Origin of the sequence: Shewanella litoralis (assembly GCF_009828585.1) — a bacterium.
Lineage (GTDB): Bacteria > Pseudomonadota > Gammaproteobacteria > Enterobacterales > Shewanellaceae > Shewanella > Shewanella litoralis.
The window spans coordinates 1-51,281 of sequence record NZ_WSRZ01000001.1; the positions used below are offsets into that span (position 1 = coordinate 1).

47 protein-coding genes and 1 pseudogene are annotated in these 51,281 nt (G+C 43.8%); 32 read left to right on the forward strand and 16 right to left on the reverse strand.

Going from position 1 to position 51,281, the window contains the following annotated elements:
- Positions 1–124: 124 nt before the first annotated feature.
- A pseudogene (locus GQA99_RS00005) lies at positions 125–388 on the reverse strand (transposase); the annotation flags it as partial.
- A gap of 164 nt (positions 389–552) precedes the next feature.
- Positions 553–801: a YgjV family protein gene (locus GQA99_RS00010; protein ID WP_160051775.1), complete on the reverse strand. Its 249-nt coding sequence runs from the start codon at positions 799–801 to the stop codon at positions 553–555.
- A 383-nt stretch (positions 802–1,184) separates the two neighbouring features.
- Between GQA99_RS00010 and rraA the strand changes: the two genes are divergently transcribed.
- From rraA to GQA99_RS00075, 13 genes are all read left to right on the forward strand, one after another.
- Positions 1,185–1,670: a ribonuclease E activity regulator RraA gene (gene rraA / locus GQA99_RS00015; protein WP_160051777.1), complete on the forward strand. Its 486-nt coding sequence runs from the start codon at positions 1,185–1,187 to the stop codon at positions 1,668–1,670.
- 122 nt (positions 1,671–1,792) lie between these two features.
- Positions 1,793–2,821 (forward strand): formimidoylglutamase, encoded by a 1,029-nt coding sequence (locus GQA99_RS00020; protein ID WP_160051779.1) that lies wholly within the window; start codon positions 1,793–1,795, stop codon positions 2,819–2,821.
- A 269-nt stretch (positions 2,822–3,090) separates the two neighbouring features.
- Positions 3,091–3,846, forward strand: coding sequence for a bifunctional demethylmenaquinone methyltransferase/2-methoxy-6-polyprenyl-1,4-benzoquinol methylase UbiE (ubiE, locus tag GQA99_RS00025; protein ID WP_160051781.1), 756 nt, complete (start codon positions 3,091–3,093; stop codon positions 3,844–3,846).
- Positions 3,846–4,466: a ubiquinone biosynthesis accessory factor UbiJ gene (locus GQA99_RS00030; protein WP_160051783.1), complete on the forward strand. Its 621-nt coding sequence runs from the start codon at positions 3,846–3,848 to the stop codon at positions 4,464–4,466. Before ubiE ends, GQA99_RS00030 begins: the two co-directional genes overlap by 1 nt.
- Positions 4,463–6,112, forward strand: a complete 1,650-nt coding sequence (ubiB, locus tag GQA99_RS00035) for a ubiquinone biosynthesis regulatory protein kinase UbiB (RefSeq protein ID WP_160051785.1) — start codon at positions 4,463–4,465, stop codon at positions 6,110–6,112. Before GQA99_RS00030 ends, ubiB begins: the two co-directional genes overlap by 4 nt.
- 110 nt (positions 6,113–6,222) lie before the next feature.
- Complete coding sequence (gene tatA, locus GQA99_RS00040) at positions 6,223–6,468, forward strand: Sec-independent protein translocase subunit TatA (RefSeq protein WP_160051787.1); 246 nt, start codon at positions 6,223–6,225, stop codon at positions 6,466–6,468.
- Positions 6,469–6,474: 6 nt separating this feature from the next.
- Entirely contained in the window at positions 6,475–6,888 is a 414-nt protein-coding gene (gene tatB / locus GQA99_RS00045; RefSeq protein WP_160051789.1) for a Sec-independent protein translocase protein TatB, read from the forward strand.
- Positions 6,889–6,891: 3 nt separating this feature from the next.
- Positions 6,892–7,644, forward strand: coding sequence for a twin-arginine translocase subunit TatC (gene tatC / locus GQA99_RS00050; protein WP_160051791.1), 753 nt, complete (start codon positions 6,892–6,894; stop codon positions 7,642–7,644).
- A gap of 56 nt (positions 7,645–7,700) precedes the next feature.
- Positions 7,701–8,255 carry a hypothetical protein gene (locus GQA99_RS00055; protein ID WP_160051793.1) on the forward strand — a complete coding sequence of 185 codons (555 nt, stop codon included), beginning with the start codon at positions 7,701–7,703 and terminating at the stop codon, positions 8,253–8,255.
- An 18-nt stretch (positions 8,256–8,273) separates the two neighbouring features.
- Complete coding sequence (locus GQA99_RS00060; protein WP_160051795.1) at positions 8,274–9,089, forward strand: TatD family hydrolase; 816 nt, start codon at positions 8,274–8,276, stop codon at positions 9,087–9,089.
- Positions 9,089–11,014, forward strand: coding sequence for a sensor domain-containing diguanylate cyclase (locus GQA99_RS00065; protein ID WP_160051797.1), 1,926 nt, complete (start codon positions 9,089–9,091; stop codon positions 11,012–11,014). The genes GQA99_RS00060 and GQA99_RS00065 overlap by 1 nt, the downstream gene beginning before the upstream one ends.
- Before the next feature lie 14 nt (positions 11,015–11,028).
- Positions 11,029–12,039 carry a porphobilinogen synthase gene (gene hemB, locus GQA99_RS00070; protein WP_160051799.1) on the forward strand — a complete coding sequence of 337 codons (1,011 nt, stop codon included), beginning with the start codon at positions 11,029–11,031 and terminating at the stop codon, positions 12,037–12,039.
- 180 nt (positions 12,040–12,219) lie between these two features.
- Entirely contained in the window at positions 12,220–12,771 is a 552-nt protein-coding gene (locus tag GQA99_RS00075) for a thioredoxin family protein (protein ID WP_160051801.1), read from the forward strand.
- 79 nt (positions 12,772–12,850) lie between these two features.
- Here GQA99_RS00075 and GQA99_RS00080 read toward each other — a convergent pair whose 3' ends face one another.
- The gene (locus GQA99_RS00080) at positions 12,851–13,798 is read right to left on the reverse strand and encodes a Ppx/GppA phosphatase family protein (RefSeq protein ID WP_160051803.1); all 948 of its coding nucleotides are present in this window, start codon (positions 13,796–13,798) and stop codon (positions 12,851–12,853) included.
- Positions 13,799–15,106: an ATP-dependent RNA helicase RhlB gene (gene rhlB / locus GQA99_RS00085; RefSeq protein WP_160051805.1), complete on the reverse strand. Its 1,308-nt coding sequence runs from the start codon at positions 15,104–15,106 to the stop codon at positions 13,799–13,801.
- 153 nt (positions 15,107–15,259) lie between these two features.
- On the opposite strand from rhlB, the gene trxA reads away from it, so the two are divergent.
- Together trxA and rho are read left to right on the forward strand one after the other, a co-directional pair.
- Positions 15,260–15,586 carry a thioredoxin TrxA gene (gene trxA / locus GQA99_RS00090; protein WP_160051807.1) on the forward strand — a complete coding sequence of 109 codons (327 nt, stop codon included), beginning with the start codon at positions 15,260–15,262 and terminating at the stop codon, positions 15,584–15,586.
- A gap of 224 nt (positions 15,587–15,810) precedes the next feature.
- On the forward strand, positions 15,811–17,073 hold the full coding sequence (gene rho, locus GQA99_RS00095) for a transcription termination factor Rho (protein WP_160051809.1): 1,263 nt from the start codon (positions 15,811–15,813) through the stop codon (positions 17,071–17,073).
- A gap of 149 nt (positions 17,074–17,222) precedes the next feature.
- Here rho and GQA99_RS00100 read toward each other — a convergent pair whose 3' ends face one another.
- The 4 genes from GQA99_RS00100 to GQA99_RS00115 all read right to left on the reverse strand — a co-directional run bounded on the left by GQA99_RS00100 (position 17,223) and on the right by GQA99_RS00115 (position 21,588).
- Complete coding sequence (locus tag GQA99_RS00100; RefSeq protein ID WP_160051811.1) at positions 17,223–17,924, reverse strand: hypothetical protein; 702 nt, start codon at positions 17,922–17,924, stop codon at positions 17,223–17,225.
- Positions 17,925–18,103: 179 nt separating this feature from the next.
- A complete protein-coding gene (locus GQA99_RS00105) occupies positions 18,104–18,841 on the reverse strand; it encodes a fumarate reductase iron-sulfur subunit (protein WP_160051813.1) in 738 nt (245 codons plus the stop codon).
- Positions 18,838–20,832, reverse strand: coding sequence for a fumarate reductase flavoprotein subunit (locus tag GQA99_RS00110; RefSeq protein WP_160051815.1), 1,995 nt, complete (start codon positions 20,830–20,832; stop codon positions 18,838–18,840). Before GQA99_RS00110 ends, GQA99_RS00105 begins: the two co-directional genes overlap by 4 nt.
- 12 nt (positions 20,833–20,844) lie before the next feature.
- Entirely contained in the window at positions 20,845–21,588 is a 744-nt protein-coding gene (locus tag GQA99_RS00115) for a fumarate reductase cytochrome b subunit (RefSeq protein ID WP_160051817.1), read from the reverse strand.
- Positions 21,589–21,860: 272 nt separating this feature from the next.
- Between GQA99_RS00115 and prmA the strand changes: the two genes are divergently transcribed.
- The 5 genes from prmA to GQA99_RS00140 all read left to right on the forward strand — a co-directional run bounded on the left by prmA (position 21,861) and on the right by GQA99_RS00140 (position 26,550).
- Complete coding sequence (gene prmA, locus GQA99_RS00120) at positions 21,861–22,742, forward strand: 50S ribosomal protein L11 methyltransferase (RefSeq protein WP_160051819.1); 882 nt, start codon at positions 21,861–21,863, stop codon at positions 22,740–22,742.
- A gap of 298 nt (positions 22,743–23,040) precedes the next feature.
- Positions 23,041–24,003: a tRNA dihydrouridine synthase DusB gene (dusB, locus tag GQA99_RS00125; RefSeq protein WP_160052179.1), complete on the forward strand. Its 963-nt coding sequence runs from the start codon at positions 23,041–23,043 to the stop codon at positions 24,001–24,003.
- 23 nt (positions 24,004–24,026) lie between these two features.
- A complete protein-coding gene (gene fis, locus GQA99_RS00130) occupies positions 24,027–24,332 on the forward strand; it encodes a DNA-binding transcriptional regulator Fis (protein WP_011635942.1) in 306 nt (101 codons plus the stop codon).
- Between the two features lie 233 nt (positions 24,333–24,565).
- Positions 24,566–25,543: a serine-rich family protein gene (locus tag GQA99_RS00135; protein ID WP_160051821.1), complete on the forward strand. Its 978-nt coding sequence runs from the start codon at positions 24,566–24,568 to the stop codon at positions 25,541–25,543.
- A 74-nt stretch (positions 25,544–25,617) separates the two neighbouring features.
- Positions 25,618–26,550, forward strand: a complete 933-nt coding sequence (locus GQA99_RS00140; protein WP_229785952.1) for a surface lipoprotein assembly modifier — start codon at positions 25,618–25,620, stop codon at positions 26,548–26,550.
- Here GQA99_RS00140 and GQA99_RS00145 read toward each other — a convergent pair.
- Positions 26,533–27,930, reverse strand: a complete 1,398-nt coding sequence (locus tag GQA99_RS00145; RefSeq protein WP_160051823.1) for a S8 family serine peptidase — start codon at positions 27,928–27,930, stop codon at positions 26,533–26,535. The two genes, GQA99_RS00140 and GQA99_RS00145, sit on opposite strands and share 18 nt — an antisense overlap.
- 142 nt (positions 27,931–28,072) lie before the next feature.
- Here GQA99_RS00145 and GQA99_RS00150 point away from each other — a divergent pair, with 142 nt between their 5' ends.
- The 6 genes from GQA99_RS00150 (at position 28,073) to GQA99_RS00175 (ending at position 32,312) form a co-directional block, all read left to right on the forward strand.
- The gene (locus GQA99_RS00150; protein ID WP_160051825.1) at positions 28,073–28,561 is read left to right on the forward strand and encodes an RNA polymerase sigma factor; all 489 of its coding nucleotides are present in this window, start codon (positions 28,073–28,075) and stop codon (positions 28,559–28,561) included.
- Complete coding sequence (locus GQA99_RS00155; protein WP_160051827.1) at positions 28,558–29,328, forward strand: anti-sigma factor family protein; 771 nt, start codon at positions 28,558–28,560, stop codon at positions 29,326–29,328. Before GQA99_RS00150 ends, GQA99_RS00155 begins: the two co-directional genes overlap by 4 nt.
- A gap of 2 nt (positions 29,329–29,330) precedes the next feature.
- The gene (locus tag GQA99_RS00160) at positions 29,331–29,669 is read left to right on the forward strand and encodes a hypothetical protein (protein WP_160051829.1); all 339 of its coding nucleotides are present in this window, start codon (positions 29,331–29,333) and stop codon (positions 29,667–29,669) included.
- 54 nt (positions 29,670–29,723) lie between these two features.
- A complete protein-coding gene (locus GQA99_RS00165) occupies positions 29,724–30,896 on the forward strand; it encodes a Kelch repeat-containing protein (protein WP_160051831.1) in 1,173 nt (390 codons plus the stop codon).
- Positions 30,897–31,057: 161 nt separating this feature from the next.
- Complete coding sequence (locus GQA99_RS00170; RefSeq protein WP_373291449.1) at positions 31,058–31,570, forward strand: hemerythrin domain-containing protein; 513 nt, start codon at positions 31,058–31,060, stop codon at positions 31,568–31,570.
- A gap of 208 nt (positions 31,571–31,778) precedes the next feature.
- The gene (locus GQA99_RS00175) at positions 31,779–32,312 is read left to right on the forward strand and encodes an AlbA family DNA-binding domain-containing protein (protein WP_160051835.1); all 534 of its coding nucleotides are present in this window, start codon (positions 31,779–31,781) and stop codon (positions 32,310–32,312) included.
- An 84-nt stretch (positions 32,313–32,396) separates the two neighbouring features.
- Here the strand turns inward: GQA99_RS00175 and GQA99_RS00180 are convergent, their stop codons facing one another.
- The 6 genes from GQA99_RS00180 to lptM form a co-directional block, all read right to left on the reverse strand.
- Positions 32,397–33,110 (reverse strand): HAD-IA family hydrolase, encoded by a 714-nt coding sequence (locus tag GQA99_RS00180; RefSeq protein ID WP_373291450.1) that lies wholly within the window; start codon positions 33,108–33,110, stop codon positions 32,397–32,399.
- A 26-nt stretch (positions 33,111–33,136) separates the two neighbouring features.
- Entirely contained in the window at positions 33,137–34,036 is a 900-nt protein-coding gene (xerC, locus tag GQA99_RS00185; protein WP_160051839.1) for a tyrosine recombinase XerC, read from the reverse strand.
- Between the two features lie 15 nt (positions 34,037–34,051).
- The gene (locus tag GQA99_RS00190) at positions 34,052–34,681 is read right to left on the reverse strand and encodes a DUF484 family protein (protein WP_160052181.1); all 630 of its coding nucleotides are present in this window, start codon (positions 34,679–34,681) and stop codon (positions 34,052–34,054) included.
- Between the two features lie 107 nt (positions 34,682–34,788).
- Positions 34,789–35,616, reverse strand: a complete 828-nt coding sequence (gene dapF, locus GQA99_RS00195) for a diaminopimelate epimerase (protein WP_160051841.1) — start codon at positions 35,614–35,616, stop codon at positions 34,789–34,791.
- 41 nt (positions 35,617–35,657) lie between these two features.
- Complete coding sequence (gene lysA / locus GQA99_RS00200; protein ID WP_160051842.1) at positions 35,658–36,902, reverse strand: diaminopimelate decarboxylase; 1,245 nt, start codon at positions 36,900–36,902, stop codon at positions 35,658–35,660.
- 20 nt (positions 36,903–36,922) lie between these two features.
- Positions 36,923–37,105, reverse strand: a complete 183-nt coding sequence (gene lptM / locus GQA99_RS00205; protein ID WP_170293487.1) for an LPS translocon maturation chaperone LptM — start codon at positions 37,103–37,105, stop codon at positions 36,923–36,925.
- 79 nt (positions 37,106–37,184) lie between these two features.
- Here lptM and cyaY point away from each other — a divergent pair, with 79 nt between their 5' ends.
- Positions 37,185–37,520 (forward strand): iron donor protein CyaY, encoded by a 336-nt coding sequence (cyaY, locus tag GQA99_RS00210; protein ID WP_160051844.1) that lies wholly within the window; start codon positions 37,185–37,187, stop codon positions 37,518–37,520.
- A gap of 81 nt (positions 37,521–37,601) precedes the next feature.
- Here cyaY and GQA99_RS00215 read toward each other — a convergent pair whose 3' ends face one another.
- A complete protein-coding gene (locus GQA99_RS00215) occupies positions 37,602–40,064 on the reverse strand; it encodes a class I adenylate cyclase (protein ID WP_229785953.1) in 2,463 nt (820 codons plus the stop codon).
- A 454-nt stretch (positions 40,065–40,518) separates the two neighbouring features.
- Between GQA99_RS00215 and hemC the strand changes: the two genes are divergently transcribed.
- From hemC to GQA99_RS00240, 5 genes are all read left to right on the forward strand, one after another.
- Entirely contained in the window at positions 40,519–41,448 is a 930-nt protein-coding gene (gene hemC / locus GQA99_RS00220) for a hydroxymethylbilane synthase (protein WP_160051845.1), read from the forward strand.
- 25 nt (positions 41,449–41,473) lie between these two features.
- Positions 41,474–42,202 (forward strand): uroporphyrinogen-III synthase, encoded by a 729-nt coding sequence (locus GQA99_RS00225; RefSeq protein WP_160051846.1) that lies wholly within the window; start codon positions 41,474–41,476, stop codon positions 42,200–42,202.
- Positions 42,203–42,276: 74 nt separating this feature from the next.
- Positions 42,277–43,518 carry a uroporphyrinogen-III C-methyltransferase gene (locus tag GQA99_RS00230; protein WP_160051847.1) on the forward strand — a complete coding sequence of 414 codons (1,242 nt, stop codon included), beginning with the start codon at positions 42,277–42,279 and terminating at the stop codon, positions 43,516–43,518.
- Entirely contained in the window at positions 43,515–44,684 is a 1,170-nt protein-coding gene (locus GQA99_RS00235) for a heme biosynthesis HemY N-terminal domain-containing protein (protein ID WP_160051848.1), read from the forward strand. The genes GQA99_RS00230 and GQA99_RS00235 overlap by 4 nt, the downstream gene beginning before the upstream one ends.
- 346 nt (positions 44,685–45,030) lie before the next feature.
- Positions 45,031–51,281 (forward strand): retention module-containing protein (locus GQA99_RS00240; RefSeq protein ID WP_160051849.1); only part of this gene is annotated, 6,251 nt, incomplete at its 3' end.

Here is a 51,281-nt window from a genome sequence, read left to right on the forward strand (position 1 = left end):
AGATAGACTGGGCGGTCTGCTATATAACAATAAACGCAAAAAAGTCACAACAAAGAAAATCTAGAAAAGACATAACGTTAGATGGAATTTTTGCAGGCCTTAATGCTTAAGGTCCAGTGCATGAAGCTACGTTAACTTCGATTTCTTTGATGAGTTTACGCTCACTTGGAATACCGAAAAGGTAACCCAATAACATGATTTTAAACAGTCTGACGGGGTCGACCGGTGGGCGGCCATTATTAGGGCAATAGAGGTGGGCAACTTCGTCACGAATAAACTCAAAATCAACGGACTTATCGATGAGACGAACGAGGTGATTTTGGGGAACAAGCTCCTCAAGGGTCACCATCTCTAATTCATATTGCTGTGGACTAGGCTCTCGAAGCATGATGATAAACTTGGTTATTATCTGTACTTCTATTAGATCAAAGCCCTAGACGAATGTCTAGAGCTTTGTCAGCAGTCTGAAAAACCTCTCAAACATAAGCTTGAGAGGTTTTTGTTATCGACTTAGCTCGCACGTTTTACCGTGCTATACGCGCTAAATACGACTTAGGCTGTTTGTGCTTGTAATGATCTGTTGCGATAAATTTTCACTAGGTGATAAATATTGATACAAGCAACAAAGGCATTCATGCCTGCTACAGGCCAAGCTTCGATTGAATATCCATAAGCAACAAAGAAAGCACAACCTAGAAAATTTAACCATCTTAATAAAATGATGTCTTTCATCATCAAAGAGATAGCAACCATAACCGATGCTGCATAACCTAAGACTTCAATCAAATCGATATTTTCCATAAGAACCTCAATTTCAGGCTCTCTGCCTTCCGTAAGCGTAACGGGGGATCCATGCCCCTAAAGCTAGCAAAAAATTTAAACTAACATTAATAATCTACGTAATATGCTAACAAACTGCTGCACAAAATTGTAATTAAAAAACGTATTAGGATGACTTAAATCAACATATATCGGCTAATCAGTTCAAATTGAAAGAAAATTACTTCCAAAATTGATCCTTGTTCTGTATTTAGGCTAATCCGCTTATTTTATGGGTTTACACAATATGTTGATTTACAACAATCACGTGATTGATAAGGCTTTTAATTTCGCAAAAAGCTCATATAATTCATTTATCTTTGCTTTACCCAGCAATTATCTTTGCTGCCTAACAGGAGTTAAATATGGAATACAACACCTCAGAACTCTGCGACATGTATATTGATGTAGTTGATGTCGTAGAACCAATGTTCAGTAACTACGGTGGTTGCAGCTCTTTCGGTGGCTCAATCAGTACCATTAAGTGTTTTGAAGATAACGGCCTGATTGCTGACGCTTTAGAAGAAGATGGTGAAGGCAAAGTGCTATTAGTTGATGGCGGCGGGTCGTTAAGACGTGCATTGCTTGATGCCAGAATTGCTGAGCTGGCTGTCGCAAACAACTGGGAAGGCATTATTATTTATGGTTCAGTGCGCGATGTTGACGCACTAGAAGAATTAGATATTGGTATTCAAGCCATTGCCTCTATTCCTGTTGGTGCTGAAGGTAATGGTGTCGGCGAAGTTGAAATTCCGGTTAACTTTGGCGGCGTAACCTTCCTACCTGGTGACCATATCTATGCAGATAATACTGGGGTAATTTTATCTCCAGAACCATTGGATATTGAATAATACCCACCAGATATCGCGTCATTGCTAAGCACTTTGTTGCAGCTGGCCGACAACCGACTTAAAAGCCAGCTATGCTGGTTTTTTTATGCCGATTTCAGGACTATTTAACAGTGAGGCACATTATGTTTACTGCGTTTACTGAGCAACATTGTCAAAAGCTGCTCCATATCAGAGCTAATGAAACTAAATTAGGTCAGCAAGTTTTACTGGCTAACGCTGAACTATCGCTTGAGCAAAATGCACAACATGCGGCATCACAGGGCGCGCGATTTGCCATTATTGCCATAACAGAAGATGTCGGCCCACGAGCAAATTTAGGCCGAGGTGGCGCAAACGATGCCTTTAATGCGAGTGTCAGCCAATTTATTAATCTGCAATCTAATCGGTTTTTAGACGGAAATGAGTGCGTCATCCTCGGGCAAATTAGCCTCGCATCTTCACCAGAAGCAACCGCCGATATTGATGAGCTTCGCCAGGCCACTGCTGAGCTAGATAACTTAGTTATCGAAGCTGCAACCCATATATTGCAGGCCGGATTAGAACCAATCGTGATTGGTGGCGGTCACAACAATGCATATGGGTTACTCATGGCGACCAAAGCCTATAACGGCTTACCTGTGGCGGCGGTCAATCTAGACCCTCACAGTGATTTCAGGCCCCGAGAAGGACGTCATAGCGGTAACGGCTTTAGTTATGCCGCCGCAAGTGGCGCGCTAGACCACTATCATATTTTAGGGTTACATGAGCTCAAAAATAGCGAAGCAACCCTTGAACAATTAAGTCTTTTTGGTGCCACATGGCATAGTTTTCAACAAATTTGGGTGCGCCGTGAACTGCCACTTGAAACTGCGTTAAAACACATTGCCAAAGGGTTAAATCAAACCCAATTACCGGTAGCATTAGAACTCGATGTAGACGCGATTGCCAATATGCCCAGCAGTGCAGCTACATTTGCCGGTATTCCGCTACTTGATGCCTGCCACTATGTGCACTATATCGCTAAGCACTGCCCATGCAATTATGTGCACTTTGCCGAAGCGGCGCCAGCATGCCATCACGCGGGGCAAAATGCGGGTTATCGAGATGTGGGCCAGGGACTGAGCGAGTTAATCTATGCTTATATTCAAGGGCGATTAGCAAGGCTGAATTAGAATCCCCTGAAGCTATTCATTAAAGGCTAATTTTATGCTCTAATGCAGGGCAATTTTTTAGCCTTTGATAGTGACGTTAATCAGGGTTAATCGACGCGAGAGCATTGCTGCGTGTTAAGATGATGTGAGCCACTGAGCGTGTATGCACAACAACTAATTGATTGTTGTCACACTCTAGCACCACAGTGTTTCAGCAATCATTGGCAATGACTTACACTCGCTATTACTTACACTCGCAATGAATAATCGCACATTATAGGAATATACCGATGTCTGAGGGCGAACCAAAGAACACTCATTTTGGATATAAAACCGTCGAAGCGGATAAAAAGGCTGATTTAGTGGCAGATGTGTTTCACTCTGTCGCCGCAAAATACGACATTATGAATGACGTGATGTCTTTTGGTATTCACCGCTTTTGGAAGCGCCACACTATCGAAACAGCGGCAGCACGCCCGGGAATGAAAGTACTAGATCTCGCTGGCGGTACCGGTGATTTAACCGCTAAGTTTTCACATTTAGTTGGCGATCGCGGTCAGGTGGTACTGGCAGATATTAACGATTCAATGCTCAAAGTGGGCCGCACTAAACTGCGCGATAAAGGCATAGTCAATAACGTGAGTTATGTGCAAGCCAATGCTGAAGCATTACCGTTTCCAGACAACCACTTCGACATTATTACCATTGCCTTTGGTTTGCGTAATGTCACCGATAAAGATGCTGCGCTTCGTTCAATGCTGCGTGTATTAAAGCCAGGTGGCAAACTATTGGTTCTTGAGTTTTCAACGCCTAAGCATGAATTAATGCGTAAAGTGTACGACATGTACAGCTTTAAAGTGTTGCCAAAAATGGGCGAGCTGATCACCAAAGATGCCGACAGCTATGAATACCTTGCTGAGTCAATTCGCATGCATCCTGATCAAGAAACCCTTAAACAGATGATGGTTGACGCCGGCTTTGAACAAGTTGACTACACCAACATGACCGATGGTGTTGTGGCATTGCACAAAGGTTATAAGTTCTAATGGTACCCAATCAGTTTGCTTTGTTAGTTTGTGCGGCTATCGAAACAGGTTTTAATCGATTACCGCCACAAGCTAAAGATGATTATGCCCGGCAGAAATCATTGCATGGCAAGGTGATTTGTATTCAGCTGAGCCAGTTAAGCTGGCCAATCTACCTCGTGTTTGCCAAGCAAATCCAGGTCTTGAGCTATTACGAAGGTGATGTCGCGGTGACCGTTAATGCCGATGCATCAACCCTTTATCAATTAACCGAAGGGGTCAATTTAACTGAATTAATTAAACAAGATAAACTCAGCCTCGACGGTGATATCCAACTGTTGCAAACACTTAGCCACTATCTACACAATATTCATTTCGATTTTGCAGAGCCTTTGTCACGCTATATTGGCGATGCTCCAACTCATAAGTTAGTCACTGGCATAAAGCATTTCGGACAAGAAATGAAGCAAGTCATGCAAAAAACTCGCTCGCATATTAGCCAATTGACAACCGAAGAGTATCGCCTTGCTCCGCACAAAATTGAGATGCTCCATTTTAGTGATAATATCGAAGAGTTGGTGAGCCAAACTGAGCGTATCGAAGCTAAAATAGCTAAACTAAGAGAGCAAATAATTCAATGACATTTGCAAGTATCAAGCGTGGTTACCATGTCATTAAAACCATTCTGCATTATGGCTTAGATGACCTCATACCTCGACATAAAAAGCCGTGGTATTTTGTCATTTTACGTAATAGCTTATTTTGGCTGCGTAACAAACACAAAGCCAAGTCCGCCGCCGAACGCTTAAAATTAGCCATGCAAGAGTTAGGTCCTGTTTACATCAAGCTGGGGCAAATGCTATCGACTCGTCGTGATTTGCTCGACGATGAATGGGCTTATCAACTCGCCATGTTACAAGACAGAGTGCCACCATTTGATTCGACTTTAGCCCGCGAAGCCATTGAGGCAGAGCTTGGTGCACCTATCTATACCTACTTTGATGACTTTGATGATACACCATTAGCATCTGCCTCTATCTCGCAAGTGCACACCGCTATTTTAAAATCTAACGGTAAAGACGTGGTACTTAAGGTGCTGCGCCCGAATGTGGAGCAACAAATCTTAGCGGATCTACAGTTGATGACTCAAACCGCTAATTTACTAGAGGCGATACTCGGTGAAGGTAACCGTTTACGCCCAGCGGAAGTCATTGAAGATTACCAAACCACCATTTTAGGCGAGCTTAATTTAAAACTTGAAGCACTGAACGCCATTAAATTACGCAATAACTTTATCGACTCAAATGCGCTTTATGTGCCTTTTGTTTACGAAGAACACAGCTACGAGCGCTTAATGGTCATGGAACGAATTTACGGTATTCCGGTATCCGACACCGAAGCGCTGCGCGCTCAAGGCACTAACTTTAAACTGCTTGCAGAACGTGGTGTAGAACTGTTTTTTACCCAGGTGTTTCGTGACAACTTTTTCCATGCAGACATGCACCCTGGTAATATTTTTATTAGCCGTGAACACCCTGATGACCCGTTCTATATCGGTCTAGACTGCGGTATTATGGGTACCTTAACCGAGGTCGATAAGCGCTACCTGGCAGAAAACTTTTTAGCCTTTTTTAATCGTGACTATCACCGCATCGCACAACTGTATATTGAGTCAGGCTGGGTGTCGGAACACACCGACATTATCGCCTTTGAACAGGCCGTAAAAGTGGTATGCGAACCCATGTTTAACAAGCCATTAGATGAAATCTCATTTGGTCACGTACTACTCGAGTTATTTCGCACCGCACGCCATTTTGACATTGTAGTGCAACCGCAATTGGTACTGCTTGAAAAAACCCTACTGTATATCGAGGGATTAGGCCGTCAGTTATATCCGCAACTCGACTTATGGCAAACAGCCAAACCGTTTCTTGAAAATTGGATGTCAGAACAAGTTGGCCCTAAAGCCATGTTCAACAAAGTGAAGTCTAACGCGCCATTTTGGGCTGACAAATTACCTGAGTTTCCAGAGCTGATTTACGACAACTTAAAGCTGGGGCGAAAACTACTCGGCACCCAGCAACAAATGTTAGATAAGTATTTGCGTTACCAACAAAAATCGCACAAGAGTAATTACCTGCTGATCACATCTGCAATATTGTTGATCTGTGGCACAATTTTAATCTCTCAAATCGCTACACTATGGCCAGCATATGCCTGTATTGGTGCAGGTGTGGTAATTTGGGCGATAGGATGGCGATCTAGGCCAAAGAATCGTAAATTTTAGCTAGCACTAATTTATTAGAGGTTCATAATACTTAAAGAATTGGATGGTATTGTGAGTGTCTTACATAACGTTGTACAAAAACCATTTTTTATTTAAAGAGGATAATCTTCATGGGCGGCATCAGTATTTGGCAGCTTCTAATCGTTGCATTAATTGTTATTTTATTATTTGGAACTAAAAAATTACGCTCTTTAGGCGGTGATTTAGGTGGAGCAGTCAAGGGCTTTAAAAATGCCATGTCTCCAGAAGAAGAAAACAAATCAATAGAAGACAAAGACAAAGCAACAGACCAAACTGCAGCGACTTCGCAACAGGCAGCTGAAAAGCAACCTGAATCTAAAGATAAACAGGCGTAATTTATTATGTTTGACGGTATCGGCTTTATGGAGCTGCTGCTAATTGGTGTTTTGGGGCTTGTAGTACTCGGCCCCGAAAGACTACCGGTTGCGGTACGTTCGGTAACAGGTTGGATCCGCGCACTCAAGCGCATGGCTAACTCTGTCAAAGATGAACTTGAACAAGAATTGAAAATTGAGCAATTACACTCTGATTTAAAAAAAGCAGAGAGTAAAGGCTTAGCCAATTTATCACCTGAACTGAAAGAGTCAATTGAACAGCTAAAACAAGCGGCTGAATCAGTTAACAGACCTTATAAGGTCGAAGATGTCTCTCCAGTTGCTTCGACACCAGAGACTGCATCGGCAGCGAGCACAACTGACGCTCAACCCGCCGACAAAACGCCTGAAAACAGTTCACTTCCTAAATCTAACGGATAATTCATGTCGCAACAGCAACCGCTAATCAGCCATTTGCTTGAATTACGTAACAAATTGCTTAAAGCGATTGGCAGTGTGTTACTTGTATTCATTGCTATTGTGTATTGGGCAAATGATATCTACCACTACATCGCGTTACCGCTAATGCGCTCATTGCCAGAAACGGGCAGTATGATTGCAACAGACGTAGCAGCGCCATTTTTTGCCCCTTTTAAATTGACTTTAGTACTCGCATTTTTTATTGCTATCCCCTATGTACTCTATCAAATATGGTCTTTTGTCGCACCAGGCTTATATAAACACGAAAAACGCCTTGTTGTGCCACTACTGACCAGTAGCACCTTGTTATTTTATTTGGGTATCGCATTTGCTTATTACATTGTGTTCCCTGTTGTATTTGGTTTCTTTACCAGTGTGGCTCCTGAAGGTGTGCAAGTCGCCACGGATATCAGCAGTTACTTAAGCTTTATCCTGAAGTTATTTTTTGCTTTTGGATTAGCCTTTGAGATCCCAGTTGCCGTAGTTCTATTATGTTGGGCAGGTGTCACAACGCCCGATGAACTGCGTCAAAAACGCCCTTATATTGTGGTTGGCGCGTTTGTGATTGGTATGTTGTTGACTCCACCCGATATTATTTCTCAGACTATGCTAGCGATACCAATGCTGTTATTGTTTGAAGGTGGCTTGATTGCTGCACGTTTTTACAGTAAAAAAGAAGAAGATGACGTGCCAGAGAACGAGCACGCTGATAGCTAAATAAAAATGGCCTTAATTGGCCATTTTTTTGCTAGACAAATAATAAGGAAGAAACAATGCGTTTATGTTTAATTGCCACTGGTATCTTATTGATGTCAGTTAATGCACAAGCCAATACTCAACTCGTCGATCAATTATCTGTTTGTGCAACCAAATCCAATAATGCTGAACGCCTAAGTTGTTATGACCAGCTCGCAGCCAATGTAGAATCCGTTGCCATGCCTCAGGCAGCACCAACCCAGGTTGAAGTAACAGAAATAGCTCAAGCACCTGTGGTGACACTACCTGTAGTGACTAAGACCACTCCAGCGTCACCTATTACAACAACCAAAGTAACACCAGAACTAAAAGTAGAAGATTTTGGTTTGCAGAAAAAAGTCGTTGAGGATGAAGTTAGCAAACTTTACTTTACCGTCGCTAAAGTGTCTAAAACAGCCAGTGGCGCAATTGTTATTACGTTAGACAATGGCCAGGTTTGGCAACAAACTAACGCCGAACGCTATAAAGTTAAAAAAGGGCAAGTGGTTTATATTGAAACAGGTGCGTTAAACTCATTTTTAATGGGCAGTGATGAGCGAAATGCTACCACTCGAGTTAAACGACTAAAATAGCACGCGCTATTGACCTCTATGACTCAATATATCGACATCGCGGTTAACCTGCTCAGCGAAAGGTTAAAACACGACATTGACTCGATCATTAATGATGCGGCGAAACACCATGTTTCGCCGTTAATTGTTATTGGTAGCGATTTAGATGAAAGCGCTGAAGCCAGCGTGGTTAGTCAACAGTATCCACTGCAACTGTTTAGCACTGCGGGGGTCCACCCTCATCAAGCATCGAGCTGGGACGCACAAAGCAGCGATAAACTAAAACAATTGGCCTTACAGCCGAGTGTTGTTGCCATAGGTGAATGCGGCCTTGACTATAATCGTGACTTTTCACCGAGGCCTGCCCAACGTCAGGCATTTGCCGCGCAGTTAGCATTGGCGTGTGATCTTAATATGCCAGTATTGATGCACTGCCGAGATGCTCATCAAGATTTTATTGCCATTGTAAATGAGTATAGAAGCGACTTACCTAAAGGCTTACTCCATTGCTTTACCGGGACTAAAGATGAGTTAGCGGCTTGTTTAGCGGCCGATTTATACATTGGTATTACTGGCTGGATTTGCGATGAGCGTCGCGGACAAGAACTTGCACAGCTAGTGCCATTAATCCCTAACAACCGCATAATGGCAGAAACTGACAGTCCCTATTTACTACCGCGCAGCATGCGGCCTAAGCCTAAATCGAGCAAAAATTTACCCCAGTATTTACCCTATATCGTTCAAGTGATGGCACAACTGCGCCAGCAACCTGAAGCTGAACTGGCGCAGTATTGCTTTCAAAACAGCTGTGACTTTTTTGGATTACCGATTACATTGCTGGAGGTTGTTAATTGATGAGCATCCTTAGCTTTGCTGGTTTACCATCAAGATTGACATACTATTCCAGTCTGTTGTTAGGATTATGTTTACTCCTTGCAAGCCAACTGAGTTGGGCTAACACCATCCAAACCGTTCCACTCAGACTCACCTCAGATTCAATTACTAAAATTGACTTACAAGATTGGATTTACGTCCATAAAAGCCAAAACATAAGCCAACTGACCAAGCTTTTGGAGCAACCAGATAGCACATGGAAAAAGTTTGAAGATAATCAACCACAACGTATTGGGGTTCAAAACTATTGGGTTACTTTCAGCATATACAACCCAGACGATTACCTTTCACGCATTATTGCGTTAGACAACCCGCTCCTGGACAGCGTAGTCATATACCACTTTATTAATGGTGAACTGGTTAATGCACAACAGATGGGTGACTCATTACCGTTTAAACAGCGACCCCTTTTGAGTAATATTTTTTTATACCCTGTTGAACTACAACCCGGTGATACTCACAAATTTTATATCAAAGTTGACAGTCTTGGCAGCATTAGCTTACCGCTTGTTTTATGGTCTTCAAACGACTTAACCCAATTAACAGAAACCAAAAATCTCTATATTGGCATGCAAATAGGCCTACTTATCGCCATTAGCTTGTTCAGTTTCTTTATCGCATTAGCCTCAACCTCATACAGTTATAGCTATTACAGTGGTTATGTTCTCGGGCTCACCATACTCACAGCCAGCATATACGGCGTGGCATTTCGCTATTTATGGCCGCAATGGCCCATTATGCAGCAGTACATATTTACCATTATCATCCCGCTAACACTGGGATTTTCATTAATGTTTACTGAAAAAGCATTGCAGCTTAAATATCACAATCTAAAAATGTTGCGTATTTGCCGAGTCATGGCAGCTATCTCATTTTCTTTAGCGGTAATAACGCCCTTTATTAACTATAGTTCGGCGATTTATATTTTAGTGTTTGTTGTACTTACTATGAGCACCATTCTCGTTACCTTCTCGCTTATCCAGGCTTTTGTTGGCCAACGCAATGCAACTTTATACGCCCTAGGCCGTCTGGCTTTATTAATTGGCTGCATTCTGACGGGGCTGTTATATGTAGGTATAATTAAACTGGATATAGCGCCGCAAATACCCACCATGATAGGGCTAACATTTGAGGTATTCACTATGGCGGCGGTACTCGCTTTACGATACAGCGATGAACGCAAAGCCAAATTTAATATTCAGCAGCAAGCACTCGAGCAAGCGCAGCGGATCCGTGAAGTACGTGAAGAAGCATTACATGCTGAAGCAGAAAACAGTGAAAAACTGGAACAAATGGTGCAAGAGCGCACGCTAGAATTAGAAATAACCCTGCGTGAACTCCATGAAGTGAATCAAAAACTCACCGAGCAAAACACCATCGACAGTCTCACTGGCGTTAAAAACCGTAGCGCATTTGATCGCCGCTTGATCGCAGAAGGCCGTATTAGCCGCAGACAACAAACCCCGATGGCGTTATTGATGATTGATATTGATAAATTTAAAAATATTAACGATCAATACGGTCACCTTGCTGGGGACTATTCCATCAAAATGATAGCCCATACATTATCTGAATTTTTAAAACGCCCAACCGATCTCGTATCACGTTTTGGTGGTGAAGAGTTTGCTATCATTCTCCCCAGCACCGATGACGAAGGCGCCCTATTAGTTGCTGAACAAATTCGTCAGGCGATCAGTGAACAAGACATAACACATAACGGTCAACATATCCCATTAACCGTCAGTATTGGCGTGAGTGCCGATATCATCGACAGTGATGAGCATCCAATGTTATTACTTGAACAAGCAGACAAAGCACTGTATCAAGCTAAACGCAGTGGCAGAAATAAAGTGTGCTATTACGCACTCAAAGCAGACCAGATCTAACCCAGGAGTCGAAATTGAATATTATTACTAGTGCCTTCCCTCAGCGCAGAATGCGCCGCATGCGTAAACATGACTTTAGTCGTCGTTTGATGTCTGAAAACACCTTGACGGTCAATGATCTGATTTACCCGATGTTTGTATTAGAAGGGTTTCAACGTTCAGAAAAAGTCGCCTCTATGCCAGGTGTTGAGCGATATTCCATTGATTTATTATTAAAAGAAGCCACTGAATTAGTTGAGTTAGGGATTCCACTCATTGCTTTATTCCCTGTAACGCCAGTCGACAAAAAAAGTTTATTAGCTGAAGAGTCATACAACCCTGATGGTCTGGTTCAACGCGCCGTTCGCGAACTAAAACAAGCCTTCCCGCAGCTAGGCATTATGACTGACGTCGCGTTAGATCCGTTCACCACACATGGCCAAGATGGCATTATTGATGACACAGGCTACATACTTAACGACATCACCACTGAAATATTAGTTAAGCAAGCCTTATCGCATGCAGAAGCCGGCGCTGACATTGTTGCGCCATCAGATATGATGGACGGCCGTATTGGTGCGATTAGACAAGCATTAGAAGAAAAGGGCTTTGTGAACACCCAAATCATGGCGTACTCAGCTAAATACTCTTCAAGCTATTATGGACCTTTCCGTGATGCTGTCGGTTCTGCAGGTAACTTAAAAGGTGGCAATAAACATAGCTACCAAATGGATCCTGCCAACAGCGATGAAGCATTACACGAAGTCGCACTGGATATACAAGAAGGGGCAGACATGGTGATGGTGAAGCCAGGTATGCCTTATTTAGACATTGTACGTCGTGTCAAAACAGAACTTGCTGTGCCAACATTTGCTTACCAGGTCAGTGGAGAATATGCCATGCACATGGCAGCGATTCAAAATGGTTGGTTAGCCGAAAAAGCCATTGTGATGGAATCGTTGCTTTGCTTTAAACGCGCTGGAGCAGACGGTATTTTAACTTACTTTGCCAAACGTGCCGCTCAATGGTTAAAAGAACACAATTAGTATCAACTGCTCAATTTAGCATCACTGATTAACGGTAAAGCCAATCATCTTAATGACTGGCTTTATTTTTTAGTGATCTACTTAGCATCAATACTCCCCCAGTCTTAACAGATCCTTATTAGCATGATTGAATACACCCAAGCATTTCCCGAAGAACTTCTTCTTAAGTGAGGCATTATCATGCACAATAACGTTAAGACATTATTGGCCACAACCGCACTGTTTTTCAGTACTCAAATGTTACCTATGAGCGTTAGCGCAAACCCTGGCTGTGCATTTGAAGAAGAAAACCAAGGCTTTATTGCGACATGCAGCGAGGAGAAACAAGAAGTGATTTTAACCGGCATCATTGAACCACAAACCCTAACCACTACATTACCAGGCTACGCTGATGGTTTTGCAAGCTATCAAGTTGATGCGCAAGCAATAGCAGTACTAAAAGCCATTGAGGTACCCACTCAAATAGTGGTGATTATTGGTACCTGGTGCCCAGATTGTCACCGTGAAACGCCGCATTTTATGCGGGTCATCGAAGCGGCAGCAAATCCCAATATTCAGGTTGAATACATCGGCGTAGACCGAAGCAAACAAGACCCTGAAGGTTTGGCAGCCAAGTATGCATTTAGCCGTATTCCAACCTTTATTGTTAAGCAGCAAGGTAATGAGTTAGGTCGTATCGTTGAACGCCCAAAAGTGACCTTAGAAGCTGATCTAGTTGAAATTTTAAAATAAATATCTTTAGCATACGCGTTTAATAAACCAAAAAAATAGGTCGCCATGGCGACCTATTTTTATGTTCAAAATGCCCAAGTCATTGATTATCAAGTTGCTTTGCTGCAATACGATCGGCCAATAGTTGCAATACGCCTTCGCGCAATGCCCCTCCCGCAAGATGCAAACTGCTGATAGACAAGCTTTCAAACAATGCTGTCAGTATCGCAACACCAGCTGCAAATGTCGGTGCTTGCTCAGCATCAAGGCCATTAATGCCAGCTAAACTCGCATCACTTTGGGCTAAAATCTCTGCCCTAAAAGCCAATAAAGTCTTTGGGGTGATAATCGCTGAACGTTGTCTGTGTTGTAACACTGACACCACCGATTGCACGGCACCAGAAGCGCCAAGCACAGCCTGCCACCCCAACGACAGCAATTGCTCGCGATGTTCACTTAGCATGACATTGACGTACTTAATGGCTTGCTCAAAATCAATATTTTGTAAGGGATACTGATTAAAAAAGCGTTGATTAAATAACACGCAGCCCATTGGTACGCTGGTTTTAAACAACACGTTGTTGCCATCACCAATAATAAACTCGGTACTCGCGCCACCAATATCAATCACTAAACGACGACCGTCACCTTGTGTTGTTGCCACCATACCTTGATAAATCAGCTCTGCTTCACGCAAACCTGAAATCACTTCGATGGGGTGTTGTAAAATGGGCAACGCGCGGCGATGAAACTCATCAGCATTATTGATAACGCGTAATGTCGCCGTAGCAAATACGGCAACATTATCACTCGCAATATGATGTTGCTTAAGCATAGACGCAAACATGGCCAAACAATCTAAGCCACGCATAATCACATCTTCAGACAACATGCCATCGTCACCGATGCCTTCTGCAAGACGCACTTTACGCTTGTATTTAGCGATAACAGTAGGTTTATTGCCTACCGTATTAGCCACTAACATATTAAAACTGTTAGACCCTAACGTAATCGCTGCATAGGGTTTAGAAACATTCGACTCTGGCATTTACGTTGGTCTGCGAGTCCTGTGACGCGGTGGACGGCTATTACCGCCACTACGGTGCGCACCTTTGCTTGCTCCGCCATCACGAGTACGTGATGTTGGGTGCTTACGATGAATACGCACTGGTGGTGGAATATCATCTAACAAAGCGGCTTGATCGTAATCAGATACCGGAATTGAATGAGTGATATAGGTTTCAATCGCAGGTAAGTTAAGTGCATATTCTTCACATGCAAAACTGATTGACACACCGGTTTTACCCGCACGGCCTGTACGGCCAATACGATGCACATAATCTTCACAGTCATCAGGCAAATCATAGTTATAAACATGTGATACATCAGAGATATGCAACCCACGCGCAGCCACATCTGTTGCCACTAAAATATCTAAATCACCTGTTGTAAACTGCTCAAGAATACGGATGCGTTTCTTTTGCGGTACATCGCCCGTTAACAACCCAACACGATGTCCATCACCTTCTAAGTATGACCATAACTTTTCACAGCTATGTTTGGTGTTAGAAAATACAATCGCTTTATCTGGCCAATCTTCTTCGATTAACGTAAGCAATAAACGCATCTTGTCTTCCATCGACGGGTAGAAAATCTCCTCTTTAATATTTTTAGAGGTTTTTTCTAACGGCGCGATTTCGACCTTTTCAGGGTCATTCATGTGATCATAAGCTAATTCCTGCACTTTCATTGAAAGGGTGGCAGAAAATAACATGTTTAATCGTGACTGGGCATCAGGCATCCTGCGAAATAAAAAGCGAATGTCTTTAATGAACCCTAAGTCGAACATACGGTCTGCTTCATCAAGCACAACCGCTTGAATGTGATTTAAACTAATCACACCCTGGCGAACGTAATCAATAATACGTCCCGTAGTGCCGATTAAAATATCAACACCTTTGTCGAGCACTTCTCGCTGTGTTTCGTAGCTTTCGCCACCGTAAACAATACCGACTTTAAGGCCAGTATGTTTAGCCAGTAAGTTAGCGTCTTTAGCAATTTGTATTGCCAGTTCGCGGGTTGGCGCCATGATAATAGCGCGTGGTTCGGTTGCTTTGCGGCCCTCTGGCGCAGCAACGGTAAGCAAATGGTTAAACGTGGCAACTAAAAACGCCATGGTTTTACCGGTACCGGTTTGGGCTTGTCCGGCGATGTCTTTTGCTTTCAGTAAAATCGGTAAAGATAACGCCTGAATGGGCGTGCAAAACTCAAACCCGTTTTCATTTAATGCCGCAAGTACTTCAGGCTTTAAAGGGAAGTCGGCGAATTTTTGGGTCGATAAATGTGTTTGGCTCATAGCACAAGCATACCTGTAGGGGTTGCAAAAAAAGATTCGATCGTTTGAAATAGCTACATTATTAAAACGGTCTCTTGAAAAGCTATTTAACTGACCCAATATACATGGTAAGCCATTAATAAACTAGCAATGGAACCAAATCTGGAGAACAACATGAGCGATAAAATTGTATACCTTAGCGATGACGGCTTTGAAAACGACGTATTAAAGTCTGAATTACCGATTTTAGTAGACTTCTGGGCTGAGTGGTGTGGTCCTTGTAAAATGATTGCCCCAATCTTAAACGACGTTGCTGAAGAGTATGCTGGCAAGTTGGTTGTGGCAAAATTAAACGTTGACCAAAACAACGTTTCACCAGCTAAATATGGCGTACGCGGTATTCCTACATTGCTTATGTTTAAAGGCGGTGAATTAGTGGCAACTAAGGTGGGCGCACTGTCTAAGACACAATTAAAAGAGTTTATTGACGCTCAGATCTAAGCATCAAACAGACTAAAAGTGTTAAACGGCACAAGTTTTATACAATTTGTGCCGTTTTTAGATCAATTTAAGCCTAAATTTCTGGACGGCTAACACATAAAGTGCTAATTTATTCATCAGATTTTTTCAAATTAACCTCTTCTCGTTTATCAATCACATAATTTCTTTTCAACCTTACTGATTGATTGCGGTAAGCTTCGTCGCGTAACACAAGACTCCCATACATGAATTTAACAGAATTAAAAGACACGCCCATTTCGGATCTAGTTTCTCTTGCTGAAAGCATGAAATTAGAAAACATGGCTCGTACTCGTAAGCAAGATATTATCTTCTCAATTTTAAAAGCTCACGCTAAAAGCGGAGAAGACATCTTCGGTGGCGGTGTATTAGAAATCCTCCAAGATGGATTCGGATTTTTAAGAAGTTCAGATGGCTCATACCTTGCGGGTCCAGACGACATCTACGTATCACCAAGCCAAATCCGCCGTTTTAACATGCGTACCGGTGATACCATTTTTGGTAAAATCCGCCCGCCTAAAGAAGGCGAAAGATATTTTGCACTGTTAAAAGTCAACGAAGTTAACTTTGATAAGCCAGAAAGCTCTCGTAATAAAATCCTGTTTGAAAACTTAACGCCATTGCATGCCGAAGAACGTCTTCGCATGGAACGCGGTAACGGTTCAACAGAAGATATCACCTCTCGTATACTTGATCTGTGTTCGCCTATCGGTAAAGGTCAACGTGGTTTGATTGTTGCTCCGCCTAAAGCGGGTAAAACATTATTACTGCAAAACATTGCCCAAAGTATTACTTACAACAACCCAGATGTAGTGTTGATGGTATTGCTTATCGATGAGCGTCCTGAAGAAGTAACCGAAATGCAGCGCATGGTTAAAGGTGAAGTGATTGCTTCAACCTTTGATGAACCAGCAAGCCGTCACGTTCAAGTTGCTGAGATGGTTATCGAAAAAGCTAAACGCTTAGTTGAGCACAAAAAGGACGTGGTGATTTTGTTAGACTCTATCACTCGTTTAGCACGTGCTTACAACACTGTTATCCCATCATCGGGTAAAGTATTAACCGGTGGTGTTGATGCTAACGCCCTGCACCGCCCGAAGCGTTTCTTTGGTGCTGCACGTAACATTGAACACGGTGGCAGCTTAACCATTATCGCTACCGCGTTAGTTGATACTGGCTCGAAAATGGACGAAGTGATTTACGAAGAATTTAAAGGTACCGGTAACCAAGAGTTACACCTTTCTCGTAAAGCTGCTGAAAAACGTGTATTCCCAGCGATTGACTTTAACCGCTCTGGTACACGCCGTGAAGAAAAACTAACAACGCCAGATGAACTTCAAAAGATGTGGATTTTACGTAAAATTCTCCATCCAATGGACGAAGTTTCTGCAATGGAATTCTTAATCGATAAATTGGCGATGACCAAAACCAATGAAGAATTCTTTACTGCGATGAAACGCGCCAAGTAGTTATTAACTTGTACGCAAAAAAATCGTAAAAATGCCGCTAATATTAGCGGCATTTTTTTGTGCTTTTTATGGAGAACGCCATTAGCTAAAAGTGATAGTGTAATAGCTAAAAGCAATAATCTACCATTCACAGACCGCTAATATTGAACCTATTCATCTTCATCAACAGTGTCGGCATGGCTATTAGCATCAAACTGTTCGACATTGGCAAATTGCTCAAACCAAAATGCCGAGCTGACCATTTTATATTGGCGCGATAAGCCTTCACTTGCTACCAGCTCAAGCTTCCATAAAATCCCTTCTGATTCAGGAAAATGCGTGCCTTTAATCTGGTCTTCGTACAAACGGTGCATTAAGGCATCAGGACTTAAGCCTGCAGATAATAGTCGCACCATTGCAGCATGCAACGATTCATCGAACAGGGTTAAATCATCGGCATCTTTAGCGGTAATGTTAACGCTAAACTCAACCCCTGTAGGCTGGGCAAACACACCATTAAAGGCTTCACGCAGTAAAGCGTAAGCACTGAAAAAGCGTTCATGGAACAGGCAATCAGAATACTCTTCCCACATTCTGTCGCCAACCATGTCATTGGCTAGTTGATCGATTTTGCCTTCGGTCACTTCGTCAATAAACAAATGACTCAATACAATCTTCGCGGCTTCGACGTCGCCCAAGTCATTTAGCGACATCATGCACATTTCTCGCAACTCAGTAGAATCCATGCCTTCTAAGCCATCATCAAGGCCCATTAATGCCATAAGATGTAAATAATCTTCATTTGACCAGGCGTTAGGAATTTTGCTGATTTTATGAAATGAATCGATTTGAACAGTAAACTGAGCTTGCATTGTTAAACTCCTTTTTTATCGCTATATGTCGCGAATCATCGCAGATTAGAATCTACAAGCTAACAATACTGTATAACGCCCTAAAATGAAAATAGCCGCTTACTGAGTTTAAAAGTTCAGTAAGCGGCTGTTTTATAGATTTTAAAGCACATTAGCTAGCGCTAATTTCATTAAGCCTATTATAAATTAGTCACACTTAGAGTCATTTTTCGGCGAAGGTAAGCAATTTGTTGCATATGAGGTAAATTTTTAGGGCAAGCATCTTGGCAGCCCAGTAACGTCATACAACCAAATACACCATCTTGATTACCAATAACATGATAAAAATCATCACTGGTGCGGCTATCACGGCTGTCTAACTCAAAACGAGCTATTTTCATTAATCCTACTGCCCCCACAAACGTGTCACGCATTTGCTTAGTAGCACACGCCGACACACACACACCACATTCTACGCAGCGCTCAAGCTCATAAAGTTTGGCTGCTTCTTCTGGCGCCATCGGCGCTTCAATACGATGAATGTCCATGTCTGTATCGTTGGGGTGTAACCATAACTGCAATCGCTCTGCTAATTCACGCATAAACTTACCGGTATTAACCGATAAGTCGCCAATTAGCTCAAACCCTGGCAATGGCATTAACTTAATCTCAGCGCTAGGGAAATTAGCGGTCAGCGTACGACAAGCCAATGTTGGCTTACCATTGATGACCATGGCGCAACTGCCACATATGCCTGCTCGGCAGACGAAATCAAATTGCAGCGATGGGTCTTGCGTCTCACGTATTTTATTTAATGCAATAAAGACTGTCATGCCAGGGGTTTCGGTAATGACATAACGAACCATTTGCGGTTTATCATTGGGATCTTGCGGATCATATCGAAATATTGAAAACGTCAATTGACGGGCTTGGCTCATTTGGCGGTATCTCCTTTAACATCGACGTTATCAAACAATCTTTGATTTGCAGGCTTAAATTGATCGGGTAGCTCATATGGCATCAACGCCGCTTGTTTTGCATGGCGATCGCTTGGATTATTTAATTCTGTCAATATTTGTTCAATTTGTTGCTGGCGTTTTTGGGTATCAGGATGAGCAATGGCGTTATTGATGCCGTAACCTCGATAGCCCGGTGGTAACTCCATGCCCATGACATCGATTGCTTCATAAGTCAGTGTAGGCAGTAATGCATTTTCATCAGGCCATGAACTCAGTGTTCGATTAAGCCAATCGCGGTCGTTTCGCTCAGGATAATCTTCGCGAGAATGTGCACCACGACTTTCTGTACGGGCATTAGCACCACAAGCAACCGTCAACGCCACCTTTAACATGCGTTTCACTCGTAATGCGTCCACCAGCTCCGGGTTTGCATGACGCTTTTTACAGGTTAAGCCAATATTATGTGAGCGCATCAACAATTCGCTAAGTGCTTTTACCGCTTGATCCAATTGAGCTCCATTGCGGAAAATGCCCACGTAATCCATCATTATTTTTTGCATTTCTTGCTTTAAGGTGATGGCTTTTTCAGTGCCATTGCCGTCGATTAATTGGTTTATTTCTGCATCAATTTGTTGGCCAAAACTTTCAATTAACTGGGTATCAATGTTCAAGGAGGTGTGCTCACAAAAATCAGCCACGTATTGACCAATAATCATCCCGCCCACTACGGCTTCAGCTAACGAGTTACCGCCTAAACGATTAAAACCATGCATATCCCAACACGCCGCTTCACCAACACTAAAGAGCCCAGATAACTGCGGGCTTTCACCATTTGGCTTAGTACGAATGCCGCCCATAGAGTAATGCTGGGTGGGCCTCACAGGGATCCACTCTGTTACCGGGTCAATACCTAAAAAGTGCTGGCAAATCTCTTTGACTTCGCGCAGGTTAGTATCGATATGCTTCTGGCCTAATAGCGTAATATCTAGCCATAAATGCGGGCCGTAAGGGCTATTCACGCCTTTACCTTTGCGCATATGTTCAGTCATCCGCCGTGAAACTACGTCGCGTGATGCCAACTCTTTTTTATCGGGCTCGTAGTCAGGCATAAAGCGATAGCCATCTTTGTCTCGCAATACGCCGCCATCTCCTCGACACCCTTCTGTGGTTAAAATCCCTACTGGGACAATAGCTGTAGGGTGAAACTGTACCGCTTCCATATTTCCAAGTGTGGCCACACCTGTTTCTAGCGCTAATGCCTGACCAATACCTTCGCAAATAATCGCATTGGTAGACACTTCATAAATGCGACCATAACCACCGGTTGCAATGGTGGTCGATTTAGCCACATATGCACGTATTTCACCGGTAATTAAACAGCGCGCAATCACCCCATGGCAACGTTTGCCATCGTGGATAATCTTCAGCGCTTCCATGCGCTCATGGACCGGAATACCCATAGAAATAGCGCGATTATCGACAGCGTATAATAATGAATGCCCTGTGCCATCGGCAGTGTAGCAAGTACGCCATTTTTGCGTGCCGCCAAAATCACGGGCATTAATTAACCCGTGAGCCTCTTTTGCCTCGGTTAAGGTGACTTTTTGTGCATTAACAATGACCTCACGATCACCTTGACTCACTCGACTCCATGGCACGCCCCAATGGGCTAATTCGCGTACGGCTTTAGGCGCACAATGGGTAAACATTCGGGCAACGTTCTGATCGCAGCCCCAGTCAGAACCTTTTACCGTATCTTGAAAATGCACATCTTCATTGTCACCCATACCGCTAACGGTATTGGCTAAACTGGCCTGCATGCCACCTTGAGCCGCCACTGAGTGGGAACGTTTAGCCGGAATAAGTGATAATACAATGGTGTCGAGGCCGCGCTCTTTAGACGCTATCGCGACCCTAAGACCTGCAAGTCCTGCCCCAACCACTAAGGAATCGGTATAAATAATTTTCACAACATATCCTTATTACAAACCAGGTACAAAAGGCACCACAGGTAAGCTCAATGAGCGACCAATAATGATATATGCCACTAAACTTGCGACGCCCAGCACCATTAAATACGCCAAAAGCACTTTCGCTAACTTTAATAATGCAAAGCGTTGGGTTGTTAATCCCCACTTAATTGATACCCGGTACAAACCAAAAATGGCATGGACGGTAACAGCGGGTAATAGCAGTACATATAACATCCACGCATTGTGATGCACGACGCGTTCAGCCGATAAGTGTGGGCCAATTTCAGGATTCGTCATCATGGCAAAGAGATGCACTGGCACTAAGAAAAACAGTAAAAAACCGCTGATCATTTGCCAAAACCAAATCTTAGTATCTTCATGGGGTAGAAACTGCATCTGTTGGCGTAAAGCACGCCATTGGCCAATTTGTGTAGGAAAACGTCGCAAGGCAAACACCGCATGAACAAGCACAATCAGCAGCATAAATGCGGAAAATATTTGGGTAAGAATTGGAAATCCATGGCCAGTTTCACTGAAAATACCGCCTTCAAGAAACTGTGCTACCTGATAAAAGACCTCCTTACCGAATAAAATACTCGACTCAAAGTGCAGATGCATAATTAAAAAAAGCCCTAGCAACACACCCGTTGCACTTTGTAATCTGTCTGCCCTAGCAGCCCAAATAGGGTGACTAAATCCTTTTGCATGATTGCTACTCAAGACAGCTTTTGCTGGCAAAGGGTTCGCGGCCATAAATGATTACATCCTGTGCTGACACAATAAGAGACATTGACCATAGCAAGACTTCAGCGACAACAGCACTGGACACAAAACAATCCGTGACTGCGCTCACCTATATTTACTGGTTTGTTAGAAGCCGATCACATATACCCAATCAACTTGCCACCAGCAGGCTTTTAAAAATAAGCCAGATAAAGTGTCGATGAAAACGCACAAATGTAGGCGGTTTGGGTATAATGGCGGCCAACAATACGTGTATTAATTTTATTGATTAGGAACATTCCATGGCTTGGATCCAATTGCGCATTCACACCCATCGCGACCACGCAGACATGCTTGGTGACTTATTAATGGATCACGGTTCAGTTTCCATCACTTATGAAGATGGCCAGGACGAGCCGATTTTTGAACCTAAATTAGGCGAAACCCCACTGTGGCAAGACACCATCTTAATCGCCTTATTTGATGCCGAAACAGATTTAGCCCCAACCATCGAGTTTTTAGAAACCATGCCATTTTTAGGTAAAGGTTTTACCCATAAAATAGAACAGGTTGAAGACAAAGACTGGGTACGCGAGTGGATGGACAGCTTCCACCCTATACAATTTGGTCAACGTTTATGGATATGCCCAAGCTGGCGGGAAATTCCAGATCCTGCAGCGGTTAACGTTATTCTTGATCCAGGTCTTGCCTTTGGTACCGGTACCCACCCGACCACAGCACTCTGTTTAGAATGGCTAGACAGTTTAGATTTAACTGACCAGGAAGTGATCGACTTTGGTTGTGGTTCAGGTATTTTAGCCATTGCAGCCATTAAGCTTGGCGCCAAAAAAGTCACAGGTGTTGATATTGATTACCAGGCCATTGATGCTTCGACCGCCAATGCCGAGCGCAACGATGTAGCCGACAAATTAGCGCTGTATTTACCAGAAAATCAACCTGAAAACCTGCAAGCTGATGTCTTGGTTGCCAACATTTTAGCGGGTCCATTAAAAGAATTAGCGCCACTGATTGCCGAAAAAGTCAAAACCGGTGGTAAGCTAGCATTATCGGGTTTATTGCAAGAACAGGCACAAGAAGTGTCGGACTTTTATAGCCAATGGTTTGATATGGATCCTGCTTGCCATAAAGAAGACTGGAGTCGACTCAGCGGCATCCGTAAATAATCACCTTGGTAGCGATCAATATTGAACGATTAGTGGGTTGTTTTATCAACAAAACAACCCACTTAAAATTTTTTACAGCCTATTAACAACCTCCAAAACTCCCAGCGTCAATAAAAAAGTTGAGCTACAGCTCGCACCAGCCCTGAAACACCGTGTAAAAATGCCAATTATTAGTCAAAGATGTGACAGCCAATAAAAGTCAAGCAAAAAAGTTGCATTTAGGTCATTTATTGACCTTTTCATGGCCGTCAAAAAGGGCTACTATAGCGCCCCTTTGAAGAGCAAGGTGAAGTTCGCAATGCAAATTGGCCCGTATCAACTGTCTAACCAGCTGATTGTGGCACCAATGGCAGGTGTCACCGATCAGGCCTTTCGAAATCTCTGTTTACGCTATGGCGCAGCCTTAGCCGTATCAGAGATGCTTTCATCAAATCCTGAAGTTTGGGACAGCGATAAAAGCCGCCAGCGCATGACGCATTCTGGTGAAGAAGGTGTACGCTCCGTACAAATAGCAGGTGCAGATCCTGAGTTAATGGCCAATGCCGCACGGTTCAACGTTGAACAAGGCGCGCACATCATTGACATCAATATGGGCTGCCCGGCAAAGAAAGTGAATAAAAAGTTTGCTGGCTCAGCACTCATGCAAAGCCCCGACTTAGTCAAAGATATTTTGCAAGCCGTGGTAGGTGCAGTCGATGTGCCAGTAACGTTAAAGATTCGAACAGGTTGGGAACCTGAGCATCGTAATGGTGTTGAAATAGCCAAGATTGCCGAAGATTGTGGCATTGTTTCGTTAGCCGTTCACGGCCGCACAAGACAATGCATGTACAAAGGCTTTGCCGAGTACGACACCATTAAAGCAATCAAACAGAATGTCTCAATTCCTGTTGTCGCCAACGGGGACATCGACAGTCCGGAAAAAGCCAGGTTTGTGCTTGACTATACCGGCGCCGATGCCCTGATGATAGGAAGAGGTGCACAAGGAAGGCCCTGGATTTTTAAAGAAATCCTACATTACCTGGAAACAGGTAAAAAGTTAGCGCCAATTAAGGCCGACGAGCAACGCGCAGTGATGCTTGAACACCTTAACAAACTTTATGACTTATATGGCGAATACAAAGGTGTCCGATTTGCTAGAAAGCACGTCGGGTGGTACCTAAACCATGAGGAACAGCGCCAATTTCGTGCTGACTTCAATCGGCTTGAAACCGCTGCCCAGCAACATTCCTTAGTGGAATGTTATTTTGATGAATTAGTTTAGAATTTAATAAAGAGCAGAATAGAATGTTTGATCAGACAACTAACACAGAAGTTCACCAGCTTACCGTAGGCAAAATCGAAACAGCAAACGGCACTATCAAGCCGCAGTTATTACGTGACGCAGTTAAACGTGCCGTAACTAACTTCTTCTCTCAGTTAGACGGTCAGGAAGCTTCTGAAGTATATGAAATGGTATTGTGCGAAGTAGAAGCGCCTTTACTAGACATCATTATGCAACACACTCGTGGCAACCAAACGCGCGCTGCTAATATGTTAGGTATCAACCGTGGTACTTTACGTAAGAAATTAAAGAAATACGGCATGAACTAAGACTTAACGTCTCAGTGATTGTAATGAAACGGGCTTATCAGCAATGATAAGCCCGTTTTGTTTTTAATTGCCCACATAATTTAAAAAACATAAAAAAATTAATTTACAACAACTTAGGAATAATTTTCGTTGTAAATTTAATTTATTTTCAATTTTATTAAAAATAAATGGAATAGAATCTGTCGCTGTCTCGTTATCACTGTGTCAATCACGACAACAACGAGGGAACTACAATGAACACATTATTCAAACCTACTTTAATCGCACTAGCCTGTTTTTCAACGATGGCCATGAGTGCTGAAATGTCAGTTTCAACCTCAACTTCTGCACAAGCTGATGTGCAATTTAGCCAAGGTCAATCAACACAATTAAGTGCTAGCGCTAATCTTCAAAATAGTAACCAGGCTGCAGCATCTAATGATACCGCAAGCTCAGATACCGCCAATGAAAGCAGCACTGATATGAGCGCAGAGCAAACTGCAGCTAATGACACTGACAGCGCTGAATCAAGCGAAACAAATGATGCTGACTCAATGACTGCTGAATCATCAACATCAGCTAACGGCGAATTAACACTATCAATGCCGACGGAAACGCTAACGGCAGTCAACTCATCAATCAACTCAAGTGTTGACACCACAATTGCCAATGTAGATTCTGTGTCTCAAATTGCCAGTTCACAACTTAGCGCCTTAGCGAATGGCGGCGTGACACTAGCGACTGAACTTAGCGGTCAAACTGAGGCGACGGCTGAAATGGCAGCGACACAAACGCTAACATCGGCCTCTACCGCGGTTGCCACAACAGCTGATACATCTGCTGAGTTGAGTGCAAGCTCAGTTAATACTGCGTTAACTGCGGTAAACTCAACTGAACTCGCTTTAAACAGTGCAGCAGATAGTGCAACCGAGTTAGCAACGACCAGCGCAATCAATAGTGCGGAGCAACTTCAAAGCAGCATGACAGCCAATACACTTGCGACCACCAGCAACGCCGTGTCAGCATCAACGAGCGCTGCAGTGTCACAAGCCACATCTGCCGCGGTCAATGCCAGTGCATTAACTGCTGTTCAACAGCAATTACAGGCAAGTGCGAGCGAGTTAGTTCAACAAAATGCACGTGAACAAGTGACCCAAGCCGTGAGTCAAACCGTAAGTGCTGAAGTAAATAATACAATCCAAAATACGATTCGATTAACCAGCGGTTTATAAGCGCTTAATCCTACCTCGTTTATGCCGGCAATATTGCCGGCTTATCTTCCCTGTTGACTTTAGGATCTCACATCATGGCCTTATTCAATCGTAACACTGCGCTTTCAACAGCTATCGTACTCACCAGTGCAAGCCCATTATTATGGGTAAACGTATCGGCAAACGACAATGTCGATGCATGGTCATTTAGCGGTAAAGCCAAAGCCGGAATGGAGTATCAGTCTAACGTTAACATTAGTGAGCTTGAGCAGGCGAGTGGCGAGTCTGACTCTGCGGTCGTGCTTGATGCTCAACTCGACCTAGGTTGGCAAGTGAGTGACAACTTACGCATAGACAGTGGTTACAGTATCAATGATAAAAGCTATCAAACTGCCAGCGATTATGATTCACGCCTGCAGTTAGCCTTTGCTGATGTGAGCTATGCACTAACCACAACCACCATAGGTGCCAATGTGTATCATGCCCAGGCTGATTTAGATGGCAGCGACTTTTTAACCTTAAACCAATTTAGCGTTTATACCATGCACAGTTTATCCGATAGCTGGTTTTTACGGCCAAGCCTAGTGCATGCCGATAAACAGTTTGACCAAATTGAGCAACGTGATGCCAAAAGTTATAGCGCTGCAGTTGACTCTTTTTGGTTTTTTAACCAGGGCCAGCGCTTTATTTCAGTGGGGGCAACCTATGAAGATGAAGAGGCCAATGCCACTGAGTTTAGTTACACCGCGACAGGATTAAATGCCCGCATATCTAATCAGTTTTCGTTATGGCAAATACAACAAAAAATCCAGTTTGGCGCTAAACTGAGCCAACGAGATTATCAAACTCAAGATGATGGCAGCCGCCGAGATGATATACACCAGCAATATGATGCCAAATGGGAGGTTAATTTAGGCCAACATTGGGCGGTATTAACCTCGGTCGAATACGGTGATTTTCAATCCACCTTAAGCACAGCAGATTACGATGAAACCCGAGCAGGGTTGATGCTACAAGCCAGCTTTTAACGGGCGAGTTAATAAACCATAGCCATATTGACTGTCTCTACCTGGTTCGCCCAAGTCTTGCGCTTGTTGTTGTAGTTGCTGCACAGCTTGCGCCAGTGTCAATGTGGGTGTTGAGGCCAGCAAACATGCCACTTTAGCACTCACTACAGGCGTCGCCATTGACGTACCACTCTCACGTCCAACAGAGCCGTCAGCTCGAGTAGTTAATACTTTTACCCCCAATGCCGCAAAGTCAATATATTCACCTTGATTAGCCCAGCGATATAAACGGTTTGAATCATCAACCGCGGTAACGGCGATAACCCCATCATATGCCGCGGGATACAATGGCGCCGCAGCAGGGCCGCCATTACCCGCCGCCGCGACCAAAATAATATCCTTCGCAACTAACCGAGTTACCACTTCGCTTAATACTGGATTATCTGGCCCTGTTAAGCTCATATTGATTACCCGACTTTGCTGTGCCACTAACCAATTTAATGCTTGAAGAATGCTGTCTAATGTAGCCCCTTGTTGGTATTCATTTTGGGCATAAAACGCCCCCGCACTGTACAAGGTAAGTGATGGCAATAATGGGCTCAACCCATCGTTTGCACCAGCCAAAACACCTGCTACGGCTGTGCCATGGCTGTATGAAGTGGCGATATCGGCAGGTAAAAAGTGTTGTTGAATTAATGCAAAACGCTCAGTCATATTCGGCCAGGCGTTGTGTTTGGGATTAATGGCTGTATCGACCATACCCAACGAAATAGGTAATTCGCACATGGCAGCAGGCATGTTGTTATCTGCTGCTTCTATCGCGGCTTGTGGGGCCGTAGTTGATACTTCAATAGCCTGAGTTTGTGGTTGATAAATAAAATTACGGCTTAAATAAGGCGCGAGCAGTGCAGGCAATTGTTGGCGCAACATGTGTTTACTGTCTAGAGACTCTGGAACTCGCAATTTAATCAATTGTAAATCTAAGCTGTCTAAGCCTTTGTTAGTGTGTACGTACTGACTTAATGCAGGCATCACCTCGAGTACTTGCTGCCATTGATTTTCTGATAATAGTAACAGCCATTCACGTTCAACCGCGCGTTGCCCAAGTTCAACTTCAACCTCATTCCACACGAGCTGTTTACGGGTATCTAATATGGGTAACACGCTAGGTAATTGCAGTAGCGGGTCTAATAGCTGGGCTTTAATCGCGAGTGTTTTTTGCAATTGCTGCTCAATTAAACGTTGTTGTTTTAATTCTTGTAGGCGCTCAGCATTACGGTTTACGCTGCGATCAAGGTGATCCACAATGGTGTCAGGCAACTGAGTAATAGGTAATAACTGGGCTGTAGCCACCCAAGGTACAAAGGCTAAGCCTAATAATGTCAGTGTATACTTTTTCATTACTCTCATTGATTTACCTGGCTTGGCGTATAGTGTGTAACATTAAAACGTCTGACAACAATAAAAAATTCCCTCTCCACTGGAATAAATAATCTATTGACTCGTTATCCCTATAAGTACCACGTTAAGGCTAACTTAAAACATGAAGACAGAATTAACCACATTGCTGCCAGCATTAAGACGCTTTGCCTACTCATTAACCGGATCAATGCCCGATGCCGATGACTTAGTGCAAAATACGCTACTGCGCATCCTTAAGTCGCCACCACCAGAGGATGTACCCCTGCTAAAATGGGCATTTAAAGTATGCCGTAATCAATGGATTGATGATTATCGCTCACAAAAAGTACGCACCGAGGCAACCCAAAAGCCCGAACTACAAGCTGAAAACTACAGCGACGGTGAAGCAGATATGATTAACGACATAACACTCGGTGAAGTTAATCAGGCCATGAACAGCTTATCGGATGACCAACGTGAAGTGCTATCGTTAATTGCGGTACAGGGGATGAGTTACAGTGAAGCGGCTGATGTATTGGCCATTCCTACCGGTACCATTATGAGCCGCCTAGCCAGAGCAAGAGCCAATATGGTCAGCTTTTTTAAACAACCCAACGGGAGCATGGCATGAACCTAAGCGATGAAACCTTATCCGCCTTTTTAGATGCCGAATTACCTGAGCATGAAATGGAGCAGGTTAGAGTGGCACTTGTCGATAATGAAGATATTGCAGAGCGACTTGCCGAACTGGCAATGGTTGATGCTATGGTGCAAGAGCATTATCAGGCCATTGACCAACAGCCTATTCCTGCAGCTACCCAAGCATTATTAGCCAATGTTGAACCAAAGGCTGACAATCTAGTGACAAACAATCCCGTGACCGACAACGTGGTTGCGTTTCCCTGGTGGCGTAAAGCACAGCAACATGTTCAACAATATGCCGCAGCCGTTGCCGTAATAGCGCTTATCGCAGGGTATGGCATCTATCAAATCGACTCGCCAAGCCAAACTGACCTTGCCGCTCAAAATAATTCATTATTACTTGACGACATTAACGAGCCACTTAATCACCTGCCAAGTGGTATTGAAACCATGCTCGATGACGACAGCGTAATGACAATCCAGCTCAGCTTTTACAATCCTCAAGGCCAATTGTGCCGCCAATATGCGAGGCAAGATAATTCACAACAAAGCAGTACCATAGCTTGCGAGCAACAAGGGCAATGGCAACAAATAGCCAGTGTGGAATATACCGTCAATCCTGATCATCAGGCCCAATATCAAACCGCAAGCGGTGGCTCAGCCTTAGATGACGTGCTAGACCAGCTCATTGCCGATGCGCCCTTAACGCTGGTACAAGAGCAACAAGCCCTGAATCAATTAGCCAGAGGACAGTAAAAATGTACACTGCGGTTAAATTACTTAGCGGCTTACTTGGTTGGCTACTCATCCTTGTCGTGCTCAGTGGTTGTGGCAGCACAACTGCTGCACCGCAATATAAACAAGCAGAAGGTTATCGTTACCTTGAACGCAAAATTACCGATAATTACTACCTGCTCAGCATCACCAGCAACCACAATGCAAATTTACTGGTTTATGCACAAACTCAAGCGTCTACACTAACCGAGCAACTTGGCTTTGATTGGTATATTATTGTCGAACAAAATGGCCCAGATAATAAAAAAGCGCCATATATACAGACAATTGAAATACGCATGGGCAAAGGCATTAGGCCTTAATTTAACACTCAATAACCTACTGTACTCGTCACATATCAACACAGGACCGACTTCATGCCACGCTTAACTAAACCTCATTATCTAACTTTTAAACCGGTTATTAAGCATTTGCGTAAAGTATGTATATGGTCAGTCGTGATGGTATCTGCGCCGCTCTACGCTAATCAAATAACGCCTTTACCTCAAGCCGTGAGCAATAACGCGGTCGCGATGGTACACAGCAACGAGCAAACGTATTTACTAAGCTTTATGGGCCTTGGTAAAGGCAAAGATTATCAAGATGTGCATAACTTAGCGTGGGCATTACCCATCAATCGCCCAGCAACTCAATGGCAATCGATAAAAGCGGTACCGCATGTGGCGCCGCTTTCTGGTCGCTTAGCGGCTATTGCAGTGGGCATAAAAGAGCATGCATATGTATTTGGTGGTTATACCGTGGCTGAAAACCATGATGAAATAAGCACTGTAGACAACTACCGATATTCAATTAGTAGCAATAGCTATCAGCGTATAGCCGACATGCCTGTTGCGGTTGATGACACCACAGCAGCCACCTATCAGCAACGTTATATTTATTTGTTTGGCGGTTGGCACAATGACGGCAATGTTAATTTAGTTCAAGTGTATGACACCCAAACCGACAGCTGGGCGCAAGCCAGCCCTATCCCTGCGCCAGCAGTATTTGGACAGGCTGTTGGCATAGTCGGTAATCAGCTAGTGTTGTGTGATGGGGTCACAGTACAGCCAAATATTAATGCACGTCGCAGCTATAAAGCCTCCCCCGTGTGTTTATTGGGAGAGATTAACCCTCACAATCACTTGCGTATTGATTGGCAATTATTGCCGCATTACTCAATTGCAAATCTACCCGTGGAGCAATCAGCAAGCCAGCCAACAGCGCATTATCGTATGGCTGCTACAGGTATTATGACGTCAAAAGGCGGTCAAATCGTCTTTTTAGGTGGCAGTGATAATCCCTATAACTATTCAGGTATTGGCTATAACGGTCAACCAAGTGAGCCCGGTAACCAGCAATACCGCTTCGACTTAGCGAGTAAGCAATGGCTTACGCCACAGACCTTATCGCAACCGAGTATGGATCATCGAGGCTTGCTGTGCTGGCAACATACTTTATTGCGGGTTGGCGGCATGTTGTCGCAGCAACAAGTGAGTAATCAAGTCATAACGACCACACTCAGTACCAATGAAACCTGCACTATCAAGTAATAATACCATTGCGCGTTAGTAAATGATCTCTCTGCGACTTATTAATGCGCAATGGTATAACCTAGTTATGTGAGTTAGCTAACAACTTTGACCATTTCATTTGAGCAATAACAAAGATGCACATAATATACATCTAATTTATGTGCATCTTTGGATACCCCATGTTAACTGAACACGCGTCACCCGCATTACAGCAGTTATCGCTAGTCGATTTAATTGATTATATTGAAGCGACTCACCATCAGTACATCCGCGACACAGCACCACTTTTAGCCGAATATACTGAAAAAATGGTTAGAGCACACGGGGATGATCACAGCGAAATCAAGCCACTGGCAAAGTCTGTTAACGAACTTATCGCCGAACTCATGCCACATTTAATGAAAGAAGAACGTATTCTATTTCCAGCAATAAAATCACTCAGCCTAGGCGAGCCAGCTCATGGCTGTTTTGGTCACATTAGCAACCCCATTAATATGATGCTGCATGAGCACGATAATGCCGACCAGATATTACATACCATCAGAAGCCTAACCAATAATTACACGCCACCTGCCGGTGCATGTAATACGTGGCAAGCCTGTTATCGCACATTGGCAGAGTTTGATGCCGATTTACAAAACCATATCGATGTTGAAAATACGTTGCTTTTCCCACAGGTACTGGCTTTATAGTCTCGTGTCATGACACACATCAACCACTGAGGAAACACATAGTTCAGTGCATTTAATATCAGTTTTATACCTATCCCCAACGGTATATTTTGCGAAGTAATTCCGTGCTATCCCTTGCGGATTTACTTCCTTTTTTTAGCGAAACTTCTTAAAGTAATATAATTAATAGAATTGGTATAACACGTAATATCGCAACAAGGGAGTCATTATGTCGCCACATCATTACCCAACATTTGCCTTAGATGATATTGCCAACTTACAAGAGTCTGCGCAGGTAGAATTTAAATTAGCCGGCGGCCGTGATGGCAACGGTAAACTACCCGAAGGTATGTGGGAAAGCTACAGTGCCTTTGCCAATACGTTAGGTGGCGAAATCATTTTGGGAGTGAAAGAAGAGCAAGGGCAATTTACTATCGAAGGGATAGTGAATCCTATGCCAATGCTGAGTGAAATCTGGACCATTCTAAATGACCCGAAAAAGATCAGTCACAACATTTTAGCGCCAACAGATGTGCAAATTATCGAAATCATGGCCAAAAAACTCATCCGAATTCACGTGCCCAGCGTCGATGTAAAACTCAGACCCATTTATGTTGGCACAGACCCATACAGCGGCACATATTTTCGCGTAGGCGATGCCGATATGCACGCCAGCCATGAGCAAGTGAAACAAATGAGCCACAAAGCCGAAATCACCTTAAGCCAGCGCCCGCCAAACAACAAAACCAGCCTCGACAAGTGAATCTATTCCCCGTCGCTTAACGCCCTGCTCTTGTTGTAAATAAAGGTGATTCAGGCAGCAGGCTAAAGTCATTCACGCTGTAAGTTAGAATAACTCAAGCAGCAAATCTAACCGGTTTATTTCAACATGTGGTAATACAGTTTGCGCTTTTTTATGTCGCTGTTGCATACAAGGATTAAGCCAAACACTCTGACATCCTGCCATTTTAGCCCCGGCAATATCTGATAATGGATGATCGCCAATATGCAGCAACTGCGCAGGCTCAATATTCAGCTGTCGACAAGCCAAGGTAAACATATCGCTGTGTGGTTTCATTTTAACGCCGTGACCGGGGTGCAGTACAAATTGCATCACATCACTTAAACCAATGCGTTTGGCGTCTACATTGCCATTGGTGATCCCAACTAATGGAAAGTGTTGCCCAAGTTTTTGCAACACCGCCAACACTTCAGGCGCGATAGTAAAGTCACTGCGGTGATGATGAAAGCAATCCATGCCCAACTGCGCGCCCTGGCTGGCGTCTAATTCTGAATAACCAAAGTGCAATAAGCCCTGATGCAACATGGCATAGCGGGCGGCACTGGTGTCGTGTGCAAGTTCAGGTCTTAAGGTAAATAAGTGATGTTTGAGCTGTTGCCATTGGCTGCTGCTCCACGCTGACGTGGCCGGATAACTGCGATTGATCAGTGTAAATAACTGCTCACTTGCCTGGACAACATAAGGAAGATTGTTATAAAGCGTGTCATCTAAATCGAAACTAATGGCTTTAAAAGGTTGTAGGCGTTGATACTGGGTAATAGAAGCGGCTGGTTGTTGATATGTCATTATTTTCCCCTATCTTTTTTCGCTCTTGGATGTGCGCCGTCATACACTTTTGCAAGGTGTTGAAAGTCTAAACTGGTATAAATTTGCGTGGTCGACAAATTGGCGTGTCCGAGTAATTCTTGCACAGCACGTAAATCTTGGCTTGATTCAAGCATATGAGTTGCAAACGAATGGCGCAACTTATGCGGATGAACTTTTACTGACATAGCCTGCTCTTGTCCCCATTTGTTCATCCGCGCCTGAATACTCCGATGTGACAAACGTTTGCCTTGAGTGCTTATAAACAGGGCGTCTCCAGCCTCAGCATGCGGCAATTGCTCACGACAACTGAGCCAGAGTTTAATTGCCGATAGCGCCATTTTACCTATCGGCACAATGCGTTGTTTACTGCCTTTACCCATCACTTTCACTTCAGCTTGGTCAAACTGAATATCTGCACAATCTAGGCTAGCAAGTTCAGCTAAACGTAAACCACTTGAGTAAAACAGTTCCATCATGGCTTTATCGCGCAGGCTCAAAGGATCTGTACCATCAATGGACAGCAAATGGTTCACCGCATCGACATCCATATTTTTAGGCAGCGGTTTGTTTTGCTTAGGTGCACTAAGTGTATGGGCAGGGTTAACTTTTACCGCATCTTCATGGAGTAAAAAGTCGAAAAACTGTTTAAGAGCTGATAAACATAAAGACAAAGAGCGAGGACTTAAGCCTTTACGATGCAAGCCTGCGATAACAGATTGTAACTGCTCACGTGACACGCTAATCAACGACTGGTTTTCAGCTAATTGGCTCTCGACACGGCGTAATTCAAATAAGTAATTACGTACTGTATATGCCGACAACTGCCGCTCTGAAGTCAAATATTGGCTAAATATCGCCTGCCAGTCTGTTTGCTTCATGGGGCGGCTCCTCAATTATAATTGCGGTAAGATATGGTCTAGCAGATGGCGTAACTGACTAAACAATAATGAGTCCATGTCTGGATGAAAATGAGTCGGGTCTTTACTGGCAATGGCAAAAATCACCTGACCATTGTTATCAGACAACTTAGTGAGCGCCACAGAGCCTACTTCACTGCCAAATAAACGTGATGATTCAGACTGAGTCAAGCGACCAAAATAGTAACCACTTTGCAGACGATGACGCCAAATATTGGCTAGTTCACTGTCAATATCATGCACGGTAATCAACCTGACATGGCTAAAACCAAACTCACCTTTTAATCCTTCAGACAAGGCTTGGCGCAGATCGCCTAAGTCGTTGCTGGCCAGCAACTTAAAAGATAACTCATTATTAAAGTTAAATATTCTCTCGTTGTGTGTGGCGATTTTCATCAGCGAGGTAATTTCTTCTTCAAGTTCACTGACGCGTTGACGCAGTAATTCTTGACGACGCTCAACCAACGACACCGCGCCGCGCTCTGCATGGGGTAACCGCATTGCGACTAACAATTCAGGGTAGCGGTTAAAAAAGTCAGGATTATCTAATAAATACTCACGTATCAATACTTCGTCAAAAGGAAGCTGTTGTATATTAGTAAGCATTTCTGCGCCTAAATCATGGCCGATAGCATTAATATCTTTCGCGTTGGCACTGCTTACGCTGTCAACATTAATGTCATCTTTGGTTACGGCTTCTGAGGTAATATCACTCATAGTTGAATATGTCCATCGTATACGTGTTCAGCGGGGCCAGTCATCCATAACGGCTTGCCCTCACCTTCCCAATTTATCACTAAACTACCACCGGGTAGGTCTACTCTAACCTGTTTATCGAGTTTATCTTGTAATTGACCGACAGCGGCCGCAGCGCAAGCGCCTGTGCCACAGGCTAAGGTTTCTGCAGCACCACGCTCATATACGCGTAATTTAATATGGCTAGGCGTGACTATTTGCATAAAGCCCACATTGACGCCTTTTGGAAAACGTTCATGACGAGTCAAACTGCGGCCAATTTCGTCAACATTGACTGCATCGACATCTTCTACTTCAATGACACAATGAGGATTACCCATGGAGATTGCGCCACATAAATACGTTTGCATTGGCGTTTGCAACAAATAGGTTTTTTCACTTCTTTTGGCTTTAAACGGTATCTGGCTCGGCTCAGTGACCGGCACGCCCATATTGACGGTGATATGACCATCTCGTTCAATACGTAGGGTAATTTTGCCCGAGCTGGTACTCACGCGAATTTTATTCTTTTGGGTTAAGCCTTTATTTCGTACAAATCGAGCAAAGCAGCGGGCACCGTTGCCACACTGCTCAACTTCACTGCCGTCGGCATTAAAAATACGATAATGAAAATCGAGATCCGGATCATAAGGTGGCTCAACCAATAATAATTGATCAAAACCAATCCCAAAATTTCGATCGGCAAGACGTCGAATTTGCTCAGGCGAAAAAAACACGTTTTGTGTTACGCCATCAACGACCATAAAGTCGTTACCTAGCCCATGCATTTTGGTGAAATGGATCACGAAAGTTTCCTTATAAAACGTTATACCGACGATTATTTGATTTACGGTAACAGGTGTTCGCCCTGCCAAAGTTGCTCTAAGGTTTCACGCTGACGCACCACCACATCTTTAGCACCATCAACCATAATTTCGGCCACTCGTGGGCGTGAATTATAATTCGATGACATCGCAAAACCATAAGCACCACTTGAACGAACGGCGAGTAAATCACCCGTTTTTAGCGCTAACTGCCTGTCTTTACCTAAAAAGTCACCGGTTTCACATACTGGGCCTACAATATCATAAGCAAACTTGTCTGCATCTGTTTGTTGTACAGGAATAATATTTTGCCAGGCACTGTATAACGATGGACGGATAAGATCGTTCATAGCGCCGTCGACTATCGCAAAACGTTTGTCGCTGTTTTCTTTCAAATACAGTACTTGGGTAACAAAAATACCCGCGTTAGCAGCAATCGCACGTCCAGGCTCAAAAATTAATTTAAGTGGACGACCATCTAAACGCTCTAGCAAAGCTGCAGCATAAGCATCTGGATGTGGAGGTGTTTCGCCGTTATAGGTCACACCTAAGCCGCCACCAACGTCAAAGTGTTCAATCACAATACCTTGGCTCGCTAAACGGTCAATTAACGCCAGCATACGATCCATGGCGTCTAAAAATGGCTTAAGCTCAGTTAACTGTGAACCAATATGACAATCGACCCCTTTTACCTGCAAATGCGCTAGCGATGCAGCACGGGCAAACACGGTTTCAGCTTCTTCCATCGCGATACCGAATTTGTTTTCTTTAAGCCCCGTTGAAATATAAGGATGCGTGCCAGCATCAACGTCTGGGTTGATGCGCAGTGATACCGGCGCGACTTTACCTAAGCGGCCAGCAACGGCATTAAGCTGTTCAAGTTCAGCGCTAGACTCAACATTAAAACAATAAATGCCCAGTTGCAGTGCTTGTTCCATTTCGGCAACTGTTTTACCCACACCAGAAAACACCACTTTTTTAGGATCGCCGCCAGCCTGCAATACGCGAGACAACTCACCACCAGAAACAATATCAAAGCCACTGCCTAAACGTGCGAGCACATTGAGTACCGCTAAATTTGAATTAGCCTTGACTGCGTAACAAATAAGATGAGGATGATCAGCTACGGCATTATTAAATGCATGCCAATGGCGCTCTAACGTGGCACGAGAGTATATATACAACGGGGTGCCATGTTTCTTTGCTAGCTGTGCTACATCGCATTCTTCGGCGAATAAAGCATCATTTTGATATGAAAAGTAATCCAAAATGCAGGTCCTTATAAAAGCTATTCTTGTTGTGAAATTGAGGGTTGTGGTTCAGTCGTTTCTGCTTTATTGGGCACATTGGTGCTTACGGGTTGCGAAGCAACTTTGTTGGCCACAGGCTCTGGTGTTTTGTATAAAACCCCTTTTTGGCCACATGCGGTTACGAATAGGCTAGCAAGCATAATAAATAAAAGCAGTCTCATTTTTCTCAACATCTGTGCATCTAGTGAATAATGGTCTTATAATCGCATTCATAACGCAGAAAGCAAAGGATAGAAATGCATGGCTATGACAGATACTGAGTTTCATCGATTAGCAGATGAAATGTTTGGCGAGATTGACAACGCGGTTGAACGAGCAATTGACGACCAAGATGCCGATGTCGATATTGATGCGAGCGGTAACGTATTGCAATTGGCTTTTGAAGATGGCTCACAGATTGTCATTAACAAACAAGAACCGCTTCATGAAATTTGGATTGCGACAAAGTTTGGTGGTTTCCATTTCAATTACACTGATGGCAAATGGCTAGACACCCGTAACAGCTTAGAGTTTATGCCTTTTGTGATTGATTCTATCAAAAAGCAGAGTGGGATTGAGTTAGATATTCAGCCTTAAAAGCAACATTATGGGCTTAGTATTTAGTAATACTAAGCCCATAATTTTCATCATCACTTGCGGCTATTGCGCCACGTAAACCTAAAATGCTGAACCCATTTCGTCATCAGACAATCCAAATGGCAATACCTTAAGCTCACCATCTACACGAGTTAGCTTAAAAAACTGCGGCATATTAAAAACCGGTAAGCGCTGTTTTTTCTCGTTAAATACATATAAGTGACTTTCCTTACCGACAAACTCTTTCATACTGGTATGTTGATATTGCAGTTGAGTGAGCTGGTTGTTTTCATCAACAACAAACACATCGAGTATGTCATTACGTTCACGCAAAAAATATTGCTTGGCGCCTGTGGCAACAAATTGCTGAATAACCGAGGGGACACTGGCGTAAGGATCATCAATGAGCTCAGGCCTTGCCAAGACTAAGTTTTCAACCAGATCTTTTTTGACTGCGGTATCAATTTTACGATACATCATCCCCAACGAATTAAAGTACATTCCGTATCTGTGTTCACCTATGGTAATTTGATGCATTAACGTACTGGTTTGACTTACCTTTTTCATTAATCCATAACAACGCAACAATAACACTTTAAGTTGGTTAAAAATCGGCTGTTTTAACTTTGCAGAGCAACTCACCACAGACAAATCAACTTTATCATCGGAGCGCTTTAGGCCTAAAACCACAAAAGAGATCGCTTCTAATAAAGCCGTTTCACCATTAAAACGGTGACTTTGCCATTCACCCCAGCTGTTTAAACACACCACAGCAACAGACGATATCATGTTGGTTTTATCGCGCCCAAATGACAACACATTCAAATCGATGTAGTCGAACATCAATTCTTGCCCCTGCCATTTCACGGTTGGGTCATCATCAACATTCACCACAAATATAATTTTTTGATAAAACCACGGCTCGCATAAATGTCGTTTAGATACCACTGGAACATTATGCAACAAAGGAAGCAGTTTACGACTCAACAAAGCTAACTTCTCTGCTCTGCGAGGACCTCTGCCGACCTGAGCCCATTGGGTTTCTGCTGTTGCAAGCCCATTCATTGCAGACCAAGCCACTAGGCTGCAAATATTGTCAGCCGCATGGATCACCTGATTAGCATTAGCGCCCATAAAAGACGCTTTAGCATCAATTAACAATTCTGCACTTTGGGTTTGAACTTGACGATATAAGTAAAAACGCGATGCAGCCTCGCAATAACGCACCACCAACACCTTCTCTGCGGTCGATAAACTCCATAACCGATTAAGCGGCTGCAAAATATGGTCATCATCGCTAAAAGATGAGTGTAATTTTCGTGCCAGTAAGCCAAGCTCTTCAACCCGCATACGGTCGCTTAATGCTTGCTTAGAGGCAAACTGCAACAGGTTTTTATAACTGGTTAATAATAATTCGTTTAATTGCTGGTTAAACCATTTTAATTGTCCTGAATGCCAATACGGACTGCTATCTAAGGTAGCAATAAGATCAGGGCTCCAGCCCCATTGTTCCACTAAATGGCGCATTTTATTACTACGCCAATCATGTTTGTTCGCGGATGACGGCTGTGACAGCATCACTCCAGATTTGAGATAAAAACAACGTCTCACAATCTCTAAACGATTATCATCCTCCTGGGTCTGTAGATAACGTTCAATGCGATTATAAAGCAATAAGTAGGCATCGTTATCTGAGCTAAAGTTTTGCTGCTCGCACAATCGCCAAAGCTGTTGAGTAATGAGAGTGGTGTTAGGGTATTCTGACGCGTAGGTTTCTAATAACAAAACCTTTAATAATGCTTTATGTGGTTTATTTAAGCCTTTGTACAACTGCCACAACGATGCACCAAAATACTCTGCCGCTGGGAGTGAGTTAATGTCGCCTAAATATAGCAAGTGCGGATATTGCTCAGTCAGCTGTTGAGTCGCACTTGGCCACCATGCAACGGTTTTACCTGCTAAACAAATATGTGAACGATAAAACTCTTCAAGTAATAACCAATGCTGACTGGTGCCACTGTGCTCTACCCCTAATGATTGGCTGCTTTCAAATGCACTAGTGTCACGAAATTGCATCGGATGAACAAGGTAAAAATTGACCTCAAAGTCAAAACCAGCAAACCAGTCTGTCAGCAATTTATTTTTGTCATTAAGTAGAGTCAGGTCGGCAATAGTGAGGTGGCTTTTATACACAAGCCACACATCAACATCGCTCTTAGGGTTTTGGCCAAAACTGGCCGAACTGCCCATGGCGTAAACACCTTCAAAAGCGTGTGACTGTAATTTAAAGTCTTGAGGAACTGCTAAAGACATCGTATTACAGGCATCAATCATCTGTTTAGAAAAAGAAAAAAAATCAATACCGCAGGGCGTTTTAGCATTAAGGCTGCCGGGTAAATCAGGGTGATTAACTTGTAACATTAACGGAATAAGCTGGAACAATGTTTGCTGTATTGGAGACAACACATTGAGCATTCGAGCTACTCGAATCGCATTCAATTGCTGTGCTAAGTCCTGTTGATGACATGCTGTGACGATAGCCAAAGCTTACTTCCTTATATCTTTATACGCTAGATGTCTGCCCAATCAACCCGAAGATGCACGATTTCAGCAAGAATTGACACACGTTTAGGCAAGGCATTGATTGCGGGCAATGGTTATTCCCTTTTCAACATCAGCTAAATTAACAAAAGCCGCAGCATAAAAGCGTGTAAAACTTGCCCTTTGGGAGTTTCACCGTGTTTCCACTACGCTGCAAAGTAACAATTCTGATTTTAATAATTAGAATTTATCACTAACCACAGCAGATTGAATATCACAATTTTACAAAAAGTGTGATCATTGTAGCGTTAAGTGTCAGTTTGTCTTGTGCTAAATGCATGTAAACAAGGCCAATAAGCGCTACAGACTTCAAACAATTAGCATCGATTTGTTACATCAAAGCGTGGGCAATGATAGCATTAGCTTAACTAAGGCTATCTGACTTGGATCTACTACTATGTCTGAAAATGTAATTCGTATTGCAACACGTAAAAGTCCACTGGCTATGTGGCAAGCTGAATTTGTGCAAGCTGAGCTAGAACGCATTCACCCTGGCTTACGGGTTGAGCTACTACCAATGAGTACAAAAGGCGATGTTATTTTAGATACGCCATTGGCTAAAGTGGGTGGCAAAGGCTTATTTGTCAAAGAACTTGAAGTCGCGATGCTAGAAAACCGTGCCGATATTGCGGTGCATTCGATGAAAGATGTGCCGGTAGACTTCCCAGACGGTTTGGGTCTGCAAGTGATTTGTGAACGCGAAGACCCTCGCGATGCATTTGTGTCAAATAGCTACAAAGCGATCAGCGAATTACCCCAAGGTGCTGTAGTCGGAACATCAAGCTTGCGTCGTCAATGTCAAATTCGTGCTGCACGCCCAGATTTAGTCATTAAAGACTTACGTGGCAATGTGGGTACGCGTTTAGCCAAGCTCGACAGCGGTGATTATGATGCCATTATTCTTGCTGCTGCAGGGCTTATTCGTTTAAAACTCAACGACCGTATAGCGAGCTTTATTTCTGCTGAAGAATCATTACCAGCAAATGGTCAGGGTGCAGTCGGTATTGAATGTCGTACAGATGATGAGCGCGTTAAAGCGCTATTAGCCCCACTAGAACACTTAGAAACACGCTACCGGGTACTTGCCGAGCGTGCGATGAATACCCGCTTAGAAGGCGGATGTCAGGTACCTATTGGTGCTTTTGCTGAAATTGAAGGTGACAAGTTAACCCTACGCGGTTTAGTGGGTAACCCTGATGGCAGCCAAATTATTACGGGCACAGTGTCGGGTGTTAAAACTGATGCAGTCAGTTTAGGCCAGGCTTTGGCAGATGACTTATTAAGTCGCGGCGCTAAAACCATTTTAGATGCGGTTTATGCCAGCTAATTTTTGCACATCAAGATAACAGACGATGAAAGTCTTGCTAACGCGCCCGCTCGGGCGCAATCAAGCAATGGAGGAGCAACTCTCGCTTAGCGGTGTTGCTTACTTTGTTACTCCCCTCTTAGCGGTCGTCGAAACCACTGAGCAACTCGACTCCTCAAGCTTAAAACATACCGATAACTTATTGTTTATTAGCACCAATGCAGTCGATTTTGCCGCACAAAAACTGCAAAAACAGTTTCCACAACATTGTCGATATTTTGCTGTTGGCCAAGCGACAGCAGACAGCCTCGCGCAATTTAACATTCATGCTTATACCTCACCCGACACGAGTCAAGACAGCGAAGGGTTATTGTCTTTACCGCAACTGCAAGATGTCACAAATCAAACCTTCCTGATTGTACGTGGCGTCGGTGGCAGAGAAACATTAGCCGAACAATTAAGCGCTCGCGGTGCTCATGTTGCCTACTGGCAAGTGTATCAACGTACGACCCCAAATCTTGATGGACATGACATTTGCCAGCAATGGCAATCTTTCGGTATTGATACCATTGTGGTCACTAGCGGTGAAATATTATCCAACTTAGTCGACCTTGTACCAAAAGAATCATTTGCATGGTTACGCGCATGTCATATCATAGTCCCCAGTAATCGCGTCGAAATACAAGCAAAAGCAATGGGATTAAGCCATATTACCAATGCAAATGGAGCAAATACTCAAGCAACACTTACGAGCTTGAGCTTAAATTTGTTATGATATTGTTATGTAGCATCGACATGCATTAATTAATATTGCTTTTATTGGTTGTATTTTGCTTTCAAGGACTGTTCATGGAAAACAATAAAAAAGATCCAAACTCGCCAGCAACCCAGGACGAAAAAGTCATTTCTCCAGCGCCTAGCCCTGTTGAAAAGCCGGCAGTGGCCAAAAAAGGCAATACTCCTAATTCATCGGCAACTGACAAAAAAACCAAAAGCGCTCAGAATAACGATACCCAAATGAACAATCAACGTCGTAAAGCCAAAGCCAGCTCGTGGTGGATAAGGCTTGGTGTATTATTGAGTTTAGTTATTGCCATTGCAGCTATCGCGGCTTGTTATTGGATTTATCTGCAACTCGATAAACAAGACAGTGATCAAGTTCAGTTAGAACAAACAATTACTGAACAAGCTAAGCAAAATCAATCATTGAAGTATGAAGTACAGCAAGTTGAGATGACAAGTAATAAGCGGTTCTCGACATTAGAGCAGCAACAACTCAATGACACTAAAGCCTATGCTAAGCTTGCTGAACTTCAGCAATCAAATAAATTATTACAAGAGCGTGTTAATGTTATCGCTCAGCGCAGTCCCAACCATTGGATGGCCTCAGAAGCTGAATACCTAGTGCGCATGGCGGGCAGAAAATTATGGTTAGAAAACGACCCGCAAACTGCAATGGGTCTATTACAGTCTGCAGATGAACGCATTAGTGCCATGAAAGACCCAGCGTTGACGGTCTTACGTAAAGCCCTTGCCGATGACATTAACAAAGTAAAATCATTAAAAACCACCGACATTACCAATACTATTTTCGACTTAGACACTGTAATCAATGGCTTAACGTTACTGCCGTTAAACCGAGTTGATGAAAACTTCCAAGAAAATTCAGACACCCAGCCAATGACAGATTCAATAGACGATTGGCAACAAAACCTTGCACGAACTTGGCATGACTTAACGGACGGCTTTGTTACTATCCGTAAACGGACCACAGATTTAGAGCCACTTTTATCACCTGAACAACAGTGGTATTTAGTTGAAAACATCCGTAATAAATTACTTCAAGCCCAACTGTCTTTGTATCGATTTGACCAGGTTAATTATCAGCAATCTATTGCATTAGCAGACAAATGGTTACAGCAATATTTTGATTTAACAGATACAAAAACCAAAGAAACAGTTGAAGCGTTAGATAAGCTTGCAAGAGTAAAGGTTGAAAAAATCACCCTGAACAAATTCCAAGCATCACCGCTACTTCAACAGCTAGTTACCTATGGTGAAATCATGCCAGCGGAGGAACTTGCACAATGATTAAATCCTTAGTGTATGTGTTGCTTATTTTAATTGGATTATGTGTAAGCCCACTCATTATTGGCCAAAGCGGTTATGTGTATATTGCGATTGGCGAATATCAAATTGAAACCAGTTTAGTTGCCGCTGTTGTTGGCTTAATCGTATTCTATTTTGCATTGCAATTAATTGAATGGCTTTTAGTGTTGCTACTCAATGTTATTGTAAGCAGCCGTTATCTGCCTGCTAAATGGCGACAAAAAGCGGCTAAAAAGCACACTCTTATAGGTGCTTTAGCTATTGCAGAAGAAGATTGGCCAGCAGCAGAAACAGCAATGGCTAAAGGTGCACAGCAAGGTGAAATACCGCTGTTAAACTTATTTGCAGCCGCTCGAGCGGCGCATTACCAAGGTAAAACCACAGCGCGCGACCACTACTTAACTCAAGCAGAGAAAAACCCTATTGCTAAAACAGCAGTAGAGACCTCACGTGCACGCTACTTTATTAAACAAGGTGAGTTAGTTAAAGCCAGAGTAATCGTTGATAAACTTAGCCCAACCAGTAAAAGTAGTACCCCAGTTTTAAAGCTAGCAGTAGATTTGTACCAGCAACAACAAGACTGGAAAGCACTTAAATTACTGCTCCCTATTGTGGCTAAACGTAAAATATTAAGCGACAGCGAACAGCTGGGATTAGCAACACAGACCAATGCGATTTTATTAACCAATGCAGCTCAAGAGTCTGAGGCAGAATTGGAAAAATGCTGGCACTGGTTAAGTAAAACAGAGCGTAAACAAGATGAATTGATAGTGGCTTATGCTAATGGTTTAAATCTATTAAAACACCAAGATAAAGCCTTAAAACTACTGAGCAAACAACTTAAAGCTCAGCCCACCTCACTTTTATTTACCGCCTTGCCAGATTTAGTCAGCGCAGATGATGCCGAAATACGTAAGTTGCTCGAGCGCCTTGAAAGCACACATGAGAATGATGCTGACTATCAAACGTGCTTAGCAAAACTGGCCATGCAACAACGTGATGCTAAACAAGCCAAAATCCATTGGCAAAACGTATGCAGAATTGCACCGTCACATCCAGCCTGGTTAGCACTCGCGCAAATTCAAGAGCAATTAGGCGAAAACACTCCGGCAGCACAAAGCTACCGTAAAGCAGCAATCTCTATGTAATTCTTTAGTATGAATTTACTTCGAGATAGTTATCAAACCCGCTACGTTGCGGGTTTTTTATTCAGAAACTTTCATGTGTGCCGATAAAACGTTTACCGTGTAAAAGTATTAACCCCAGATAAACTCTACAATATTAATCATTACAAATATCTGTTTAACAAACTAATTATCAACTAGTTATGTAATCATACAGTGACGTCAAAAAATTGACCACATACCTAATTCATGGTAGAATTGTTAGATTACGGTTAAATTATTTTTAATTTAAAATTCATAATACTTTGACCAAGATCACGCATACTTACGTATTAATTACCTGATATATCAAAGCTGTTGGGAGCTTATAATGGAATCGATTAAAACATCACAAAACGGGATACTTTCTGCCTCTGAAGGCAAAGTAGTCATGACCATCAATAACCAAACGACTGAGCTTCAGTTAGGCCAAACTGTGCCAGCTGGAGCTGCCGTAACGAGTGACGAGAGCATTAATTTCGTCATTACCTTTGATGATGGCACCATTTTTAATAGTGCTGACCTCCCTACAGATGAAGCGATTACCAATGTCCTCAACGCTGAGGCTCAGGTTGTTGATCAGGCAGCCTTAGATGAAATTGAGGCCCTTCAAGATCTTATCGCCGCAGGTGAAGACCCAACAGAAGAACTACCTGAAACCGCTGCTGGCGCCCCAACTGCCAACGAAGGTGACTCAGGCTATGTTGCTGTATCACGTGATGGAAGCGAAACATTGGCTGACAATGGTTACGATACGACTGGACAAGCGGCTGCCCCAACAGCTGTTATTCAAGAAGAAGGCGTAGGTGAAAACGATTCCCCATCAATTTTAGTCAACGATGCAATAACGGTTGGCGAAGACCAAATTGCTTCAGGTAATGTATTAAGTAATGACACTGATGCTGATTCAGCATTGAGTGTGGTGAGCTTCGAAATTAACGGTGAAACATACCCAGCAGGCACGGAAGTCACCCTCGAAAATGGTGTACTCGTGTTAAATGCTGATGGTTCTTATACTTTCACGCCAAATGAAAACTGGAACGGCACTGTTCCTGTGATCAGCTACACGACCAACACAGGTATTACCGCGACATTAACCATTGAAGTCACGCCAGTTGATGATGCGTCGATATTAGTGAATGACAGCAATACTATTGTTGAAGATACCGTTGCCACCGGTAACGTGTTAGATAACGACAGCGATGTCGATTCAGATTTAAGCGTAGTGAGCTTCGAAGTTAACGGCGAAACCTATCCAGCAGGCACTGAAGTCACCCTCGAAAATGGTGTACTCGTGTTAAATGCTGATGGTTCTTATACCTTCACGCCAAATGAAAACTGGAACGGCACTGTTCCTGTGATCACTTACACCACCAACACTGGTATTACTGCGACATTAACCATTGAAGTCACGCCGCTTGATGATGCGTCAGTATTAGTTAATGACAGCAATACCATTGTTGAAGATACCGTTGCCACCGGTAACGTGTTAGCTAACGACAGCGATGTTGATTCAGATTTAAGTGTGGTCAGCTTTGAAGTTAACGGCCAAAGCTATGATGCTGGCACTAAAGTCACTCTAGAAAATGGTGTGCTAGTGCTTAACGCAGACGGTTCATATACCTTCACACCAAATGAAAACTGGAACGGCAGCGTTCCTGTCATCACTTACACCACTAATACCGGTGTTACTGCCACGTTAACGATTGAAGTGACACCAGTTGATGATCCGACGGTCACTGTGAATGACAGCAATAGCATCACTGAAGGTACCGTTGCTACCGGTAACGTATTAGATAATGATAGCGATCCAGATTCAGATCTCAGCGTTGTCAGCTTTGAAGTGAACGGCGAAAACTACGATGCCGGTACTGAAGTCACCCTAGATGGCGGTATTCTCGTCATCAATGAAGACGGCTCGTACACTTTTACACCGAACGAAAACTGGAACGGCCAAGTTCCAGTGATTACTTACACCACTAATACTGGTGAAACGGCGACATTAACCATTGAAGTGACACCAGTTGACGATCCGACGGTCACTGTGAATGACAGCAATAGCATCACTGAAGGCACCGTTGCTACCGGTAACGTGTTAGATAATGATAGCGATCCAGATTCAGATCTCAGCGTTGTCAGCTTTGAAGTGAACGGCGAAAACTACGATGCCGGTACTGAAGTCACCCTAGATGGCGGTATTCTCGTCATCAATGAAGACGGCTCGTACACTTTTACACCGAACGAAAACTGGAACGGCCAAGTTCCAGTGATCACTTACACCACCAATACTGGTGAAACGGCGACATTAACCATTGAAGTGACACCAGTTGATGACCCGTCAGTATTAGCAAACGATACTAATACTATCCAGGAAGATACTGTTGCGACAGGTAATGTTTTAGACAATGATCAAGATCCAGATTCAACATTAGCAGTCACTAAATTCGAAATCGATGGGCAAACTTATACTGCTAATGAACAAGTCACGTTAACTCAAGGTACTTTAGTTATTAATGCCGATGGCAGTTATAGCTTTACCCCTGCACCAAACTGGAATGGTGAACTGCCTGTTGTGACATACACGACTAACACCGGTGAAACTGCAACGTTAACGATTGGTGTTACTCCGGTTGATGATCCAACAGTTGCGTTAAATGATACTAATACTGTTGAAGAAGATGTTGTTGCTACTGGTAATGTTTTACTTAACGATAGCGATCCTGATTCTGATTTAAGTGTGGTTAGCTTTACAGTTGGCAATGACGCAACGATTTATAATGCTGGTGAGTCTGTAGTTGTTGAAAATGGCATTTTAGTCATAAATACAGATGGTAGTTACAGTTTTACTCCTGCGACAGATTGGAATGGTGTACTTCCTACGATAACTTACACCACCAACACAGGGGCAAGCGCCACCCTTACCATTACAGTGACACCTCAAAGTGATCCAACTAATGCGGTCAACGACACAATAACTATCCAGGAAGATACTGTTGCTACTGGCAATGTGCTAACAAATGATTCTGACGTTGATTCAACATTGACAGTTCAAAGCTTTGTCATTGATGGCGACAACAACACCTATCAAGCGGGCACCAGCGTAACATTGTCTCAAGGTTTGCTGATCCTAAATACTGATGGTTCTTACTCTTTTACGCCTAATGCAAATTGGAACGGTCAAGTACCTGTTATTACTTACACTACCAATACCGGTGCGACAGCGACATTAACAATCACAGTAACACCAGAGCAAGATCCTGCGACTATTTCTCCCATCAATGATGCAGGTATCGTCACAGAAGATGGCGCTACGGATACAGATCCTTCAACTGTTGAAGTCGTTTCAGGCTCATTACAAGTCAACGACCCTGATGCTGGCGAAGCCGTGTTCCAGGTGCAAACCAATGTCACCGATGGCAACTACGGCAGCTTCTCGATTGATGCAAACGGCAACTGGAGCTACACGCTCAACAACAGCCACATTGATGTGCAGTCACTCAAAGAAGGTGAAACCTTAACGCGCACTATCACGGTTACATCAGCCGATGGCACCGCCTCGCACGATGTGGTCATTACCATTGTCGGCGCGAACGATCCTGCTGACATCAGCGTGACTCCAGGTAACCCAGATTCAGATAAAGGCACCGTCACCGAAGACGGCAGCTCTGACACTGACGCGGCCACCGTGGAAACGGTAACAGGTAAGTTAGATGTCACTGACGTGGATAACGGCGAAGCTGTATTCCAGGTGCAAACCAATGTCACCGATGGCAACTACGGCAGCTTCTCGATTGATGCAAACGGCAACTGGAGCTACACGCTCAACAACAGCCACATTGATGTGCAGTCACTTAAAGAAGGTGAAACCTTAACGCGCACTATCACGGTTACATCAGCCGATGGCACCGCCTCGCACGATGTGGTCATTACCATTGTCGGCGCGAACGATCCTGCTGACATCAGCGTGACCCCAGGTAACCCAGATTCAGATAAAGGCACAGTCACCGAAGACGGCAGCTCTGACACTGACGCGGCCACGGTTGAAACCGTCACCGGTAAGTTAGATGTCACTGACGTGGATAACGGCGAAGCTGTATTCCAGGTGCAAACCAATGTCACCGATGGCAACTACGGCAGCTTCTCGATTGATGCAAACGGCAACTGGAGCTACACCTTAAACAACAGCCACATTGATGTGCAGTCACTCAAAGAAGGTGAAACCTTAACGCGCACTATCACGGTTACATCAGCCGATGGCACCGCCTCGCACGATGTGGTCATTACCATTGTCGGCACGAACGATCCTGCTGACATCAGCGTGACCCCAGGTAACCCAGATTCAGATAAAGGCACCGTCACCGAAGACGGCAGCTCTGACACTGACGCGGCCACCGTGGAAACGGTAACAGGTAAGTTAGATGTCACTGACGTGGATAACGGCGAAGCTGTATTCCAGGTGCAAACCAATGTCACCGATGGCAACTACGGCAGCTTCTCGATTGATGCAAACGGCAACTGGAGCTACACGCTCAACAACAGCCACATTGATGTGCAGTCACTCAAAGAAGGTGAAACCTTAACGCGCACTATCACGGTTACATCAGCCGATGGCACCGCCTCGCACGATGTGGTCATTACCATTGTCGGCGCGAACGATCCTGCTGACATCAGCGTGACTCCAGGTAACCCAGATTCAGATAAAGGCACCGTCACCGAAGACGGCAGCTCTGACACTGACGCGGCCACCGTGGAAACGGTAACAGGTAAGTTAGATGTCACTGACGTGGATAACGGCGAAGCTGTATTCCAGGTGCAAACCAATGTCACCGATGGCAACTACGGCACCTTCTCGATTGATGCAAACGGCAACTGGAGCTACACCTTAAACAATGACCACATTGATGTGCAGTCACTCAAAGAAGGTGAAACCTTAACGCGCACTATCACGGTCACATCAGCCGATGGCACCGCCTCGCACGATGTGGTCATTACCATTGTCGGCGCGAACGATCCTGCTGACATCAGCGTGACTCCAGGTAACCCAGATTCTGATAAAGGCACCGTCACCGAAGACGGCAGCTCAGACACTGACGCGGCCACGGTTGAAACCGTCACCGGTAAGTTAGATGTCACTGACGTGGATAACGGCGAAGCCGTGTTCCAGGTGCAAACCAATGTCACCGATGGCAACTACGGCAGCTTCTCGATTGATGCAAACGGCAACTGGAGCTACACGCTCAACAACAGCCACATTGATGTGCAGTCACTCAAAGAAGGTGAAACCTTAACGCGCACTATCACGGTTACATCAGCCGATGGCACCGCCTCGCACGATGTGGTCATTACCATTGTCGGCGCGAACGATCCTGCTGACATCAGCGTGACTCCAGGTAACCCAGATTCAGATAAAGGCACAGTCACCGAAGACGGCAGCTCAGACACTGACGCGGCCACGGTTGAAACCGTCACCGGTAAGTTAGATGTCACTGACGTGGATAACGGCGAAGCTGTATTCCAGGTGCAAACCAATGTCACCGATGGCAACTACGGCACCTTCTCGATTGATGCAAACGGTAACTGGAGCTACACCTTAAACAACAGCCACATTGATGTGCAGTCACTCAAAGAAGGTGAAACCTTAACGCGCACTATCACGGTCACATCAGCCGATGGCACCGCCTCGCACGATGTGGTGATTACCATTGTCGGCGCCAACGATGGACCAGAGTTCAGAAGTGGAGCAGATATTGTCGGTGGTACACCAAACGATGATGTGTACACCTTTAATAATATTGTTGAAGGAAGTCCAGCGGGTACCGTTGTAGGTTCAGTAGTTGCTGATGATCTTGATAACGATCAGCTTACCTACAGCTTTGAAAATGGTAGTCAAGTTTTCGGGATTTTCACGATCAATGCGCTTACTGGTGAAATTACGATCAATCAAGATATTGATGATGCCGACCTTGGTGATTATGAGCTCAGCATTCTAGTTACCGATCCATCAGGCAGTACTGACACAGCCATTGCAAATGTAAAATTGACTAATGTTGATGATCCAACAAATGCTTTAGATGATGTCAATACAATTGCAGAAGATACTGTCGCGACAGGTAATGTACTAGCTAATGATACCGATGTAGACTCCGTATTATCCGTAGTATCATTCGTCATAGATGGCTCATCAACTGTGCACTCTGCAGGCTCAACAGTTGTCTTAGCTAATGGTCAATTAGTGCTTAGCGCGAACGGTAATTACACCTTCACTCCAAATGCTAACTGGAACGGCGATGTGCCGGTGATCACTTACACCACCAACACAGGTGCAACGGCGACCTTGACTATCAAAGTCACGCCAGTGAACGATAACTTCACGGATGCTAATGAAAACATTAGCGTCAATGAAGACAGCGGCACGACCACAGGCACCGTATTAACGGGCACCAGCTCTGTGGACGGCCCTGTAACGGTTCAAAGCTTCAGTATTGAGGGCGTTACCGGTCCATTGACCCTAGGTCAAGCCGTCACCCTTACGGGCGTGGGCAGCTTTACCTTAAATGCCAACGGCACTTACAGCTTCACGCC

Coding starts and splice junctions, on each gene's coding strand:
- tatC (WP_160051791.1), top strand. CDS start 6,892: ATGTCGCAACAGCAACCGCTAATCAGCCATTTGCTTGAATTACGTAAC.
- GQA99_RS00020 (WP_160051779.1), top strand. CDS start 1,793: ATGTTTACTGCGTTTACTGAGCAACATTGTCAAAAGCTGCTCCATATC.
- hemC (WP_160051845.1), top strand. CDS start 40,519: ATGTCTGAAAATGTAATTCGTATTGCAACACGTAAAAGTCCACTGGCT.
- GQA99_RS00065 (WP_160051797.1), top strand. CDS start 9,089: ATGAGCATCCTTAGCTTTGCTGGTTTACCATCAAGATTGACATACTAT.
- GQA99_RS00145 (WP_160051823.1), bottom strand. CDS start 27,930: ATGAAAAAGTATACACTGACATTATTAGGCTTAGCCTTTGTACCTTGG.
- GQA99_RS00100 (WP_160051811.1), bottom strand. CDS start 17,924: ATGCAAGCTCAGTTTACTGTTCAAATCGATTCATTTCATAAAATCAGC.
- GQA99_RS00150 (WP_160051825.1), top strand. CDS start 28,073: ATGAAGACAGAATTAACCACATTGCTGCCAGCATTAAGACGCTTTGCC.
- cyaY (WP_160051844.1), top strand. CDS start 37,185: ATGGCTATGACAGATACTGAGTTTCATCGATTAGCAGATGAAATGTTT.
- GQA99_RS00170 (WP_373291449.1), top strand. CDS start 31,058: ATGTTAACTGAACACGCGTCACCCGCATTACAGCAGTTATCGCTAGTC.
- trxA (WP_160051807.1), top strand. CDS start 15,260: ATGAGCGATAAAATTGTATACCTTAGCGATGACGGCTTTGAAAACGAC.
- lptM (WP_170293487.1), bottom strand. CDS start 37,105: ATGAGACTGCTTTTATTTATTATGCTTGCTAGCCTATTCGTAACCGCA.
- GQA99_RS00225 (WP_160051846.1), top strand. CDS start 41,474: ATGAAAGTCTTGCTAACGCGCCCGCTCGGGCGCAATCAAGCAATGGAG.
- GQA99_RS00155 (WP_160051827.1), top strand. CDS start 28,558: ATGAACCTAAGCGATGAAACCTTATCCGCCTTTTTAGATGCCGAATTA.
- tatB (WP_160051789.1), top strand. CDS start 6,475: ATGTTTGACGGTATCGGCTTTATGGAGCTGCTGCTAATTGGTGTTTTG.
- GQA99_RS00165 (WP_160051831.1), top strand. CDS start 29,724: ATGCCACGCTTAACTAAACCTCATTATCTAACTTTTAAACCGGTTATT.
- GQA99_RS00080 (WP_160051803.1), bottom strand. CDS start 13,798: ATGCCAGAGTCGAATGTTTCTAAACCCTATGCAGCGATTACGTTAGGG.
- GQA99_RS00055 (WP_160051793.1), top strand. CDS start 7,701: ATGCGTTTATGTTTAATTGCCACTGGTATCTTATTGATGTCAGTTAAT.
- GQA99_RS00135 (WP_160051821.1), top strand. CDS start 24,566: ATGAACACATTATTCAAACCTACTTTAATCGCACTAGCCTGTTTTTCA.
- GQA99_RS00140 (WP_229785952.1), top strand. CDS start 25,618: ATGGCCTTATTCAATCGTAACACTGCGCTTTCAACAGCTATCGTACTC.
- tatA (WP_160051787.1), top strand. CDS start 6,223: ATGGGCGGCATCAGTATTTGGCAGCTTCTAATCGTTGCATTAATTGTT.
- GQA99_RS00030 (WP_160051783.1), top strand. CDS start 3,846: ATGGTACCCAATCAGTTTGCTTTGTTAGTTTGTGCGGCTATCGAAACA.
- GQA99_RS00190 (WP_160052181.1), bottom strand. CDS start 34,681: ATGCTTACTAATATACAACAGCTTCCTTTTGACGAAGTATTGATACGT.
- dusB (WP_160052179.1), top strand. CDS start 23,041: ATGCAAATTGGCCCGTATCAACTGTCTAACCAGCTGATTGTGGCACCA.
- rhlB (WP_160051805.1), bottom strand. CDS start 15,106: ATGAGCCAAACACATTTATCGACCCAAAAATTCGCCGACTTCCCTTTA.
- ubiE (WP_160051781.1), top strand. CDS start 3,091: ATGTCTGAGGGCGAACCAAAGAACACTCATTTTGGATATAAAACCGTC.
- GQA99_RS00060 (WP_160051795.1), top strand. CDS start 8,274: ATGACTCAATATATCGACATCGCGGTTAACCTGCTCAGCGAAAGGTTA.
- GQA99_RS00105 (WP_160051813.1), bottom strand. CDS start 18,841: ATGAGCCAAGCCCGTCAATTGACGTTTTCAATATTTCGATATGATCCG.
- ubiB (WP_160051785.1), top strand. CDS start 4,463: ATGACATTTGCAAGTATCAAGCGTGGTTACCATGTCATTAAAACCATT.
- GQA99_RS00230 (WP_160051847.1), top strand. CDS start 42,277: ATGGAAAACAATAAAAAAGATCCAAACTCGCCAGCAACCCAGGACGAA.
- GQA99_RS00175 (WP_160051835.1), top strand. CDS start 31,779: ATGTCGCCACATCATTACCCAACATTTGCCTTAGATGATATTGCCAAC.
- xerC (WP_160051839.1), bottom strand. CDS start 34,036: ATGAAGCAAACAGACTGGCAGGCGATATTTAGCCAATATTTGACTTCA.
- GQA99_RS00115 (WP_160051817.1), bottom strand. CDS start 21,588: ATGGCCGCGAACCCTTTGCCAGCAAAAGCTGTCTTGAGTAGCAATCAT.
- rraA (WP_160051777.1), top strand. CDS start 1,185: ATGGAATACAACACCTCAGAACTCTGCGACATGTATATTGATGTAGTT.
- GQA99_RS00235 (WP_160051848.1), top strand. CDS start 43,515: ATGATTAAATCCTTAGTGTATGTGTTGCTTATTTTAATTGGATTATGT.
- prmA (WP_160051819.1), top strand. CDS start 21,861: ATGGCTTGGATCCAATTGCGCATTCACACCCATCGCGACCACGCAGAC.
- rho (WP_160051809.1), top strand. CDS start 15,811: ATGAATTTAACAGAATTAAAAGACACGCCCATTTCGGATCTAGTTTCT.
- GQA99_RS00075 (WP_160051801.1), top strand. CDS start 12,220: ATGCACAATAACGTTAAGACATTATTGGCCACAACCGCACTGTTTTTC.
- GQA99_RS00160 (WP_160051829.1), top strand. CDS start 29,331: ATGTACACTGCGGTTAAATTACTTAGCGGCTTACTTGGTTGGCTACTC.
- fis (WP_011635942.1), top strand. CDS start 24,027: ATGTTTGATCAGACAACTAACACAGAAGTTCACCAGCTTACCGTAGGC.
- GQA99_RS00010 (WP_160051775.1), bottom strand. CDS start 801: ATGGAAAATATCGATTTGATTGAAGTCTTAGGTTATGCAGCATCGGTT.